The 55,154-nt window shown below is 49.8% G+C and carries 45 protein-coding genes, 1 pseudogene and 1 riboswitch; of the genes and pseudogenes, 25 read left to right on the top strand and 21 right to left on the bottom strand.

The window, feature by feature from the left end:
• Positions 1-226: 226 nt before the first annotated feature.
• Complete coding sequence (gene rsuA, locus ACRCZA_RS03080) at positions 227-979, top strand: 16S rRNA pseudouridine(516) synthase RsuA (RefSeq protein WP_438673015.1); 753 nt, start codon at positions 227-229, stop codon at positions 977-979.
• Positions 980-1,085: 106 nt separating this feature from the next.
• Here the strand turns inward: rsuA and ACRCZA_RS03075 are convergent, their stop codons facing one another.
• The 6 genes from ACRCZA_RS03075 to lolB all read right to left on the bottom strand — a co-directional run bounded on the left by ACRCZA_RS03075 (position 1,086) and on the right by lolB (position 6,469).
• Positions 1,086-2,042, bottom strand: coding sequence for a DUF4097 family beta strand repeat-containing protein (locus ACRCZA_RS03075; RefSeq protein ID WP_438673014.1), 957 nt, complete (start codon positions 2,040-2,042; stop codon positions 1,086-1,088).
• The gene (locus ACRCZA_RS03070; RefSeq protein ID WP_438673013.1) at positions 2,039-2,671 is read right to left on the bottom strand and encodes an anti-sigma factor; all 633 of its coding nucleotides are present in this window, start codon (positions 2,669-2,671) and stop codon (positions 2,039-2,041) included. The genes ACRCZA_RS03075 and ACRCZA_RS03070 overlap by 4 nt, the downstream gene beginning before the upstream one ends.
• Positions 2,671-3,204 (bottom strand): RNA polymerase sigma factor, encoded by a 534-nt coding sequence (locus ACRCZA_RS03065; protein WP_438673012.1) that lies wholly within the window; start codon positions 3,202-3,204, stop codon positions 2,671-2,673. The genes ACRCZA_RS03070 and ACRCZA_RS03065 overlap by 1 nt, the downstream gene beginning before the upstream one ends.
• 705 nt (positions 3,205-3,909) lie before the next feature.
• Entirely contained in the window at positions 3,910-4,857 is a 948-nt protein-coding gene (locus ACRCZA_RS03060; RefSeq protein WP_438673011.1) for a ribose-phosphate pyrophosphokinase, read from the bottom strand.
• Between the two features lie 111 nt (positions 4,858-4,968).
• On the bottom strand, positions 4,969-5,823 hold the full coding sequence (ispE, locus tag ACRCZA_RS03055) for a 4-(cytidine 5'-diphospho)-2-C-methyl-D-erythritol kinase (RefSeq protein ID WP_438673010.1): 855 nt from the start codon (positions 5,821-5,823) through the stop codon (positions 4,969-4,971).
• 1 nt (position 5,824) lies between these two features.
• The gene (lolB, locus tag ACRCZA_RS03050; protein ID WP_438673009.1) at positions 5,825-6,469 is read right to left on the bottom strand and encodes a lipoprotein insertase outer membrane protein LolB; all 645 of its coding nucleotides are present in this window, start codon (positions 6,467-6,469) and stop codon (positions 5,825-5,827) included.
• Positions 6,470-6,720: 251 nt separating this feature from the next.
• Here lolB and hemA point away from each other — a divergent pair, with 251 nt between their 5' ends.
• The 4 genes from hemA to ACRCZA_RS03030 all read left to right on the top strand — a co-directional run bounded on the left by hemA (position 6,721) and on the right by ACRCZA_RS03030 (position 10,801).
• Complete coding sequence (gene hemA, locus ACRCZA_RS03045; RefSeq protein ID WP_438673008.1) at positions 6,721-7,971, top strand: glutamyl-tRNA reductase; 1,251 nt, start codon at positions 6,721-6,723, stop codon at positions 7,969-7,971.
• A gap of 14 nt (positions 7,972-7,985) precedes the next feature.
• On the top strand, positions 7,986-9,077 hold the full coding sequence (prfA, locus tag ACRCZA_RS03040) for a peptide chain release factor 1 (protein ID WP_438673007.1): 1,092 nt from the start codon (positions 7,986-7,988) through the stop codon (positions 9,075-9,077).
• Complete coding sequence (gene prmC, locus ACRCZA_RS03035) at positions 9,077-9,964, top strand: peptide chain release factor N(5)-glutamine methyltransferase (RefSeq protein ID WP_438673006.1); 888 nt, start codon at positions 9,077-9,079, stop codon at positions 9,962-9,964. Before prfA ends, prmC begins: the two co-directional genes overlap by 1 nt.
• A 633-nt stretch (positions 9,965-10,597) precedes the next feature.
• Entirely contained in the window at positions 10,598-10,801 is a 204-nt protein-coding gene (locus tag ACRCZA_RS03030) for a hypothetical protein (protein WP_438673005.1), read from the top strand.
• Between the two features lie 108 nt (positions 10,802-10,909).
• Here ACRCZA_RS03030 and ACRCZA_RS03025 read toward each other — a convergent pair whose 3' ends face one another.
• On the bottom strand, positions 10,910-11,155 hold the full coding sequence (locus ACRCZA_RS03025) for a DUF3297 family protein (RefSeq protein WP_438673004.1): 246 nt from the start codon (positions 11,153-11,155) through the stop codon (positions 10,910-10,912).
• A 275-nt stretch (positions 11,156-11,430) separates the two neighbouring features.
• Here ACRCZA_RS03025 and ACRCZA_RS03020 point away from each other — a divergent pair, with 275 nt between their 5' ends.
• The 6 genes from ACRCZA_RS03020 (at position 11,431) to ACRCZA_RS02995 (ending at position 20,024) form a co-directional block, all read left to right on the top strand.
• A complete protein-coding gene (locus ACRCZA_RS03020; protein ID WP_438673003.1) occupies positions 11,431-13,614 on the top strand; it encodes an OsmC domain/YcaO domain-containing protein in 2,184 nt (727 codons plus the stop codon).
• Between the two features lie 443 nt (positions 13,615-14,057).
• Positions 14,058-14,849, top strand: coding sequence for a prolipoprotein diacylglyceryl transferase (gene lgt / locus ACRCZA_RS03015; protein WP_438673002.1), 792 nt, complete (start codon positions 14,058-14,060; stop codon positions 14,847-14,849).
• Positions 14,850-15,159: 310 nt separating this feature from the next.
• Positions 15,160-15,726, top strand: coding sequence for a phosphoribosyltransferase (locus ACRCZA_RS03010; RefSeq protein WP_438673001.1), 567 nt, complete (start codon positions 15,160-15,162; stop codon positions 15,724-15,726).
• Between the two features lie 147 nt (positions 15,727-15,873).
• The gene (locus ACRCZA_RS03005; RefSeq protein WP_438673000.1) at positions 15,874-16,179 is read left to right on the top strand and encodes a DUF3622 domain-containing protein; all 306 of its coding nucleotides are present in this window, start codon (positions 15,874-15,876) and stop codon (positions 16,177-16,179) included.
• A gap of 380 nt (positions 16,180-16,559) precedes the next feature.
• A riboswitch (cobalamin riboswitch) is annotated at positions 16,560-16,802 on the top strand.
• A 154-nt stretch (positions 16,803-16,956) separates the two neighbouring features.
• On the top strand, positions 16,957-18,957 hold the full coding sequence (locus ACRCZA_RS03000) for a TonB-dependent receptor (RefSeq protein ID WP_438672999.1): 2,001 nt from the start codon (positions 16,957-16,959) through the stop codon (positions 18,955-18,957).
• A 338-nt stretch (positions 18,958-19,295) separates the two neighbouring features.
• Entirely contained in the window at positions 19,296-20,024 is a 729-nt protein-coding gene (locus tag ACRCZA_RS02995; protein ID WP_438672998.1) for an HDOD domain-containing protein, read from the top strand.
• A 71-nt stretch (positions 20,025-20,095) separates the two neighbouring features.
• On the opposite strand, the pseudogene ACRCZA_RS02990 reads toward ACRCZA_RS02995, so the two are convergent.
• The 3 genes and pseudogenes from ACRCZA_RS02990 to ACRCZA_RS02980 form a co-directional block, all read right to left on the bottom strand.
• Positions 20,096-20,392, bottom strand: a pseudogene (locus tag ACRCZA_RS02990) (LysR family transcriptional regulator); the annotation flags it as partial.
• Positions 20,393-20,538: 146 nt separating this feature from the next.
• A complete protein-coding gene (queG, locus tag ACRCZA_RS02985; RefSeq protein WP_438672997.1) occupies positions 20,539-21,738 on the bottom strand; it encodes a tRNA epoxyqueuosine(34) reductase QueG in 1,200 nt (399 codons plus the stop codon).
• A gap of 264 nt (positions 21,739-22,002) precedes the next feature.
• On the bottom strand, positions 22,003-23,781 hold the full coding sequence (locus tag ACRCZA_RS02980; protein WP_438673019.1) for a tetratricopeptide repeat-containing diguanylate cyclase: 1,779 nt from the start codon (positions 23,779-23,781) through the stop codon (positions 22,003-22,005).
• A 324-nt stretch (positions 23,782-24,105) separates the two neighbouring features.
• Here ACRCZA_RS02980 and ACRCZA_RS02975 point away from each other — a divergent pair, with 324 nt between their 5' ends.
• Positions 24,106-24,630: a phosphatase PAP2 family protein gene (locus ACRCZA_RS02975; RefSeq protein WP_438673018.1), complete on the top strand. Its 525-nt coding sequence runs from the start codon at positions 24,106-24,108 to the stop codon at positions 24,628-24,630.
• A gap of 32 nt (positions 24,631-24,662) precedes the next feature.
• On the top strand, positions 24,663-25,097 hold the full coding sequence (locus tag ACRCZA_RS02970) for a DUF3069 domain-containing protein (protein WP_438672996.1): 435 nt from the start codon (positions 24,663-24,665) through the stop codon (positions 25,095-25,097).
• A gap of 228 nt (positions 25,098-25,325) precedes the next feature.
• Here ACRCZA_RS02970 and ACRCZA_RS02965 read toward each other — a convergent pair whose 3' ends face one another.
• The 4 genes from ACRCZA_RS02965 to ACRCZA_RS02950 all read right to left on the bottom strand — a co-directional run bounded on the left by ACRCZA_RS02965 (position 25,326) and on the right by ACRCZA_RS02950 (position 29,013).
• Positions 25,326-27,014: an NAD-dependent malic enzyme gene (locus ACRCZA_RS02965; RefSeq protein ID WP_438672995.1), complete on the bottom strand. Its 1,689-nt coding sequence runs from the start codon at positions 27,012-27,014 to the stop codon at positions 25,326-25,328.
• 423 nt (positions 27,015-27,437) lie between these two features.
• Entirely contained in the window at positions 27,438-27,902 is a 465-nt protein-coding gene (locus ACRCZA_RS02960; protein WP_438672994.1) for a DUF1456 family protein, read from the bottom strand.
• Positions 27,903-28,074: 172 nt separating this feature from the next.
• Positions 28,075-28,575, bottom strand: coding sequence for a DUF4447 family protein (locus tag ACRCZA_RS02955; protein WP_438672993.1), 501 nt, complete (start codon positions 28,573-28,575; stop codon positions 28,075-28,077).
• A 30-nt stretch (positions 28,576-28,605) separates the two neighbouring features.
• Positions 28,606-29,013, bottom strand: coding sequence for an SMI1/KNR4 family protein (locus tag ACRCZA_RS02950; protein ID WP_438672992.1), 408 nt, complete (start codon positions 29,011-29,013; stop codon positions 28,606-28,608).
• Between the two features lie 81 nt (positions 29,014-29,094).
• Between ACRCZA_RS02950 and ACRCZA_RS02945 the strand changes: the two genes are divergently transcribed.
• Positions 29,095-29,316: a hypothetical protein gene (locus ACRCZA_RS02945; protein ID WP_438672991.1), complete on the top strand. Its 222-nt coding sequence runs from the start codon at positions 29,095-29,097 to the stop codon at positions 29,314-29,316.
• Between the two features lie 201 nt (positions 29,317-29,517).
• Here ACRCZA_RS02945 and pntB read toward each other — a convergent pair whose 3' ends face one another.
• Together pntB and ACRCZA_RS02935 are read right to left on the bottom strand one after the other, a co-directional pair.
• Entirely contained in the window at positions 29,518-30,999 is a 1,482-nt protein-coding gene (gene pntB, locus ACRCZA_RS02940; RefSeq protein WP_438672990.1) for a Re/Si-specific NAD(P)(+) transhydrogenase subunit beta, read from the bottom strand.
• A gap of 12 nt (positions 31,000-31,011) precedes the next feature.
• Positions 31,012-32,538, bottom strand: coding sequence for a Re/Si-specific NAD(P)(+) transhydrogenase subunit alpha (locus ACRCZA_RS02935; protein ID WP_438672989.1), 1,527 nt, complete (start codon positions 32,536-32,538; stop codon positions 31,012-31,014).
• 417 nt (positions 32,539-32,955) lie between these two features.
• Here ACRCZA_RS02935 and ACRCZA_RS02930 point away from each other — a divergent pair, with 417 nt between their 5' ends.
• The 4 genes from ACRCZA_RS02930 to mtgA all read left to right on the top strand — a co-directional run bounded on the left by ACRCZA_RS02930 (position 32,956) and on the right by mtgA (position 39,001).
• Complete coding sequence (locus ACRCZA_RS02930; RefSeq protein WP_438672988.1) at positions 32,956-34,761, top strand: assimilatory sulfite reductase (NADPH) flavoprotein subunit; 1,806 nt, start codon at positions 32,956-32,958, stop codon at positions 34,759-34,761.
• Positions 34,762-34,855: 94 nt separating this feature from the next.
• The gene (gene cysI / locus ACRCZA_RS02925) at positions 34,856-36,559 is read left to right on the top strand and encodes an assimilatory sulfite reductase (NADPH) hemoprotein subunit (protein WP_438672987.1); all 1,704 of its coding nucleotides are present in this window, start codon (positions 34,856-34,858) and stop codon (positions 36,557-36,559) included.
• Complete coding sequence (locus tag ACRCZA_RS02920; RefSeq protein ID WP_438672986.1) at positions 36,546-37,325, top strand: phosphoadenylyl-sulfate reductase; 780 nt, start codon at positions 36,546-36,548, stop codon at positions 37,323-37,325. Before cysI ends, ACRCZA_RS02920 begins: the two co-directional genes overlap by 14 nt.
• A gap of 890 nt (positions 37,326-38,215) precedes the next feature.
• A complete protein-coding gene (gene mtgA, locus ACRCZA_RS02915) occupies positions 38,216-39,001 on the top strand; it encodes a monofunctional biosynthetic peptidoglycan transglycosylase (RefSeq protein ID WP_438672985.1) in 786 nt (261 codons plus the stop codon).
• A 400-nt stretch (positions 39,002-39,401) separates the two neighbouring features.
• Here mtgA and ACRCZA_RS02910 read toward each other — a convergent pair whose 3' ends face one another.
• Positions 39,402-40,982: a S41 family peptidase gene (locus ACRCZA_RS02910; protein ID WP_438672984.1), complete on the bottom strand. Its 1,581-nt coding sequence runs from the start codon at positions 40,980-40,982 to the stop codon at positions 39,402-39,404.
• Between the two features lie 794 nt (positions 40,983-41,776).
• On the opposite strand from ACRCZA_RS02910, the gene cobA reads away from it, so the two are divergent.
• From cobA to cysC, 4 genes are all read left to right on the top strand, one after another.
• The gene (gene cobA, locus ACRCZA_RS02905) at positions 41,777-42,622 is read left to right on the top strand and encodes a uroporphyrinogen-III C-methyltransferase (RefSeq protein WP_438673017.1); all 846 of its coding nucleotides are present in this window, start codon (positions 41,777-41,779) and stop codon (positions 42,620-42,622) included.
• Positions 42,623-42,705: 83 nt separating this feature from the next.
• Complete coding sequence (cysD, locus tag ACRCZA_RS02900; RefSeq protein ID WP_438672983.1) at positions 42,706-43,614, top strand: sulfate adenylyltransferase subunit CysD; 909 nt, start codon at positions 42,706-42,708, stop codon at positions 43,612-43,614.
• Between the two features lie 117 nt (positions 43,615-43,731).
• Entirely contained in the window at positions 43,732-45,174 is a 1,443-nt protein-coding gene (gene cysN / locus ACRCZA_RS02895; protein ID WP_438672982.1) for a sulfate adenylyltransferase subunit CysN, read from the top strand.
• 332 nt (positions 45,175-45,506) lie between these two features.
• Positions 45,507-46,127 carry an adenylyl-sulfate kinase gene (gene cysC, locus ACRCZA_RS02890; protein WP_438672981.1) on the top strand — a complete coding sequence of 207 codons (621 nt, stop codon included), beginning with the start codon at positions 45,507-45,509 and terminating at the stop codon, positions 46,125-46,127.
• A gap of 62 nt (positions 46,128-46,189) precedes the next feature.
• Here cysC and ACRCZA_RS02885 read toward each other — a convergent pair whose 3' ends face one another.
• Positions 46,190-47,011: a TIGR03899 family protein gene (locus ACRCZA_RS02885; protein WP_438673016.1), complete on the bottom strand. Its 822-nt coding sequence runs from the start codon at positions 47,009-47,011 to the stop codon at positions 46,190-46,192.
• Between the two features lie 551 nt (positions 47,012-47,562).
• On the opposite strand from ACRCZA_RS02885, the gene hemG reads away from it, so the two are divergent.
• The gene (hemG, locus tag ACRCZA_RS02880) at positions 47,563-48,084 is read left to right on the top strand and encodes a menaquinone-dependent protoporphyrinogen IX dehydrogenase (protein ID WP_438672980.1); all 522 of its coding nucleotides are present in this window, start codon (positions 47,563-47,565) and stop codon (positions 48,082-48,084) included.
• A 27-nt stretch (positions 48,085-48,111) separates the two neighbouring features.
• The gene (locus ACRCZA_RS02875; RefSeq protein ID WP_438672979.1) at positions 48,112-48,642 is read left to right on the top strand and encodes a cytochrome b/b6 domain-containing protein; all 531 of its coding nucleotides are present in this window, start codon (positions 48,112-48,114) and stop codon (positions 48,640-48,642) included.
• 170 nt (positions 48,643-48,812) lie between these two features.
• On the opposite strand, the gene ACRCZA_RS02870 is transcribed toward ACRCZA_RS02875, so the two are convergent.
• The 3 genes from ACRCZA_RS02870 to metK form a co-directional block, all read right to left on the bottom strand.
• The gene (locus ACRCZA_RS02870; RefSeq protein ID WP_438672978.1) at positions 48,813-49,571 is read right to left on the bottom strand and encodes a thiol:disulfide interchange protein DsbA/DsbL; all 759 of its coding nucleotides are present in this window, start codon (positions 49,569-49,571) and stop codon (positions 48,813-48,815) included.
• A gap of 598 nt (positions 49,572-50,169) precedes the next feature.
• Positions 50,170-50,823, bottom strand: a complete 654-nt coding sequence (gene nfsB / locus ACRCZA_RS02865) for an oxygen-insensitive NAD(P)H nitroreductase (protein WP_438672977.1) — start codon at positions 50,821-50,823, stop codon at positions 50,170-50,172.
• 322 nt (positions 50,824-51,145) lie between these two features.
• Positions 51,146-52,297 (bottom strand): methionine adenosyltransferase, encoded by a 1,152-nt coding sequence (gene metK, locus ACRCZA_RS02860; RefSeq protein ID WP_438672976.1) that lies wholly within the window; start codon positions 52,295-52,297, stop codon positions 51,146-51,148.
• 768 nt (positions 52,298-53,065) lie between these two features.
• On the opposite strand from metK, the gene tkt reads away from it, so the two are divergent.
• Complete coding sequence (tkt, locus tag ACRCZA_RS02855; RefSeq protein ID WP_438672975.1) at positions 53,066-55,060, top strand: transketolase; 1,995 nt, start codon at positions 53,066-53,068, stop codon at positions 55,058-55,060.
• Positions 55,061-55,154 lie beyond the last annotated feature (94 nt).

The following is a 55,154-nucleotide window of genomic DNA, read 5'->3' as shown; positions in this document are numbered from 1 at the left end:
CCGGTTTTTACCTGCCATCGACGAGGCTTATTTTACTGTGACGGGGGGGATTAAGCTGCGCGGATGTTCACTGTACGGCACTCGTTGGGCGAGGTTAATCCGGGAACCGGGGATATTAAATAGAGGTGTTAAATAAGGGGGGGGCAGGGCGCCGGCACAGTGACACTGAGCACTGAGCACTGAGCAATGAGCGAAGCCGAAGCGCGCCCGCCTTGGCCGAGTTAAATTGCCCTTTACTCTCTGCGGCCCCATAATACGGCAGTTTTTATTTTTAAGGGTGAGTAATCCCGTGCGCTTAGACAAATTTATCTGTGAATGCACCTCGTTAACACGTTCCTTGGCTAAAAAAGCCTTACATCGTGGTGAGATCAGTTGTAATGGGGTAGTGGTGACCGATCCGGGGTTTAAAGTGACCGAGGGCATGGAGATTTGCCTTGATGGTGAGCCGATTACCTTAGTGGGCGAGCGTTATTTGATGCTCAATAAGCCCGTAGATACCATTTGTTCGACAATAGATGAAGTGTATCCCTCGGTATTGAGTCTATTGGCGATTGAAAAGCCGCAGACGTTGCACATTGCAGGGCGGTTAGATGCCGATACCACTGGACTGGTGCTGATCACGAGCGACGGGCAATGGTCCCACCGGGTCACCTCGCCTAAAAAAGACTGTGCTAAACGCTATTTAGTGCAGTTGGCTGAGCCGGTGGACAACAGCTTGATCGCCATCTTTGCCGCAGGAGTGCAATTGCGCGGGGAAGAGGGGCTCACTAAACCGGCAATATTGGAGATCCTTGAGCCGCAGCGGGTGCGTTTAACGATCACCGAGGGGAAGTATCATCAGGTAAAACGCATGTTTGCCGCTGTGGGCAATCATGTGGTTGGTTTGCATCGTGAGCAGATTGGTCAAATTGCGTTAGATCCAGCCCTTGCCCTCGGAGAGTGGCGTTACTTAACCGCCGCAGAAATCGCCTCGATTTAATGATTGTGACGGTTAAACCATGCCGCCCGCTTAGCAGTGTGCGGCATGGTTATGTAGGAATGATTGTTTATTTATGAGTGATTGTTGATGGGTGATCGCGGGCGTGCTATTGCCGCTTGAGGATAAGATCACCGCTGATGGTCGCCATTTTCACATTGGCACTGCCGGCGCCTATTTTAAAGCTAAGCTCCTCATTTGGTAAGTATTTCTGTTTTTGTGGCGCATCTTGGCTGACGCTATTTTTGATGCTGCCGCCGGGACCGCCGTTGAGATCAAAACTGGCATCGGGCAACTGGGTAAACGTGAGGGTGATATCGCCACTCACGCTTTCAAGATTGGCTTTGTTGATGCTGTTTGCCAGTGACACTTGGCTGTCGCCACTCACGCTGCGCAGGTGGATCTCCTTTGCTTGACTCCAATTAGCCGTTATTTCACCAGAGACTTGCTCCACGGTGATCTGCTGGGCGAGGGTTTGACTGTTGAGATCCCCACTCACCAGACGGTAATTGATTTCACCTTGACTTTCAGTGTCTTGTATTTCTCCTGATACGGTTTCTAATTGAATATTACCGTTTAAGCCTTGGGTTGTGATATCGCCAGAGACGGTGTGTAACGCGGGTTTGCCATTCAGGTGGCTGGCACTGATATTGCCACTGACGGTATTTAACGCGAGCTCACCTTGGAGTTGGCTAATTTGCAGGTTTGCCGAGATAGTGTCGGCGCTGAGGTTGACGGTGTGAGGCACTTTGATGGTGAGTTTTGAGCCGTCTTTGCCATTGCCGTTATACTGGCGTGGCATTTTATCTTCAATTTTTAATTGGTTACCCTGTTGCTCGAAGATAAAACCTTCACTCAATTCATCAAGGGTTCCGCTAACACTGACCTCATTTTTATCCCAGCTTTGGATCAGCACCTCACCCCGTTGCACCTTAATTTGAATGGGAGTGCCACTTTCTATGCGCAGTTGTTTGTCGACCTGTTCGGCGGCAAAGGCATGCGTCATTAGGCCTAAGGATAAAGTGGCGATGATTAGCGGGGTCTTCATCAAATGGATATTGCTCATAGCGTGCTTCCTTGTAGTGAGTGGTTCATCGGGAGTTTTTGCGCTTGCTGAAGTAGATCGAGTTCGCGTTGCTGCACCCAGAGCCAGAGTTGCCATAGTTGTTTATTGGTTGGATCGGTTTGTAATGCTTGGAAAACTTGTGTGCTTGCCAGTCTTAACTCGCTTAAGCCCTGCTCTAATCCTGTGCTAACGCTGCGGATCTGCCACACCTTAGGGGTTGATATGGGCTCAAATGCTTGCACCTGTGCTTGGTGCATCGCTGCAATCTCAAAAATAAGGCTCTGTAATGTCTGATGATGACTGGTTGTTGAGCCCTGAGCCGTTAACACGGCGGAGGGCACTGCTGGTGAAACCTGTGGTTGATAAGCCCGTTTTTCAGACTCTAACGCGGGATAGAGCGAGTCACGGTAGGGGTAACTCAAGCATAGCCCTAATAATACCATTGCCGCGATGGCCCACTGGGGTTGCCGTTTGCGCGGGGATGGTGGCGCATCAGCCTCAAGCGCCATCGGTTTATCCATTTGTCGCTCAATGCGTTGCCAAAGATCATTTTTGGGCGCGATCGCTTTGGTTGATTGGGCAATTAACTGGTTGAGTTCGTCTTCACGAGAACGCGGCGTTTGGGTCATTACAGCATCTCCTGGAGTAATTGCTTGGCTCTGTGGTATTGGGTTTTGCTGGTGCCGAGGGCAATACCGAGTAAATGGGCGATTTCTTCATGAGGGTAGCCTTCGATGGCATACAGCACGAAGACAATGCGAGCGCGCTCAGGTAGCCTCACAAGTAATTTGTCTATGCCTTGATATTCGGTATCGCTGCAGTAGGGCTCGGCTTGCTTATCCATTGGGATGAAGCGTGCCCAAAAGGACTGTTGCTTACGCATGCTGCCTAAGGCTTGATTGACACAAATGCGATGTAGCCAAGTGGAAAATTGGCTTTCGCCGCGAAATTGCGGCAATTTTTGCCATACCAGAATAAAACATTCTTGGGTGATGTCTTCGGCCAGTGTGGTTTGACCGCATAGGCGTAACGCCAGCCCATAAACCCACTGATGATGGGTTAAGTACAGTTGCTTAAATGCCTGCCGATCACCGTGTTTGGCTAACGCCACCAGATCAACGTCTGACATGGAGCATTTAAATGGGGAGAGCCCTGCTGTCACTGTACTTTCCTGTTTGATTATCAATATGAGGTTTTGATGCCACGAAGTCGCTAAAAGGTTTGTACCCACTTAAAAAATAGTTTTTTCGCTGCATTTTGGGCAATGGATGTTGGTCGTAATGTAGGAAGGTGCTCTAGGCACTATTACTGCTAAGCTTATGAACTAACATGTTTTATATCATGCAGCAGTGACCAGCCTATTGTGAAAAATGCACAATTTTGGCAGTTAATTAAAAATGGGCTGGTGAGCTACGATATTGCCGTTAAGCTTAACGCTCAATACCGAGTTAGCGCCAGCGGCAATTTTAACATTTAGCTGATAGGGACATGATAAACCCACTGCTCATGATAAACGCGCAGCTCAGGGTAAACGCACGTTAAGGGCGATGGCTAACAAGAGGCAGCAATATTCACGTTAAGGTCAGTTTGACTGCTTACTTTGCCCGCCAAATTTAAATGGATCTTGATTTCACCATCAGTAGAAGATGATCTCACTGTCACTATTACCATCACCATCACCATCACCATCACCATCACAATGCTCTCACTAAGAGTGGCTTTTTGTTGGGGCGCAACCAATAAAAAACGCACTCCAAGAGTGCGTTTTAACGAGATAAGTTTCAGCCAATTATGAGCTTTTCTCTCAACGTAACCTATTATCATCAACCACTAAAAATACGTTAGCAGTTAAATCTAGCGGTTCAATTTAGTGGCTAAACATCGCAGAGATCGATTCTTCGTTACTGACGCGACGGATCGCTTCGGCCAGTACCGCAGACATAGTCAATTGAGTTACTTTAGACACCTGAAGCATTTCAGGGCTTAAGGGTACGGTGTCGGTCACGATAACTTCATCGATCACTGAGTTGATAATATTTTGCGCAGCATTACCAGAAAACACGGGGTGGGTCGCGTAGGCAAAGACGCGGTTTGCACCGTGTTCTTTTAAGGCTTCAGCCGCTTTACACAGGGTGCCACCCGTATCGATCATGTCGTCAACGATAATGCAGTCACGGCCTTGAACATCACCAATAATGTGCATCACTTGGGCTACGTTTGCCTGTGGGCGACGTTTATCAATGATGGCCAGATCAGAATCATCGAGCAGTTTTGCGACCGCGCGAGCGCGCACAACACCGCCGATATCCGGTGAAACTACCACTGGATTATCTAACTTCTTCGCGAGCATGTCTTCGAGTAACACTGGGCTACCAAAGACGTTATCGACCGGAACATCAAAGAAACCTTGAATTTGCTCAGCGTGCAGGTCACAGGTCAACACCCGGTCAACCCCGACGCTAGACAGGAAGTCAGCGACTACTTTTGCCGTAATCGGTACACGGGCGCTACGGACGCGACGGTCTTGGCGAGCATAACCAAAGTAAGGAATAACAGCAGTGATACGACCCGCTGACGCGCGGCGTAGCGCATCAACCATCACGATCAGTTCCATTAGGTTATCGTTGGTCGGTGCACAGGTGGATTGGATGATAAAGACATCGGCTCCACGCACATTTTCGTTAATTTGGACACTGATTTCACCATCGCTGAAACGACCAACCACTGCGTCTCCGAGTTTGCAAAATAGACGATCGGCTATCTTCTTAGCGAGACTGGGGGTGGCGTTCCCAGCAAAGAGCTTGATGTCGGGCACTGTATGAACCTCAGGCGTTTGCTTTATATTATTTAGTGGCTAAGGTCACGACGATGGGAAACAGGAAAACCCGCGGCGTTATCGTAAGTGGTGACCTTAGAAGAAAGTAGTTTATGGATGATTACGTCGCGTAATGAGCGGCGAAATATTCATCCCTTTTGCAATAAATCCTTGCATATCAGACGGTAACTTCGCCAAGGCTGCAAGAGCTTGTTGCTGTTGTGGAAACTCCCCAAACACGCATGCGCCTGTTCCGGTCATTCTCGACGGCGCATATTCTAGCAGCCAGCCTAAGGCCTTGGCAACTTGAGGGTATTGAGATGCCACCAGATTTTGGCAATCATTGCCCCAAGGTTGGTTCATTAAAGAGTCGATGGCGAGCTTAGGTGTATTGCGTGGCAATAGGGGATCTTGGAATATCGCCGCGGTGGAAACATGGGCATCGGGGACTATCACTAAATACCAAGGTTCATCTGGGCTGACGGCCTGCAGACGTTCGCCTACGCCTTCGGCAAAAGCCGCGAAACCATGAATGAAAACAGGGATATCGGCCCCCAGCTTCAATCCGATGGCGGCTAATTCTTCAGGAGATAATTGGGTATTCCACAGGGCGTTTAATGCCACTAAGGTGGTTGCCGCATCGGAGGAGCCGCCGCCTAATCCTCCGCCCATTGGCAGACGTTTATCGAGCCAGATTTCCGCTCCGCCGCCAAAACCTGTCTGCTGCTGGAGTGATTTTGCGGCTCGCAGAATTAAGTTATCGCTATCGGCGACAAGATTGCCCATATTGGAATGCAGAATCAGCTCAGGGTTGGCAGTGACTTTGAAATCCAGCATGTCGCTGTAATCAATAAACTGAAATAAGGTCTGCAATTCATGGTAGCCGTCGCTACGCCGGCCATTGACATGTAAAAACAGGTTGAGTTTGGCCGGTGCGGGCCAATGACGGGAGAGGGTAGCTGACATGCTAAGATTTTTCTCCAATGATTACCGCGGGTTTGCCTAGGGCTTGCCATTGGTTGAGTTGCAGTTTCAGGTGTAAATCGCCCCGCGCGAGGGTGAATTGGCGTGGGACGTTAGCGCCACTTTGGCGTTGCCAACTTAAAAAGTTGACCTGCCAAGGTGGGGGCGTTTGCTTGTTGAGAAGCCGCTTAGGTTGTTGCAGCTCATCGCGCTCGATAATTTCATCACGTTGGCCTGCGATGCCGATAATCCATAGCGGTAACGCGTCAAGGGGAAGCGACCATCCGCTTACACGTTCGAGCAAGCGCTGGGCATTACTATCATGAAATTCTTTACCATCCAATTGCAAATGTGCTGAATTCGGGGTGGCGTTGAGGGTTAATATCGTGGTGCCCAGCATGGTCGTGAGGGTCAGTTCATCCCCTGCTTGGGTATGGCGCCAGTAGAGGTTGGCGCTCAGTTTATCTGTGCTGGTTTTGATGGCAAGCTTGCCTTGTAATTCCCAAGCCGTTGCCTGACGAGCCTCGCTCACGGTGATGGGGCTTAAGTCATTCACGTTGGGGAGCGTTTGGCAGCCAGTTAAAAACAGCAAACTACTCAAGGTGATACAAGATAAAATGGATTTTATGAAGCGTTTCAAATTATTCATCTATGCCGGGTCTATCAAAGTCCTTATGATACGAGGGCTTGGTAAGAATACCAATGCTAATCGTAAAATTTCCCGCGGCAGTCACTTAGGGGTTGTTTCGTAAAGGCAATGCTTGTTTAGCCAGATTGATAGAAAATTTAGCTAAGAAGTTAGACCTTTATTCGGTTTTGTTAAGCGTATTCTGTTTTTAGTGGCGTCAATTCAGTAGAATGCCCGACTAAAATAGACGTCAAGAATCTAGAAAGAGTCAGATGAGCCTTGTAGCAATCGGTATTAACCACAAAACAGCCACGGTAGACCTGCGTGAGAAAGTTGCCTTCTCTCCGGACAAAATTCATGACGCCATGAAGAGTCTGGCCAGTTGCACGCGCTCGGGTGAAGCCGTTATTGTCTCGACCTGTAATCGCACTGAGTTGTATTGCAACAATGGCGATGAAGCCGACATTATCGCTTGGCTTGAGGAATATCATGGCTTAGATCATAAAGATGTGGCGCCTTGCCTCTACAACTATCGCGGTCAAAGTGCGGTCAAGCATTTGATGCGCGTCGCTTCGGGGCTTGACTCGTTAATTTTGGGTGAGCCGCAAATTTTGGGGCAGGTTAAGCAAGCCTTTGCCAAAGCGAAAGAAGCGGGCACCGTTGCTTTAACCATCGATAGGCTATTTCAAAATACTTTTTCGGTCGCCAAAAAAGTGCGCACCGAAACTGACATTGGCGCCGCAGCGGTGTCGGTCGCCTTTGCCGCAGTGAGCATGGCCAAACATATCTTCTCATCACTCTCGACCACCAAAGTGCTATTGATTGGCGCCGGTGAAACCATTGAGCTGGTGGCTAAGCATCTAAAAGATAATGGCGTCGCTTCCATGGTGGTGGCAAACCGTACCTTAGAGCGCGCTCAAGGCATGTGTGAAGAATTCAATGCCACCGCCATTACGCTGGCACAGATACCAGATTTTCTCCCTAAAGCCGATATCGTGATATCCTCTACTGCCAGCCCATTGCCTATCCTAGGTAAAGGCATGGTCGAAAAAGCGCTAAAGCAGCGTCGCCATCAACCTATGTTATTGGTTGATATCGCTGTTCCCCGAGATATTGAGCCGGAAGTCGCCGATTTAGACGACGCCTATCTGTATACAGTGGACGATCTGCATAGCATTATTGAACAAAATAAGGCGTCTCGTAAGGAGGCCGCCGAGCAAGCTGAATTAATTACTGAAGAACAATCCTACCTCTTTATGGATTGGGTGCGTTCTTTAGAGTCGGTCGACAGTATTCGTGAATATCGCAATCAAAGCATGGCGATAAAAGAAGAGTTAGTAGAGCGCGCCTTGAATAAATTAGCACAAGGCGGCGATACGGAGCAGGTATTGGTCGAACTGGCCAACCGCCTGACCAACAAACTTATTCACGCACCCACTCAAGCCCTTACTGCGGCTAGCCGTCAGGGGGATTTGAATACACTCGGTCAGTTAAGAACGGCGCTCGGATTAGATAAAAACTAAGGTTAGCGAGTTAAATGAAGGAATCCGTTATCCGCAAGCTGGAAGGCTTGCTCGAGCGCAATGAAGAAGTGTTGGCCTTACTTGGTGATGCAGCCGTTATCGCCGATCAGGACAAGTTTCGCGCCTTATCCAAAGAATATGCGCAGTTAGAAGATGTGGTCACTGGCTTTAAGGCTTACCAGCAAGCGCAGGCCGATCTCCAATCTGCCAAAGAAATGTTGGAAGAAGACGACGCCGACATGCGCGAGATGGCTCAAGAAGAAATGAAAACGGCCAAAGCTGAGCTTGAGCGTCTTGAAAGTGAGCTGCAAATCCTGCTACTGCCAAAAGATCCTAACGACGATAGCAATGCCTTCATTGAAATCCGCGCCGGTGCGGGCGGTGATGAGGCAGCGATTTTCGCCGGAGATCTGTTCCGCATGTACAGCCGTTACGCTGAAGCCAATCGTTGGCAGCTTGAGATCATGAGCTGTAACGAAGGTGAACACGGCGGCTTTAAAGAAATCATCGTTAAAGTCACCGGCGAGGGTGCTTATGGCAAACTCAAGTTTGAATCCGGTGGCCACCGCGTGCAACGTGTGCCAGAAACTGAATCCCAAGGTCGAGTGCATACTTCGGCAGTGACGGTCGTGGTGATGCATGAGGTGCCAGAAGCTGAAGCGATTTCAATTAATCCGGCGGATTTAAAAGTCGATACCTTCCGCTCATCGGGCGCGGGTGGTCAGCACGTTAACAAAACCGACTCGGCGATTCGGATCACCCACATCCCAACCGGAATTGTGGTCGAATGCCAAGATCAACGCTCGCAGCACAAAAACCGTGCCCAAGCGATGAGCGTGTTAGCGGCCCGCATCCAAGCGGTTGAGGACGAAAAACGCCGTAGCGCCGAAGAGTCGACCCGTCGTAGTCTGGTTGCCAGTGGTGACCGCTCGGAACGGGTGCGTACCTATAACTTCCCTCAAGGCCGAGTGAGTGAGCACCGCATTAACTTAACCTTATATCGCTTGAACGAAGTGATGGAAGGGGATTTAGATGCGATTTTAGCCCCCTTGATGCAAGAGCATCAGGCCGATTTGTTGGCGGCATTGGCCGACGAGCAGGGTTAATGTTATCTCAACCACTCGCATTGCCGGAGCAGCTGGCTCTGGCTGAGCCGGCCACCATTGCCACAGCCTTGCAATGGGCGTGTTTACTGTTAGCGCCCACCTCTGACTCCGCTCAGCTGGATGCTGAGGTGTTGCTGCTGCACTGCATTAAAAAACGCCGAGCCTTTTTATACACTTGGCCCGAAAAGCCCCTTACCCCTGAGCAGGTAAAATCCTTTGAGGCGTTGGTGCAAAAGCGCCACAAAGGCCTGCCGGTGGCGCATATTGTGGGGGAGCGGGAATTTTGGTCCTTGCCTTTTATGGTCAATGACACCACGTTGATCCCGCGTCCGGATACCGAAATCTTGGTTGAAACCGCGCTGAGTTTACCCTTATCGACCTATGCCAAAGTGCTGGATTTAGGCACAGGTACCGGGGCGATTGCACTGGCGCTGGCGTCTGAAAGGGAGTCGTGGGAGATCACCGCCGTCGATAAGGTCGATGATGCGGTAGCGCTTGCCATTGCCAACCGTGAAAACCTAAAGCTGACGCAGGTGAACATCCTGCAAAGTGACTGGTTTAGCGCCGTCAAGGCGCGGGATTTTGACTTAATCGTCTCCAATCCGCCCTATATTGACGAGACGGATGAGCATCTGCACCAAGGTGATGTGCGCTTTGAGCCTCAAAGTGCCCTAACCGCCGCCGAGGAAGGTTTTGCCGATCTGTACTATATTGCCAAAACTGCCCGGGATTACCTTAAACCCAATGGCTATATTTTGCTGGAGCATGGCTTTGAGCAGGCGGTGAAACTGAGGGCCAAGCTGGTTGAGTTGGGTTACGAAAATGTCGCCACCGTGCGGGATTTTGGCAGTAACGATAGATGCACTCTGGGCAAATGGGCGGAGTAATGTGCGCTAACGTTCTTAGATGTTGGGGATTCGACGTTAGCGTGATTAAACGTTGCACTTGTCCGGGATTTGGTATCCACCGGGCTTTGGGTCACTGAGCTTCTGTTAGCAGGGCTTTTGTTATCAGAGCTAGGGCTACCTCCTTTTTTACTCAATTCCGTTTTGACTTAACTCCTTTTTGGCTCAACTCCGCTTTGATTTAATTCCATTTTAAATTAACCCCGCTTTGGCTTAAGCGGGGTTAATTTATTCTGCGCCATTGTTCCCGATGAATGGCGTTTTTACTCTGCTCGGACAGAATGCTGTCTTTCCTTCCCCCGAGCTTTTTGGCTCTGGAAAATAATTCAACCACAGCTACTTGAAAAATAACTATATAGTTGGCACGTTGAGCGGCGTTTGATATCGCGTATCACCAGAAAAATCTGGTATATGGCGGCCTGACCATCCCTGTGTGATTCATGTTATCAGCCCTATGTAAAGCCTATCGCAAAACCTGCTAATTAGCGCGCCAGGCAAGGCGTCGTCCAAGATGGACTCACTTGTCAATATTATGGTGTAACAGCTTTGATTTTAACTAAATGTAATGCGTTTTTACTCACCCACATGTGCAGCTTTGAAATGGTCGGAGTCCTTATGCGCAGAGTGAGCTTTTCTTTGGTGAGTTGGCTTGGGCCTGCCAGTCCGTTTTTATTTGTGTGGGTGTTCAACACGGTGGATGCGATGTTGCTGACCTGGTGCGCGGCGCTGCGAAAGGACGCTGCCTATACCTTATTAAATGGCTTTTGGATTGTGATTGGGATTATCGGGATTGCACGTGCCGGAGGGGCGGTGCACTAATGCTTTTGTGAATGATTGTTGTGAGGCATGCCTATGTGAAGCATGTCGTTGCGAGCAATTTGGGCAGGGAAGCCTGCCCAAATAGACCGTTAGCAACTGCCGACGGTGTTAACGATAAAAGGCTTCAACAGCGCCTTTGATGGTCAACAGCAACGGTTGGCCGCGACGATCTAAGGATTTTGAAGGCACTTTTACCCAACCTTCACTGATGCAATATTCTTCAACATCAAAACGTTCTTTGCCGTTGACGCGAATGCCAATATCGTGCTCGAAAATGGCGGCGATATGGTATTTGCTGCGAGGGTTGACCGACAGGCGATCGGGTAATGCGGGTAGTGCTGTTGTGTCATTCATGGTGATGATCTGTCATTGTTTATAGTGAAAATGCGGGGGCTATTGTAGGCAATAGTGGCGGGATGCTCAAGCGCTTAAGGCTTAGCCTCGGATCTAGAGCCCGCCAGCTCGCAGGCGGTATTTTGCCTCGGCTGAGCGCCCTGAGGGGAGGTTTGCATAATTAATCCAAGACTAATGACTGAAAAACACCGATAATTCACTCCTCTTTCCCATGACTTGGCGCCGCTTGGTCTATGGGCCGCACTGACTCGCATATTGAGTGGAAATCATATCCAATGGAAATCAAAGTTAATTTTCTCGACAATCTTAGACTTGAAGCCAAGTTTGATGATTTTACTGTGACCGCCGATCAGCCCATCCGCTACAAAGGTGATGGCTCTGCCCCTAGTCCCTTTGATTATTTTTTAGCCTCTTCCGCTTTGTGCGCGGCCTATTTTATTAAGGTGTATTGCCAAGCCCGTGATATTCCAACGGACAATATTCGTTTATCCCAAAATAATATTGTTGATCCAGAGGATCGCTATCGGCAGATTTTCCAGATCGATGTTGAGTTGCCAGAGGATATCAGTGATAAAGACCGCGAAGGCATTTTGCGCTCCATCGATCGTTGTACCGTAAAAAAAGTGGTGCAGACGGGCCCGGAATTTAAAGTCAATACCGTGGCTAATCTCGATGCGGATGCCAATGCCATGTTAATCGGCTCGGGCGATAGCAGCGCGAGCACCTATATTTTGGGTAAAGATTTGCCGCTTGAACAAACTATCGCCAATATGACGGCGATGCTGGCCAAGCTTGGAATGAAGATTGAAATCTCTTCATGGCGCAATATTGTGCCGAATGTCTGGTCGCTGCATATTCGCGACGCCGCCTCGCCTATGTGTTTCACTAACGGTAAAGGGGCGACGAAAGAGAGCGCGCTGTGTTCTGCCCTCGGTGAATTTATTGAGCGGTTGAATAATAACTTTTTCTATAATGATCAATTTTTTGGTACCGAGATCGCCCATAGCGACTTTGTGCATTATCCCAATGAAAAATGGTTCGCGTTAACCGCGGATGACGCCTTGCCTGCGGGCATTTTAGATGACTATTGCCTAGAAATTTATAACCCCGACGGTGAGCTTTGTGGCTCGCACTTGATTGATACCAACTCAGGCAATGTTAAGCGCGGGATTTGCGCGATTCCCTATCGGCGTAAGTCCGATGGCGCGACGGTGTATTTCCCATCGAATTTAATCGAAAACCTGTTTTTAAGTAACGGTATGAGCGCGGGCAATAACCTTAATGAAGCCCATGTGCAGTGCCTTTCTGAAATTTTTGAGCGCGCGGTTAAACGCCAAATTATTGAACAGGAAATGGTATTACCCGATGTTCCGATGGCGGTGCTCGAGAAGTATCCGCGCATTCTGGCGGGTATCAAAGGCTTAGAGGAGCAAGGCTTCCCCGTCTTAGTGAAGGATGCTTCCCTTGGTGGGCAGTTCCCGGTGATGTGCGTTACCTTGATGAATCCTAAAACCGGCGGGGTGTTTGCCTCCTTTGGCGCGCACCCAAGCTTGGAGGTGGCCCTTGAGCGCAGCCTGACTGAATTGTTGCAAGGGCGCAGTTTTGAGGGGCTTAACGATGTCCCTAAACCGACGTTTAACAGCATGGCGGTAACGGAGCCGGAAAACTTTGTTGAGCATTTTATTGACTCTACCGGGGTGATCTCTTGGCGTTTCTTTAGTGCCAAGGCGGATTTCCCTTTTTGTGAGTGGGACTTTTCCGGCAGCAATGAAGAGGAAGCCGAGCGGCTATTTGCGATCCTCGAAGATTTAGGTAAAGAAGTCTATGTCGCTGAATTAACTGACTTAGGCGCCAGCGCTTGCCGTATCCTCGTGCCTGATTATTCTGAGATTTATCCGGTGGACGATCTCATTTGGGATAACACCAATAAAGCGTTAGCCTATCGCGAAGATATTTTAAATCTGCATGCCTTAAGTACTAAACAACTCACGAGTCTAGTCAATCGCTTAGAAGAAAGTCAGCTCGATAATTACACGGATATTCGCACCCTCATTGGCATCGTATTTGATGAAAATAGCGTGTGGGGCAAGCTGACGATTATCGAGCTTAAGATTTTGATTTATCTTGCGCTCGGTGAGCACGAAGAGGCGCTGGAGCTGGTGGGTGAGTTCCTGCAATTTAACGACAATACGGTGAAGCGGAATCTGTTTTATCAGGCGATGAGCGCCGTGCTTGAGGTGACCTTAGACGAAGACTTGGCGCTTGAGGACTTTCTTCCTGCCTTTAGCCGAATGTTTGGTGAAGAGGTGATGGCTGAGGTGGTCGGTTCGGTGACGGGTAAGGTGCGTTTTAGCGGTTTGACTAAAACCAGCATGCAGCTCGAAGGCATTGAGCCGCACTTACGATTGATTGAAAGCTATAAAAAGTTGCATCAGGCGCGGGCGAAAGCGATGAGCTAAGCGTGTGAGATCGCGGCAGGCGCTCAGGGATTGCTGATGCTCGCGGTGAGCGTCGTGAGCGGCCTGCCACGCTCTCGGCGGCCGTTAAGGCTCTCGCTACGCAGTTTGCTGTAGCGGCCTGAGGGCTATCAGCTGCTGTTCGCCAATCAGAGCATTGCCAATCAGAGCGCTGCCAAGTAGCGCATTAGCAAGTAGAGTCTTGCCAAGTATCGCCTTGCTAATCAGCGCGTTGCTAATTTAACATCGGCATTCTTGGCGCCCGTGGTTAAGGTTGTGGCTTCGGTGGGCAGGGCCTCTGCTACCGCTTAAGGCGCGCGTTGATTTAAAAATTGTGCGGCGCTGCAAAGCAGGCTCAATTGGGGCTTGTTTATTACGCATTAACCACGTAAAACAAGCATTTTTAGCGTACCGTTATGTATCGCCGAATAATGGAGTAATCAAATTTGGAACACTTAGTGTGGGAGCTTAATCCTGTCATGGTCTCATTTATGGGGTTGACAGTGCATTGGTATGGTGTGTTATTTGCGATTGCGATCACCGCGGGTTTTCAAGTGATGAAGCGCATTTATATCAAGGAACAGCTTGACGTTGAATCCCTTGATAATCTTTTGATTTATTGCGTTATCGGCATCATCGTCGGGGCGCGATTAGCCCACTGTGTTTTTTACGATCCCGGCTATTACTTCTCCCATCCCTTGAAGATTTTGGCGATATGGGAAGGCGGGCTGGCTAGCCATGGCGGCGGTTTAGGGGCGATTTTGGCCTTGTATTATTATCAGCGTAAGGTGAAGCTGCCTTTCTTATTTTTGCTCGACAGATTGGCGATTGCCACCGCCATTTTCGGCTTTTTTGTGCGCATCGCAAACTTTGCCAACTCTGAAATTTTAGGCGAACCTACCACCTTGCCTTGGGGGGTGATTTTTGCCCGAGTGGATATGCTACCCCGGCACCCAGCCCAGCTGTATGAGGCGTTAGCCTATTTAACCATCTTTATCGGGCTCTATGCCTTGTATCAATTAACGCAAATTAAGCAGCGTTATGGCGCTCTGTTTGGGGTGTTTTTGGTGTCGGTGTTTAGCGCGCGTATCGGGATTGAGTCCCTCAAAGTTAGCCAAGCGGCTTACACTGAAACCTTCCTCAGCGCTGGCCAATGGCTCAGTTTGCCGTTTTTAGCGGTTGGCATAATACTGCTAATCTTGGCGTATCGAAAAGCGCCGGCCAACGAACGAGCCTGATGTGGTCTTAAGGCTTTCTCATCGCGGGAAAGCCTTTTTTATGCGAGCTTAGGCTCGCATTTTTGTTAGGCTTGTCCTAAAAATACAAATTAAATGACGGTTGTGTGCAAGTTATGACTATTACTGCAGCACGGCGGTTTTTTTTAAGATAGAATCCGCTCCCAAAATTCGGTGCCAGCAATCATTACGAGAGCTTAGCTATCAGGATGTTATCTCGGTGGCTTAGGGATTTTGGGCACCGAATCGACCTACTTGCTAAAAGCTTGCGTTTTAGTCACCTAACAATAACGATCACTATGGGGACGGTGTCATGTCAGAGAAGTATTTTGTTACAGCACAGCAATTGCTAGAAGATTCATTTCTATTAGCGTCAAAGGTTTATGAGAGCGGCTTTCGCCCGCAGTTTATTGTGGGGATCTGGCGCGGGGGAGCACCGATTGGGATTGCAGTGCAAGAATTTTTTGATTTTAAACAAGTCGAAACTGACCATATCGCCGTACGCACCTCATCTTACTACGGCATCGGCACCGACAAGCAAAGCAAAGAAATCAAAGTTCATGGCCTGCATTACATCATCGAAAATGCCAATGCCAGCGATGGCTTATTGATTGTCGATGACGTGTTTGATTCTGGCCGCAGTATCCATGCCTTAAAGGAAAAGTTAAGCCAATTGATGCGCTTAAATTTACCTCAGGATATTCGCATTGCGTGCCCCTATTACAAGCCGAAAAACACGGCGGTGCCGTTAAAACCGGATTATTATATTCACGCTTCTGAGGATTGGTTGGTATTCCCCCATGAGGTGACCGGGCTGACTCCAGAAGAAATCGCCAGCGGCAAGGGCGATTTAAAAAATATTCAGCATCTTTTTAAGTAGTCGTCACCGCGGCGGGCATGAATATTTTCACGCAAGCGATCTTTTTCTGCCGAAATCAAGTAAACTGCGCTCCTTTTGTTTTATGATGAGCGTTTGTAGCGCTTGATAAGACACACGTGGCAAGCATCATTTTAGGAATAGAGCAGAATGAGCAAGGGCAAAAAATACGATTTTCGCGTCACACAAGGTGATAACGGCTGGAAAACAGAAATTACCCGCCGCATGACGTCGACCAAAACCGTGGTTTCTAAGAGCCATGATGGCTTTGCGACGGAAGCCGAGGCGCAGGCTTGGGGTGTAGCTGAATTGCACGTTTTTTTAGGCACGCTGGCTGAGCGCAATAAGCGCCGCTCTGAAAAGCAAGCTAAAGCCAAATTAGCGGCAGCCTTGGCAGCCGAAGCGGCCACCGATGCCGTGGATTTGGACGATGAAGACGAGTTCGACGAAGCCTAATCGCTCCCATGGTCAAGCTTAAATGCTTGAGCCAGATCCTAGCAAAAACCTCCACTTCTTGGAGGTTTTTTGTTATTTGCCCCTTGATGATTTGCGGGGTGGTTGGAGGCTAGGTTGGGGCGAAAGGGTAACCCTTGTTCCTTCTTCTGTTTTACGCCAAACACAACGCTCCGGCCGCGCGGTGGAGTGACCTTGCTGAAATCATAAATTGCAGTGGCCATAGCATTAGACTTATATCCGTTTAGACGTCTATAATGCCCGCGTTTGCTCGTCGTGCTGGCAAGTCACCGCTAAGGGTCCTAGACTCGCCGTGATCCCCTCGCGCGAGGGCAACAGTGTTTTTAAGCATGAGTCTTAAAAATAACGCGTTAAGATCCAATTTTGAGTCAACCCTCAGAGGTGCTTGGCGGCTAACGCCGCGAGATAATCGGGAAGCCAGTGAAATTCTGGCACTGCCCCCGCAACGGTAAATGGTGAGATACCACCGCAGTCGTACGGCCCATTGCTCAGATGGTTCCGGTGCGCCTGTTAAAGGTGAGTGTCGCGTGACTCTTTTGGCTGCTTTGGCGCGCCATCGGGTGACATAGCCTAAGTCCGGAGACCGGCCCTGAAGGTGATTTTGAGATTTCGGTGGGCAGATCTCAAAATGCGATAGTGACTGTGAGTATGGCAACCTTTATCCCTTTTGAGCGCATACGCCTCAGGGGGATGGGCTAATACTGGAGCAACGGTATCGTGGCGCCAATGCCCCGTTTTCCTTCTGGAGTTAAAGGTAAAATGGGAACTAATCTAACAAAAATCGCGCTGCTGATTGGCAGCCTGTCAGTCAGTGCACCGCTGCTGGCGGATACGTCTGCGACTCGCTCGCCTGCAACTGGCAGTTCTGCTAGCCCTAACATTGATGAGCATTTGGTGGTGATCGGCCGGGCGGATAACAGCCCCCTGAATATTGCCGCCAATGTTAACGTGATTGATGCCGCAGCGATTGCAATGAGTGGCGCGACCAATCTGACCGAGGTGTTACGCGGCCAAAGTGGTATTCAAATTGCTGATAATAATATCGGTGTAAGCTTTGCCATGCGCGGGTTTAGTGCCAGTACGGCCGTAAATAACACCTTGATTTTAGTCGATGGTCGTCGTCTTAATTCTATCGATATTGCAGCGCCGAGCCTCAATGCCATTCCGCTCAACTTCGTCGAGCGTATTGAGATTTTAGCGGGCAGTGCGGGCGTGCTTTATGGCGATCAGGCCGTCGGCGGCGTGATTAATATTGTCACTAAATCCCCTGAGCAGCATGCAGGTGGAGTGCAGTTATCCGGCGGCAGTTTTAATACTTACGAAGGTCGTGCAGATCTCTCAGGGGCGATCAATGATCGTTGGCGCTATTATGTGACTGGTAGTTATAACCAAGGGGATAATTACCGCCAGCACAATGCCAGTCAAACCGGTTCGATCCTCGGGCGGCTGCAATATCAAACCGCCACCGATCGCTTTTTTATCGAAACCAGTTATTACGATGACGACCGTGAAAACCCCGGGTCCATTAGCGCCACAGATTTTAAGCAAGATCCACGTCAGTCTTGGAATCGCGATGAGTATGTCCATGAAATGACGACCGTCGCCCGCAGTGGTTATCAACATCAGCTTAATTCACATTGGACGCTCTTTGCGGATGTCGATTACAGCGATACCTTAGTGTCTTCGTTAAATTGGGGCGCTGCGAGCCATAACACCCGATCATTGTTGATGTTTAGCCCTAAAGCTCAGGCGAGCTACCCTACGCGCCAAGGGGAATTGCTGTGGGTCACAGGATTGGATATCAGCCGAGGTAAGGCCGATTACGCCAGCGTAGAAGAAGGACAACATATCGCGACGCGCAGCAATGTGCAGCAAATGCAAAGTGCCTATCTGCAGGCCACGGTGCCATTAAGCCCCCGCTTAAGTTATGTGGTCGGCGGGCGTTATGCCAAGGTGACTGATGAATTAGTGGATGGCGCTGTGTATCCAAAGGGGATTGATTTAGATGAAGATGCGCGCGCTTTTGAGTTAGGTCTGAATTATCGCCCGAACGGCGAACAGCGTTTTTATCTGCGCACTGATGAAAACTTCCGCTTTGCCAAAGTGGATGAACAAGCCTATACCCCCAAAGACATTATGGGCCTCAAACCGCAGACCGGCCGCTCCTTTGAAGCCGGTTGGGATTGGGTGTTAGCGAGCCACACCCTGCGCACCAATGTGTATCGCCTCGATTTAGAAGATGAAATCGTTTTTGACCCTAGCGCCGAAAAACCAATTGGCGGCGCGTTTGAGGGGGCAAACGTCAATGCCGATGCCTCACGCCGCTATGGCGCGAGTGCTGATTGGGGTTGGCAGGTGAGTCAGGCGCTGCAATTGGGGCTGGCCTATCACTATGTTGACGCCGAATTTACCGAGGGCTTGAACCAAGGCAAAGCTTTGTCTTGGGTGGCGCAGCATTCGGGAAGGGGTTATTTAAGTTTTGATTTTGCAGAGCATTTCCAAGTATTTGCCGAAGCCATTTATACAGGCAAACGCTTTATTGAGGGGGATAATGCCAATGAGGGCGACAGATTAGCCAGCTATGTGCTGGGTAATTTAGCTCTTAATTACCAGCGCGGTGATTGGCACTCGAGTCTGCGCATCGATAACCTGTTTGATAAACAGTACGTCAGCTCGGGTTACTTTGGTGGCGAGTGGGGAGATAGCTATTATGTTGGCCGCGGCCGGGATATCCGCTTGACCGTCGGTTATCGCTTTTAAGGACGATGGCCTAACAGAAATCGCTTGAGTGATATCGCGTGACGGGTATCGCTCGGCGAGTGTCAATGTCAGGTTAACCTCGGCGATAGGTTAACCTGTAACCGATTTTATTCGACGCGCTTTGGCTTTTTTGATGAAAATTGACTTTTAGCGTGTAATCTTAGTCACTTAACTTTATATTTATGCAGGGTTAACCGCGATAAATCCCTTGCAGGAGCTGATTTCGATAAGACCTATCGTTATCGGGGCTACTGAGGCCAACAATCGGCCATTGAGTAGGAATGGTATGTGCGGTATTGCAATCATCTTTTGGTTAATTAACAGGTATACAGTGTCCTATGACAGATCTTGAGCAACAGGTTTTTACTCAAGTCAGAGCCATCATCGCGAATGAAGAACAAGTGATTGGCCGCCGAGGTATTTTGATCCCGCTTAAGAAGGCGATTCTTGCGCAGGGCGATATTCGTAATGTGATCGATATTATTTCGAGCGATCCCGCGCTTGCGGCTCACATGCTGATGCGCAGTAATGCGGCGCAGGCATCGACCGTGGTCAGTGCCAAATCCCGGACTGTTAAGGATGCGTTAATCCGTCTAGGTGAAGTGAATATCTACCGTTATGCTTTTATGTTTTATTTAAAAGAGCGTCTTGATGAGCTGCCTCAGCCCTATAAAAAGTTAGTGCAAGGTTATTGGAAATTAACTGAAAATATTGCAGTAGAGGCCGTCGATAGCCTAGTGACCATGCCGAGTGTTGAGGTTGATGCCGATGAATTGCAAACCTTGGCGTTATTTAGCGTATTTGGCCAAATTATTGCGTTAACTGCCTTTGCCTATTTGAATGCCAAGGCGGGGGAGACTTTCCCGCTGAGTGTGATTAAGTCATTGATTGATAATCAGCAGCAGACCTTAACCATTGAGGCTTTTGAGGCTTTAGAGCTGGATGAGGATTTGCGCCTAGAGTTCATGATTGCCCATAATTTGCGCCAGACCCGCAATCCCCAATCCCCAGGGCTGATATTGCGCCGCATCCTATCCTCGCGGGGCTTATTACTTAATCCGCTGTAAAACCGTACTAGCCAAGCGCGCAAGCTCAGCGCTTTGGCTTTGCGTCGTCTTTCGTTTAACTGAGTATATTAGTCCAAGCCTGCTGAGCGCAGGCCTGCGGCGCGGCTTTGGCCATTTTTGAGCTCAGCTTCGGTGGCAAAAATCTTAGGTAAAATTTCTTCGGCCAGATGTAGCAGGCGCACGCCTTCCTCGGTAAAAGACAACGGCTTACTTTTTCGCACAAAAATGGGTGAGTTGATGCGTTGTTCTAATTCTTTAATTTGGTGAGAAAGGGCGGACTGAGTCACGAAGCGTTTTTTGGCTGCGCCGGCCAGACTGCCACTTTCCTTCAAGGCCATTAAGGTTCGCAGGTGTCTTAGTTCGATCATGATAGCTCCAAGTGAATTTCGCTCAGGTTGCGCTTGCAAGCAATTGGGTTATCAAGAGACTACCATAATAAACTTCTAGACGTCCAGACGCCTGATGTTATTTATTCTCCTCCTCGAACTGGGCGGCAGCTGCGTTTGCCTCGCGGTTAGGCATCTCGGGGCAAGCCTTTGGTGATGATCCGTACGAGGCGCTGGGTTTGGCGCTGGGCCTGCTGGGGGAGCGCTTGCACTGCGCTCAAGCGTGATAGCTGGGCATGCAGAGCCCATTGGATATGCTCGCGCACCAGATCATCGACTTCCTCGCTGTGCATCCTATCTTGCAGCGCGGTAATGATGTTGGGGTCGGCAGGCGCGTTACCGAGCGCCACTGCGATATTGCGTAGCCAGCGCTGATGGCCAATGCGGCGAATGGCGCTGCCTTCGGTCTGTGTTAAAAATTCCGCTTCACTCCAAGCAAATAGGCTAAGCAGCTCCACTTGTTTAAGTTGCTTGCGGATATAAAAGTCGGGCTCTTGGGTTAAGGGCGCGGCGCGATTAACCGGGCAGACAAGTTGGCAATCATCGCAGCCGTAGATGCGATTACCGATAAGCGGCCTCAGTTCTTCGGGAATCGCGCCGGATAATTCAATGGTGAGGTACGAAATGCAGCGTCTTGCATCGACAACATAGGGCGCGACAATCGCCGCCGTAGGGCAGGCGGTGATGCAGGCGACGCACTGATGACAGCCTTCAGCAATCGGAATGTCGACAGGCAAGGGTAAATTAATCAGTAATTCCCCTAAAAAGAACCAACTACCGGCAGTATGATTCAGCAGAAGTGAGTGTTTGCCGGTCCAGCCGATCCCCGCTTTGGCGGCTAACGGGCGCTCGAGGATCGGTGCCGAATCGACAAAAGGGCGAAAATCGGCGGCCGCGAAGCCCTGTTGAGTTAACTCGGTGTTTATCTGATCCCCCAGTTTTTTAAGGCGAGCGCGGATGACTTTATGGTAGTCGCGCCCCCCCGCATACCGCGAGATATAGCCAAGATGTGGGTTAGCAAGCGCCGTTGCAAAGCCCGCCTCAGGGGGTAAATAATCCATGCGCACGGCAATTACCCTAAGTGTGCCGGGGTGTAATTCCTGCGGACGGGCCCGCATCATGCCGTGGCTTGCCATATAGGCCATGTCGCCGTGATAACCTTGGTCAAGCCAAGCTTGGAGCTTGGGTTCTTCTGCGGTTAACTCGGGCTCACAAATGCCCACTTGGGCAAAGCCTAAGGCTTTTGCCCAGGATTTGATTTGTTGTGCCAGCGTTGCGAGCGTGCGCGCATCGGCAGGTGTAGTAGGAATATCGATAACAGATGACATAAAAATGCAAAGGCGGTAGCAGATCCGTGGCGCTATGATAGCAGTTTTCTTGCTAGGCGTTGGCGTTAACGCAGCAGCTTGGCTGCCTTTTCCCCATATTAAGCCTTGGCATATTCCCATAAAATGGCCGATTTTTCGTAATGTAAGGCCAAGAGGCGCTTGCAGAATGACGCGCAACACGTTTGTTGCCCAAGGCAGATGATAAGGGCGTTGTGTTGATGGCTTAGCTATTTTTACTGTTATTAAATTTACTGATATTAAGTATTAAGCGTCTGCCAATTTGATACAGTTGCGCCCTGCATTTTTAGCTTCATACAGCGCTTTGTCAGCCCGTTTAAGTAAACCGGAAAAATCCTTATCTAATTGGTCTGAGTGCGCATGTGTCGGTTTAAATGTGGCCACCCCGATACTGACGGTGAGTGTGAGCGCTGGGGGTAATTCCCGCTGGCTGATTTGGGTTATGTTGGCTTGCAGCTTTTGTGCAAGCAACTGAGCTTCTTTGGCATCGGTATTGGGCAGTAGGATTAAAAACTCCTCTCCACCGATGCGACCCATACGTTCATTATTCCCCGTGAGCGCTCGACCCGCTTGAGCAATGGCGTTTAGCGCCTGATCGCCAAGTTCATGGCCAAAGTTATCATTAATTTGTTTGAAATGATCTACATCGCAAATCAACACAGTAAAGGGCGTACTTTGCTCGTTGGCTTTAGCAAAATAGCTGACCGCTTGGGTATAAATATGTCTGCGATTGGGTAATTGGGTGAGATGATCTGTGAGGGCAATAATTTGCAGTTGGCGATTACGACTCACTTGTTTGTAGGCAAATGTGGAGACGATGGAAAGAATACAGCCAGCCAGTAAAAGGATGACATATTGCAATGATTTATTTTTTTTAAGTAATTCGAGCTCTTGTTCTTTGAGCTGTTGATTCTCAATTAAGCGCTTATTCTCAGATTCGATGCGACTGGTGTCAAACTTGACTTTTAACTGTGTTGTTTGCTGAGATAATGAATTGCCATCGACAGTTTTGTTTATCTGAATAAAGTCCTTTAGTGTCCGATGAGCGGCTGGATAATCACTCATAGCAGCATAAATATCACTTTTTAACGGGAGTAATTTGACAAGCCCGCGATGATTTTGAATAGAGCGAAAGGATTGCTCACTTTGGGTGGCGGCTTCTATGGCTGCGTTATACTCGCCGCGCATAAAGTACAATTCTGCGAGCATTAATTTCATAAAACTGTATGCCGTGGGATCTGTTTCGTTGATCACTTTCTGTGCTTGAGTAAGATACTGCTCAGCTTCAGTGAAGCGCTTTAATTTTATTAAGCTATAAGCAATATTGGCTTCGGCAATGGCGGCGGCATTGGCCTCTTGCTGTTCCTTATGGTAACGATAGGTTATTTGAAATTGCTCGATAGCTTGTTCATGCTCGCCAAGTTCATCGAGAGCTAATCCAATGTCGGAGGTAACAAAAATGGCGGGCTCAGTTTTATTGGTTTGCAGGTAAATTTCTTTGAGTTTTTTGTAATAACGGATCGCGCTTTGGGGATCGCCATAACGCCTAAAGCTGGTGGCAATCCCATTAAGATTAAAATTGGCCCAGCCGGTTAGATTTAAGGATTCGTAGAGACCCTGGGCCGTCACTAAGTCATTTAAGGCTGCTGAAAAGTCACCAATATAGGAATATAGAAAGCCTCGCAAGCTTGTCGAGTCGGCAATAAGCTTAAGGTCTTCATGTTCATAGGCGCTTTTGACGCCACGGTTGTATCCCTCAAATGCACCATTAACATCACCGCTTAATTGTAAATACCAAGCCTGGCAGAGGGTAATATCGGTGCGATAGCTGTTAGATGCGTTTGCGGGAATGTCATTCATCAACTGGGTGGCATAATGCAATGCTTCAGTGATTTCGTCTGCGGAGTTTGAAGGATAATGCCAGCATTTTAGCTGTTGCAGTTTTTCGAGCCGAGAAGTATCCGTCGGTGAGATGAGTTGACTTAATTGCTGTAGATCCTGATCAATCATTTCTTGGGGGATCATGTCGCCGTTGTCGTGTTTTTTAAATATTATATCCGCCTCAGGATTTTCCTGCGCCAGCGCGAGGGACAGGGTGGATAGCAGAAGTAACAACACTATCGGAAAATAACACACTGAATTTCGCAAGGGGAGAGACTCCTGTCCGGGAAAAATAACATCTTGTTTACCATACTAGCATATTATTTTTTTTAATGGTTGATCTTGATTCATCACAATTTTGTATTAATCAACTTTACATTTAACCATGTTTATCACTCATCTAAGTAGCATTCACAGGCGTATGAGGGTATAAACGTCGGCTTAAAATTTATCGATGCTGGGGGCGTGTTGAAAGCACTAGTGGCAGTATGTTTATTGAGTATCAGTAGCTTTAGCTGGGCTAGCTCCGATTTAGAGACCTCTGGGGATGTCTTGCACTTGCTGTTGCCCGCGACGGCATTAGGGGCAACCTTGTGGTACGAGGATAACTATGATGGCAGTTGGCAATTAATGCGGGCGGCGGTGTCGAGCCGCTTAATTGTGGAAGGGCTGAAGTATGGGGTGAGTAAAGACAGGCCTGACGGCAGTGGCGACGACTCTTTTCCATCGGGCCATACCTCAGATAGTTTTATGGCGGCCACCTTTATTCAGCAGCGGTATGGTTGGCAATATGGCTTACCCGCTTACGCCCTTGCCTCCTATGTGGGTTATACCCGAGTGGCGAGCGATCAACATTATTTAGAAGATGTGTTAGTGGGCGCCGCCATCGGGGCGCTAGCGGGCTGGTATTTTTCTGAGCCGTATCAAGGGCTCACTGTGACGCCCTTAGCGAGTCAGGGCGTGTATGGCTTATATGTAAGTGGCCAGTTTTAGCCACGTTTTTTGTTGGGAATGAGAGAGTATTTATGAGTCAATTATCTGATGCTTATCGCGAGATGGCGACGCAAACGTCTTTTAATGTTGCGAATAAAGTCTTGCCAATGGCGAATATGCCCGAGAGTTTAGTGGCAGCTTACCAAGGCCTGTTGGCGGAATTGTTACAGGACAAAGACGCATCATTTAGCCAAGCTTGGCAGGCGCTGCCGGCGAGCGCGCAACAGCTTATGCCACAGGCTCAATTCCATGGCTTTTATATCGCCAATGCTTGGCTGCAATTAAGCCGAGTCGCTCAGGAGATTTCTGAGCAGGCCGATACTGAGGAAGCCATCAACGAGAAAGAGTACGACGGCATATTTAGCCGTTTGGCGCAGCAGTCACTCAAGGAATGTGTGCGCAAGTTGAAAAAGGCCAGAACCGATCGCTCTATGCTGAATAGTTTTAAGCAGGTGATGGCGCCGTAAATTCCGCTTCGCGTATGAAGGGGTTGGCGAGTGATTGGCCACGTGGTTAATGTGGCTCGGTAAGGTTGTCGACTGTTTATTTTGGCTATTAACTTATCCGATTATCCGATTATCCGATTATCCGATTATCCGATTATCCGATTATCCAACTATCCGAATATCGACAGTCACAAGGCCCGTCATGGTGAGATGACGGGCCTTGTGGTTTAAGCCAGCATAAGCAGCACTTTAGAATGAGGTTCGCTTATATCGACGGTATTCTGGTTTCCAAAAGTTATCTTCAATGGCTTGCTGAAGCAACTCATCGCTGGCGGGTAGGGATAACCCTTGTGCTATCGCGACTTTACCGACCGCAAAGGCGATATGTTTGCTCACAGTATGAATATCTTCCAGTTTGGGCAGCAGCGGGCCTGTACCATGAATGGCCAAGGGCGAGCATTCAGCTAAGGCGCGGCTTGAGGCCATTAACATGGCATCGGAGACGTGGCTGGCGCCAGAGGCCAGCACACCTAAGCCAATCCCTGGGAAGATAAAACTATTATTACACTGGGCAATTTCATAGGTTTCCCCATCAATCACCACCGGCTCAAATGGACTGCCAGTGGCGACGAGTGCTTGCCCTGACGTCCAATGTAAAATGTCCTTTGGCGTAGCTTCAACCCGACTGGTTGGGTTAGATAGCGGGAAGATAATCGGTCGAGCGCAGTGGCTATGCATTGCCCGAATAATTTCTTCAGTGAATAATCCCGGTGCGCCTGAGACCCCAATTAATACCGTAGGTTTGGCATTATTGACGACATCCAATAGGGAAATATTGTCGCTAAAGTTATGCCAGTGACTAATATCGCTGCACTTTTGCGTCAGTTTTTGCTGGAAGGGCAACAGGTTTGGCATGTTGTCTAGCAACAATCCCCAGCGATCCACCATACACACTTGGCTACGCGCTTGCTCGTCGCTTATGCCTTCGGACACCATTTGCGCAACGATGGCCTCGGCGATACCGCATCCTGCGCTGCCTGCGCCTAAAAAGGCAATTCGCTGTTGCTTCAGTTCCGTTCCGGCAGCTTTGCAGGCCGCCAGTAGAGAGCCGACAGTGACTGCTGCAGTGCCTTGAATATCATCGTTAAAACAGCAATAGCGATCCTTATAACGCTCAAGGATGGGCATCGCATTCTTTTGGGCGAAGTCTTCAAATTGGATCAGGGTATCTGGCCAGCGGATATGGACGGCTTGCATAAAGGCTTCGATAAAATCGGCATATTCTTGGCCACCGATCCGAGGATGACGCCAGCCCATGTACATGGGATCTTCTAACAGTTGTGGGTTATCGGTGCCGACATCGAGGGTGATCGGCAGAGTATAGGCTGGGCTTATCCCGCCGCAACTGGTGTACAGCGACAATTTGCCAATCGGGATCCCCATGCCGCCAATCCCCTGATCGCCCAGGCCTAAAATCCGTTCACCGTCAGTTACCACGATGATTTTGACCTTTTGGCGGGTGGAGTTGTTTAAAATGTCATCAATCCTGTCTTTGTTGGGATAGGAGATGAACAGGCCACGGTTGCGGCGATAGTTTTTTGAAAAGCGCTCACAGGCCAACCCTACCGTTGGCGTGTAGATAATCGGCATCATTTCGCTGATGTGATTTTGCACTAAACGATAAAACAGGGTTTCGTTAGTGTCTTGGATATTGCGCAGGTAAATGTGCTTGTCGAGGTCATTATTGAAACTTTTAAATTGATGGTAGGCACGGGATGCCTGTTCTTCAATGGTTTCAATTGCGTAGGGGAGTAGGCCTTCGAGATTAAAGAAAATTCGCTCTTCTTCAGAAAATGCACTGCCCTTGTTAATGAGTGGGGCTTCAAGAATGGCAGGTCCTGCAAACGGAAGATAGAGGGGGCGTTTATTATCGACCATGGGTAACCTTTGAGTTGTTGTTTAATTGGTTTGCTACGTGCTACAGGTCACGCTAGGGTAACATGAAATGTGATCGTTGTGGTCTTATCCTGAGGTATTTATGGCACTTTTTGCCAGATAACCCCGTGGCGCTGCTTAACTCTGCCGCTTTTGCTCGGGCGGTGTCACGATGGCGTGGTGCCTTTTTGGTGACGGTATTCGCGGGTTGCCCGCTGAGGTTTAAGGGTGAATAAGGGCGGCGGGATGTCCGGGAAATACGAAAATGATGATACGAAAACGATGATACGAAAATGATGATACGAAAACGATGAGTGGCGGATGGCGGAGCCGCAACGGCTCATTTAGGCGAGCTCTGCTCGCGATATGCCATAAAAAACGCAGCCGAAGCTGCGTAGGTGGTGCGCGATGGTCAATCTTAGCGCCTTACACGCCGCGATATTTCAGGGATAAGCCGCGGATGAAATTTCGCAGAATTTGATCGCCACATTCTTTGAAGTTTTTATGCTCTGGATTGCGGAACAGGGCGCTCAGTTCTGATTTTGACATCTGCATATCGGCTAAGGCGAGGGTGGCCACGATATCTTCTTCACGCATTTCGAGAGCGACTCGTAGCTTTTTGAAGATGAGGTTGTTGTTTAAACGTGAAACCGGTGCAGGGATGTCAGCGCCTTCACGTAGGCCGCGCTTATCAATGATAAGACCATCTAAAAACTGGCATAGGGTCGTGTCGTTACACGCCTTATAACCTTCTTCCTCTTCTTTGCGTAGCAGATCAATCATCTCTTCGACGGGCACTTCTCTTCCAGCTTTGGCAAAAATCTTAATCATTTTGGCATTGCTGAAATCAAACACGAAGCGCAAACGGCGCAAAATATCATTGTTAATCATGGTCATCTCTTGGCGCGGCTGCGCGGTCTGGTTTAAGAAGGTGCATTATAACGTAAAAATCGCCTGAAATGCAGGCGAGGGTTTTAGCTGGCGAGGTCACGGGCCGCAATATGACTGCCGCGCAGCCCATGCATTCACTATGGCTTGCTGCGGCGCGCCCGTTAATAAGGAATTAAAGTTGGGTGGCCGCCCACTTTGCTCGGCTTTCACGGCTTTCACTTAAACCATGTTGCTCGCGGTAGCTTTTATAGGCATCGACATTTAACGGCACTAAGCTGACATCGACCTCAAGTACCAGTTTACATTCTTTTTTGATGCGCCACGCCGCGGTGTTATACAGCTCGGTTAAGGGCAGCGAGCTTAAAAACTCGGGATTATATTGGGTGTACAGGGCTTGGGTGGGATAAACCACAAAGGCGAGCTGGCGCTTGGGTTCTTTCTTAAACAGGGCTTCGATACCATCGGTGGTATTCAGGACTTGCATCTCGATAATATCGTCTATCTCGAGTAATTTTTTTTGGGCCAGCTCAGGCGCTAAGGCTTGACCCTGCTCCCAAGCGAGGACATCGGCTTCACTATGCTTGGTCAGTTCTGCCACTTGAGCCACGCTGAGGCTCAGTGATTGGCGTAGGTAGCTCATTTCGATGGCATTTAAGCCAATGGTTTTAGACATAATCAGATTCTCAAGTTCACTTAAATAAATTTAGTATTTGTTTTTTAACCAGATATCTTCGACCCATTCCCAGAAGGATTCCCAGTAGATATCGGCAAAGTCGCCATCTTGCCAAAAGTGCACTTGGCCATCTTGGTCGATGCAGTAAAAATTATCTCCCATCTGGCAGATGGCGATCATTTCCCTTGGCATGCCGATTGACCAAGCATAGCAGGTCACTTCAGGTAGATAGGTGTGGGAATAGGGATCGGCCACGGTTACGGGTTCGATGGCACCATAAATCACATCACTGGCGTAGAGCAGGTATTCCTTTAGCTCCCGCGGCAAGGCGATCAAAATCTGTTCTTCGACCTCAACCAATTGCTCAAATGTCGGTAATTCGAGTGGCACTGGCACGGTTTCACTGCGTTCTTGGAGCTGCTCAATTATATCGTGCATGGAATTTCCTTCGGGATGAGGCTATGGCGCGCGATTATATAATTAATCCCCATGGGATGCGAGAAAAGGGCGTGTGAGTCAATGACTGACGACGAGGCGAGCACTGCCTTTAAGATTGTTGAGGCGTCGCCGTTGAATGAAGATAACGGCATAGGCCTGCAGGCGATAGCCGGTAACGCCCTTATTCGGCAAGCTGAACAGGCCCGTTACGATGCGGGGTTAATATCGTGGTTTGCTATCCGTGAAGGTTGTGATGCGAGTTTGTGGTGCCGGATTGTTGTGCGGGTTTGTGCTGCAGGATAGTTGTGCGAGTTTGTGCTGCAGGATTGTTGTGTGATCTTCTGATGTGAGTTTGTTGTGTGAGTTTGTTGTGTGGTTTTGTTGTGTGAGTTCAGCAGGCTTGCTTGCGAGGCGTCAATGCCGGTGAACATCATAAACACAAAGGGAGCCTGCGCTCCCTTTGTGTTGTTACCCTAGGCGGTTAGCCGTGGTTTAAGGCCGCTTTTACAGGGCCTTTAAAATCGCTTCAACGCTGGCCTTGGCATCGCCAAACAGCATTTGGGTATTGTCTTTAAAGAACAGCGGGTTTTGCACGCCGGCGTAACCTGTGTTCATGGAGCGTTTAAAGCCAATAACGTTTTGCGCTTTCCACACTTCAAGCACAGGCATCCCCGCAATTGGGCTGCCCGGATCTTCCATCGCCGCAGGGTTCACCGTATCGTTTGCACCGATCACCAGCACGACATCAGTATCGCTAAAGTCTTCGTTGATTTCGTCCATTTCGAGCACGATATCGTAGGGGACTTTAGCTTCGGCCAGCAGTACGTTCATATGGCCGGGTAAACGCCCCGCCACAGGGTGAATACCAAAGCGCACTTTCACGCCGCGATCCCGCAGTTTTTGGGTGATTTCAGCGACAGGATACTGTGCCTGAGCCACCGCCATGCCATAGCCTGGGGTGATGATAACTGACGTAGCATTTTTCAGCATATCCGCCACATCTTCGGCGTTGGTCTCACGGTATTCGCCCATTTCCTCGTCAGCAGAGGAGGCCACACCATCGGTACCAAAACCGCCCGCGATAACGGAAATAAACGAGCGGTTCATCGCCTTACACATGATGTAAGACAGAATCGCCCCCGATGAGCCGACTAAGGCGCCTACCACGATCAACAGATCGTTGGAAAGCATAAAGCCCGCCGCCGCTGCCGCCCAACCTGAGTAGGAGTTGAGCATCGACACCACAACCGGCATATCCGCGCCGCCAATCGATGCCACTAAATGCCAGCCAAAGGCAAAGGCAATCAGCGTCATCAGCAGTAGCGCTGGCATAGTGCCGCCGGTTTGTACGAAGTACACCAGTAGGGCAAAGGACACCAATACCGCCACAAGGTTGAGTTTATGGCGGTGTGGCAACATCAAGGGTTTTGATGAAATCAGGCCGCGCAATTTACCAAAGGCGACAATGGAACCGGTGAAGGTGACGGCGCCGATGAAGATCCCAAGGAATACTTCAACCAAATGAATATTAAGCATGGCGCCAGTTAAGGGCTCATGGGTTGTTGTTGCCGCTGCCGTAAGGGCATTGTGCACCGCCGTTAACGTGGCATCAATATCGCCACCTACCGCGACCACTATTTGTGACACTTGCTCTGGGTGTAAATCGATAAAGCTATTAAAGCCGACTAACACCGCGGCCATGCCCACAAAACTGTGGAGTACGGCGACCAGCTCTGGCATTTCGGTCATTTCGACTTTTAAGGCTAAACGCACACCAATGGCGCCGCCGATCACCATCGCGACTAAAATCCAGGCAACCCCGCTAGTGTCAGGGTTGAAAATGGTTGCCAGTAGGGCTATCGCCATACCCGTTATTCCAAAAATATTGCCGTGTTTTGCCGTCTCTTGCTTCGACAGTCCCGCGAGACTGAAGATAAAGAGAATGGCGGCAACGATATAAGCTGCTGTTACCAGTCCTTGAGACACGTTAAACCCCCCTTAATCTTTACGGAACATCTTCAGCATGCGCTGAGTGACGGTAAAGCCGCCAAAGATGTTAATACTGGCGATCAGCACAGCAATAAATGCCATCACAGTCACCAAGGTTGAGCCTTGGCCAATTTGTAACAAGGCGCCGACCACGATAATGCCTGAAATCGCGTTAGTGACTGACATTAGCGGCGTATGCAGTGAGTGAGATACGTTCCACACGACGTAATAACCGACCACGCAGGACAGTAAAAACACCGTAAAGTGAGACAAAAACTCCGGTGGTGCCACCGAGGCCACTGCGGCAAACCCAAGCGCGCCCGCGGCGGCAAACAGGTATTTGAGTTTTGACGGCGCTTTGGCTTCCACGGCCTTGGCGACAACCTTAGCGGCGGGTTTTGCTGGCGCGGCCGAGACTGAAATGGCTGGTGGCGGGAAGGTGACTTCGCCTTCTTTCACTACTGTCATATTGCGCATGACCACATCCTCGAAGTTGATGTGGGCCACGCCGTCTTTTTCTTTACACATTAACTTCATCAGGTTGACGAGGTTCGTGCCATAAAGCTGTGATGATTGCGCAGGTAAACGGCCGGGAAGATCGGTATAGCCAATCACCTTCACGCCATTGTCCGTGATAAATAATTCACCCGGTTGGGTGTATTCACAGTTGCCACCGGCTTGAGCGGCCATATCGATAATCACCGAACCGCTCTTCATGCTATCGACCATGGCTTGGGTGATGAGCTTAGGCGCAGGACGGCCTGGGATCAGCGCAGTGGTGATAATGATGTCGACTTCTTTCGCTTGCTCGGCAAACAGCGCCATTTCGGCGGCAATAAATTCCTCGGACATGGTTTTGGCGTAACCGTCTGAGGAGCTGCCATCTTCGTTGGTAAAATCGAGTTTGAGGAACTGCCCACCCATGGATTCGATTTGCTCGGCCACTTCTAAACGAGTGTCGAAGGCGCGCACAATCGCCCCTAAGGAGCCCGCTGTGCCAATGGCTGCAAGTCCGGCAACCCCGGCACCGATCACGAGCACTTTCGCGGGGGGCACTTTACCTGCTGCGGTGATCTGGCCGGTAAAGAAACGGCCAAAGTGGTGGGCGGCTTCAACCACAGCACGGTAACCGCCAATGTTGGCCATAGAAGAAAGGGCATCGAGGGATTGGGCACGGGAAATCCGAGGCACCATATCCATCGCCATCACATTGATGTTGCGTTGAGAGAGCTTCTCTACTAACTGTGGATTTTGCGCGGGCCAAATAAAGCTAATCAGCGTTGCCCCTGGTTTAATCTGTTCAATTTCGGCATCGTTTGGCGCATTGACCTTAAAAATCAGATCCGCTTGCCAGACATCGGTCGTCACTGTTGCGCCTGCTGCTTCAAAGGCCGCATCATCGAAGCTAGATAGCTGACCGGCATTGGCCTCAATAACGACTTCAAAGCCGAGTTTTTTAAGCTGCTCAACGGTGGCTGGGGTCGCGGCGACCCGAGTCTCACCGGCGAGACTCTCTCTCGGTATTCCAATCTGCATGACTACTCCCTGGTGGTTTATATAATGGTTCCGCCTGAGTACGGCCCTCTGAGCAAACCTAGGTAGGGCTAGGCTGCAGTGAGAATTAACCCGCTTATTCGATTGCGGCAACTGAGCGCATTAAATCTTGTGTGAAATTTGTGCTGTTAAAACAAACTTCTCTGCGATCACAGAGGTCACTGTACGGCAGGTTCAATACCATTGTGGCAAGAGTTTGATTTGATACAAGCGCATATTTCTCAAGCGTGGGGTTTCGGCACTGATCGTATTAAAAACTTTTAACCAGCGCACACTTTTGTAGCTTAAATTTTGCTCTTTGCATATTCCATAATGGAATTAAAAATTAAATTTTATTCTTTTTTGCTTTTCAAAAAACGCGATAAGCTGCTTTGCATCACATTGTCATAGGGCCATCTCATGCTGTTAAAGGAACTTTCATCGGTGGCTTCCCCCCTGTCGCAAGGACAAGTCGAGAAGCTAAAGCAATTCACTTCGGAGTTAACGGCGCTGCAAATGGCTTGGGTGAGCGGCTATCTTGCTGCAACAGCAAATGCGGGCCACGTCGCTGCCCCTACTCGCGAGGCGCAAACGCTCACTATTCTCTATGGTAGCCAAACTGGCAATGGCCGGGGGATTGCCAGCGCCCTCGCGGCCAAGGCGCAGTCTCAAGGTTATGCGGTCAATCTGGCGTCCATGGGCGAATATAATCTGCGCCAACTCAAACAAGAAACCCTGCTGCTGGTGGTGGTCAGTACCCATGGCGATGGGGAAGCACCGGATGATGCCATTGAATTGCATCAATTTTTAGCCTCAAAGCGCGCGCCGCGGTTAGATAATTTGCATTATGCGGTGCTTGCGCTTGGGGATTCGAGTTACCCCTTTTTCTGTCAAACCGGTAAGGATTTTAATGCGCGCCTTGCGGCCCTTGGGGCTAAGGCATTGTTGCCATTGGTTGAATGTGATGTGGACTATGAAACCCGCACAGGCCAATGGCATGCGGATGTGTTAGCGGCGGTTAAGCCGTTAATCCACACCTCATCAGCCAGTGTGGTCCCCATCAGCCACGAGGCTACGATTCTTGAGGGCGAGTTTACTAAGCAACATCCTTATCTAGCCGAAGTGTTGGTCAGCCAAAAAATCACTGGCCGAGGTTCAGACCGGGATGTGCGCCATGTGGAAATCGATTTAGGCGATTCTGGCTTGCGCTATCAAGCAGGGGATGCGCTCGGGGTGTGGTTTAGTAACAGTGAGGCTCTCGTCGAGGAGATTTTACAGGGGCTTGATTTGGCCGCGGATACTTTAGTCACGCTAGACAATGAGTCCTACACGCTCAAGCAAGCGTTGCGGGAGAAAAAAGAGCTGACGCAGTTACACCCAGGCTTAGTGACCGCCTGGGCAGAGCTCGTGGGGGATGCAGAGTTGCTTGCTGTTAGCCAAGATAAAGCGCAGCTGCGCCAGTTTATGCTGACGCATCAATTTGCCGATCTGGTTGCGCGCTATAAGGCCGCCGTTGAGGCGAAAAGTGATACACAAAAGCTGGATGCCAACACTGTGGTTGCGCTGCTACGCCCATTAACCCCCAGACTTTATTCTATCGCCTCAAGCCAAAGCGAAGTGGATACCGAAGTGCACTTGACCGTGGCGTTAGTGGCAGAGGAGCGCGAGGGCGCAACCCGTTTTGGCGGTGCATCGCACTTTTTAGCCTCGGCGCAAGAAGGCACGCCGCTTAAGGTTTATGTTGAACCCAATAAGCATTTCCGGCTGCCGGAAGATCCACTTGCCCCGGTGATCATGATAGGTCCGGGGACTGGCGTCGCACCGTTTCGCGCTTTTATGCAGGAGCGCGTGGCCCAGGGCATTACCAGTGACAGTTGGTTATTCTTTGGCAATCCCCACTTTGAAGAGGATTTTTTGTATCAAACCGAGTGGCAACAGTATTTGAAAAATGGCGATTTAAGCCGAATCGACTTGGCATTTTCGCGGGATCAACCGGAGAAAATTTATGTGCAGCACCGTATCAAGCAACAGGGACAAACCCTGTGGCAATGGTTGCAAAATGGCGCGCATATTTACCTTTGTGGCGATGCCGAGCGTATGGCGAAGGACGTACATCAAGCGCTGTTAGCGGTTGCGGTCGAATATGGCGGCTTGTCGAACGAGGCGGCAGCTGACTATTTTGAAAACCTGCGCAGTCAAAAACGTTATCAAAAAGACGTGTACTAATTAACTGTGCACTAATTAACTGAATTGTCGCCACCGATAACCGCGCCGCATCCCCAGAGATGCGGCTGCCAAACGAATAAATGAGGTCGTTGCCATGAGTGAGCAAAAGTTAGCGTTAAACGAATACCTAAAAACCGACAGTGATTATCTGCGGGGCACCATTAAAGAAGGATTAGATTCTGCGGTGACTGGCAGTTTTAGCGATGGCGATCAGCAGCTTATTAAGTTTCATGGCTTTTATCAGCAGGATGACCGTGATTTACGCAACGAACGCAAAGCGCAAAAACTCGAGCCCCTATACAGTTTTATGTTGCGCGCCCGCGTACCCGGTGGCGTGTGCACCCCAAAACAATGGTTAGGCGTTGATAAAATTGCCTCGAGCCTGACCCATTCCAACAGTATTCGGTTAACGACCCGGCAAACGTTTCAGTATCACGGTATTCCTAAGCGTAATTTAAAAACGATTATCCAAGGGTTAGATCGCGAAGCGCTTGACTCGATTGCTGCCTGTGGTGATGTGAACCGCAACGTGATGTGTAACCCCAATCCGGTGGAATCGAAGTTGCACCAGCAGGCTTACGAGGTCGCCAAACAACTGTCGGATCATCTGCTGCCGCACACCCGTGCCTATGCTGAAATCTGGTTAGATGAAGACAAATTGCTGACGACGGAAGATGACACCGTCGAGCCGGTGTACGGTAAAACCTACTTGCCGCGTAAGTTTAAAATGGCCGTTGCCGTACCGCCCGATAACGATGTTGATGTTTATACCAATGATTTAGGCTTTATCGCCGTGGCTGAACAGGGCGAGTTGGTGGGCTTTAACTTAACCGCCGGCGGTGGCATGGGCTCCACCCACGGTGAGGTGGAAACCTTCCCCCGCCTAGCTGACGATTTTGGCTTTATCAAAACCGCAGATGTGATGAAGTTTGCCGAGGCGGTCATGACAGTGCAGCGTGACTGGGGTAATCGCAGTAATCGTAAGCGTTCACGCCTTAAATACACGATTGTTGACCACGGCTATGACAAGTTTAAAGCCGAGGTTGAAGCCCGCGCCGGCGTTAAATTTGAGCCTAAGCGCGATGTAGTGATTGGCGATCGCGGCGATCGTTATGGTTGGGTCGAAGGTGTGGATGGCAAATGGCATTTAACCCTCTTTATCGAGAGTGGCCGTATTAAAGATTCCCCCGGCCAAACCCTACAAACAGGCCTTAGGGAAATTGCCAAAATCCATAAAGGCGATTTTCGTATGACCTCGAATCAAAATATGATCATTGCTGGGGTCGCGGCACAAGATAAAGCCACTATTGAGGGCTTAGCCCGTAAACACGGTCTGCTCGGCCAAGTGCTCACCCAAACTCGCGGCCATTCGATTGCCTGCGTGGCGTTGCCAACCTGCCCGCTCGCGATGGCTGAAGCTGAGCGTTATTTCCCGGAGTTTATTGATCATATCGATGCGCTGCAGGCTAAACATGGGATCAGCGACCAAGCCATTGTGGTGCGCATGACGGGATGTCCTAACGGCTGTGCGCGGCCATTTGCCGCCGAAATTGGCTTAGTCGGCAAAGCACCGGGGCGTTACAATTTATATTTGGGGGCTAATTTTGAAGGCACGCGCTTGAATAAAATGTATCGCGAAAATATCCAAGAGGCGGACATCCTAGCCGAGCTCGATGCCCTGTTTGCTCGCTACGCCCTAGAGCGTGATGCTGGCGAAACCTTTGGTAATTTCACCGTCCGTGTGGGCGTGGTGAAGGCGGTGCTCGATGCCGCTAAGGATTTCCATGACTTTTCTTAAACAACCGACAATGGCAGTGCCAGGGCTGCCTAGTGCTGGCGAGCTGGCGGCGTTACTGACAGCGCCTAAGGACGAGCAAGCGCTTGCGCTGGCAGCAATCAATCAAGTGCTGGCTAGCTTAAGTGCGCCGGAGCGGCTGCTGTGGGGGCTGGCTTATTTGCCCGGCAGCCACGCACTGTCATCCAGCTTTGGCATTCAAGCTGCGGTGATGCTGCATATGGCCAGTCAAGTGCAGGCCGATATTCCCGTTATCTTGACGGATACTGGCTACTTATTTCCCGAAACCTATCGGTTTGTTGATGAGCTGACCGAGCGTTTGTCATTGAATATCAAAGTGTATCAAGCGCCAATGACCCCCGCGTGGCAAGAAGCGCGCTTTGGCAAATTGTGGGAGCAGGGGCTGGCGGGGCTCGAACAATACAATCGCCTCAATAAAGTTGAACCCATGCAACGCGCCTTGGCAGAGCTTGGGGTAGGGACTTGGTTGGCGGGGCTGAGGCGCAGTCAAGCGAGCAGCCGCGAGGCGCTGCCCATTTTAGCCATCCATGGCGACCGCTTTAAATTATTACCCATTGTCGATTGGGGCAATAAAGAGGTGCACCAGTATTTAACTGCGCATGGGCTGCCTTATCATCCGCTGTGGGAGCAGGGTTATGTCTCGGTTGGCGATACCCACTCCACTAAGCCGCTTGAGCTTGGGATGACGGAGGAGCAGACTCGCTTTAATGGCCTTAAACGCGAATGTGGCCTGCATTACGATATCTAGCTGCGGATGTTAACTTGGCAGACACTGGGTCTTTGGGCAGTTCGTCATGCAGTATTTTGCCATTGGGCTGTTGGTCATCGGGGCATCCTCGCCCGCACTTGGCGGGATAGCGTGCGAGTTGGCTTGATGGCGACGTCTTGGGCGTTGACGATTTAGCCTAAAGATCAATGTGTTTGTCATTATAGGTTCACAGTATCCAGTTAAGTTCAAGATCTCCGGGCGAGCGGCGTGCAGTGCTAGGCTTATCCCGCTCAGCGCTGGGCTTAAAAATTGTACATTTTTGCCCACAGAGTTATGCACATTAGCAAAGGCTGAGCTATATTTTGACGTTCCCGTAGATGGTTTTGCGTAAGTACACTGGGTTGATTCGCTGTCGATTGGCTGGCTGGTAAGTGGCTGAATATCGTTATTGATGGGCTGGGTTTGCTGTCGAACGAGACTCGTCGCAGTTCACAGTCAATATCCGCCAAGCAGATAACAACCTGATGCTTTCGAAAAATCTGACTCGCCGCCGCGAGTGTTAAGCAGTTTGGTTGACTTGCTAGCGCGGGTTGATCAGTGATCTTTACCTCGGCCAGCTGCCTGACAAGCTGCCGAGGTTGGGCTAGGCCTCCTTCGTTTACCTTCTTTACTTTTATCCTGTTGTGTCCATTCTTATGTTCATTTTATTGTGCCAACGATGCTCGTTATCGCGATTGCGCTTTTAAGCTCGGCTTCCTCATGGCTTTGTGTCACTCTATCGATTCAATTACTGCTGCACGCATGCGTAAATGCGTGGGTGACTCTTTGGGTTAAGGGCCGATAATGCGTGCGTATCTTGGCATTGAAGGTGTTGATAATCCATGAGAATACTTGCACCATAATGCCGTTCCCCTAATGAGACTCAATGAATGAACGCCCCCTTGTATGCGATGCGCGATCATGCCAATCCTCCTTCCCACAACCGCAGTCCACGGCCAAGGCCAACATCGTTCACATCTCGCCTTAAGCGGTTAGCGTTCATGCTGTGTAAGCTGATGTGCGTACTGGGATTAAGCTCAATGATGCTGGTGGTGAGCTTGCGCTTTATTGATCCTCCCCTTTGGACTTGGCGGATCGAGCGGGCGTTGTTTCCTCCCGCCGAGATCGCGGTTGTTAGGCATCAATGGGTTGATATTTCTAAAATTTCTAAAGAGCTGCAGTTAGCCGTGATTGCCGCCGAAGATCAAAAATTTGCCGAACATCGTGGTTTTGATCTAGCGGCGATAAGTGCTGCTCTGAAATATAACCAACGGGGCAACAAGGTGCGCGGTGCCAGCACCCTAAGCCAACAAACCGCGAAAAATCTGTTCATGTGGTCGAGCCGCAGTTTTATACGTAAAGGCATCGAAGCATGGTTTACCATGTTAATGGAGCTATTTTGGGATAAATCGCGGATCCTTGAAGTGTATTTAAACATTGTGGAATTTGGACCGGGGATATATGGGGCCGAGGCTGCTGCCAAGCATTATTTTGGGCGGCCAGCGGCTCAATTAACGCGAGTTGAAGCATCATTATTGGCCGCAGCGCTACCCAATCCCTGGCGCTATAAAGTATCCCCTGCGTCGGCTTATGTTGAGCGCCGTGCCCAGTGGATCCGCAAACAAATGCGCCAGCTCGGTGATGTCACCTTACATAAAGTGCATGGGATCGACTAAATCTGTGGTTGTCGGTGTTTTTATTGCGCGTGGATGATAGGTCCAGATGATGGGGCTGATGCGGTAAGCGCGTCACTCCATTAGGGTGAGCTGTGCGGGAAAGGGGTGATGATGTTCGAAGTTAATGTTTAGCGAGAGTTAGCCTTGCTACCTTCAGACTATGCCAAGGATGCCAAAAATACACGCTTGTAATGTTTGTTGTTTTCAATCGTTGCCGTTTTCAATGTGTGTCGTTTTAATATGGGTCACTTCCTATAAATAACAGTGACTTAGTTGTAGCAAGCTTAGTTGTGGCGAGTAAGTTGGTAGAGGTGAATAAATTGGCTGTCACGAGTGAGTTGGTCGCTGTGAGTCAGTTTGTCAGGCGAGTGAGTTTGTCCTGGCGCGTGAGTATCGCGAGTTAGTTGGCTGTGGCAACTTGGCTGACATGCGCTGCGGTATAGGCTGCTTGATACTGCTGTGGCTGCTTAGGTTTAGCCGCCATCACTAAGCTGACTAAGCCTTGCCACTCAATATCGGTATTTTGCGGTAACCCAATATCGGGTTCGGTGCCATTGCCTGAAAGCAATTTTCCATTGGCATCATAGATGAGTGCGCTGCTCAGGCGGATTTCGACGTCGCTATTGGGTAAGTTAAAGCGATATTGTTTGGCAAAATCCCCTGACGTTTTTTCGCCGATCAATTGTACCCGTGACCAGGTTTTGGTTTTATAGGCAATCCATTCGCATTCCTGCCTGCAGCGAGGGCTGACAAGCAGTGCGAGGCGATTATGGCCTTGGGGCGGCACCAAGGGCTGGGTGCGGATAAACCAAGGGCTGAATTGGCGCTCATCGACTGGGGGGAGATAGTCTGTGAGCTTATTTGCCTGCCGCGAGCGTGGTGAGAACTGCGCCAGAGGCATAAAACTTAAGGGTTGTAAGTGGTCATTACGCAATGTGCTAGAGCGGCGATAATGGGCAAATCCCATGATATGTGCCATTGGTTCAGCCCGCTTGGCATCGGAGTGAGGAGCCTGTGGATCTTGATAGCGCGCAAGTAGGGTCAGTAATTTAGGGCTAAAGCCGCTCGCGTCCCTCAGATCGAGCACGAGCAGCGGCTGCTCCATCCCCTTCAATAAGGTTTGCTGTAACTTTGGATCGGTGCCAAAGGCATAGAGATCATTCAGTTTTAGTCGGGCGGTGGTACTGTTGATGGTTTCGAGTTCAGCACTTGCGGGTGCTGACGATTTAGGCGTCAAGGACACGAGTTGCTCAAGTAAGCCCTGAAAACTGAGTTCAACCGATGGGCTGGATTTGGCTTTTGTGGCTGCGGCCATTGAGTGGCGGGGGGCGATCGCGAGTTCAAGTTGGCGAGTGTCTAAGGCGTCATTCGTTAAGGTTATTAATACAAAGGGTTTAATGCTTAAGCCTAAATCCTCACGTAAGAGCTGGAGTTTACTGAGCCAAGGCCGCTGCATCTCTTGGCTGTCTTTGGTGGATTCGGGCAGATAGGCTTGGCTTGCTGCTATCCATTTACTTAAGGGTAAGCCATCAATGTGAGTCACAAACGGAAAGCGCGGGTCGAGCGGATGGTGCTGGCTATCTAACGCTAACCATTGCTCATTTAACGGCCTCAAGATAAAAGGTAGGTCGCCGTGCTCGGCGAGATTATCGCGCACTAACATGCCGGGATCTTTGATGACATTGATTAATTTGGTTATTTGCGCGGCGAAGCGCTCACGGCTCATTTGATCCGACGATTGGCTGCTGATTAAGCTTGCCCAATGGGTGAGTTGCGGCCAATGCTGCTCTGGGTTAAGGGCATAAAAGGCCGAGTGCTGCTCAATTTGACTCAGTAAGCTGAATAAATCTTGGCGGACTTCCTGCGCGGTGAGCATGGCTGGCGGTTGATGATCTGCAATCGCAAAATCGGCGAGCTTAATGAGGCTCGAGATAATGATGAAGGCCAGTATTATCACCGTCCGGCGGTAGCTAAAATCCATATTTCCCCATGAAATTAGGCGCATGTTTATTGATACTGCGCGGCTATTTTTAGTTTACGGTGTTCATTTAACCCCGTTTGGGTGAGTTGATGGCTGTAGCGCTCAACCCTCTATGGCCTAAGGCCGTCTACCATGCTTAAGGCGTTATCATGCTTAAAGCAATGTGCCCAAAGGGCCTCCAAAGCGCTCGTTGGTACACTCAATCGTCATTATGGACGGCTTAACCGTATTGTTTGTTTAACCGCATTGTTTGTTTAACCGCATTTTTTACAGCACTTGTGAGCCACCTTGAGCGAGGGCGGAGTGCCAATGAGCAATAGAAGTATGGCTATTTTTTGCTCGCTGTCATCTTTTGATCCCATCCTACAACCTGAATACGGTACCTTCTGATGTATTGTGGGGCCAACATGGTTGGCCTGTGTGGTCGGTTGTGACCTTTGCCGCATGCGGCAGATGATGTGAGGGAATGCCGTAGATTTTTTGGCAATAACATAGTTCAAAAATGACGACAGCGATACTGTTGGTCAATTTCGTCAATACATAAATATATTTAAATTCAATATTTTAACCTTGTTTCGTTCTCGATGTTATCCCTATGCTGGGAGAGTGCAGCCCGTTTAGGGCATGCTTTTATTCTCTTATCGCAAAAAGATATAAAAACTAACTATTTTATATTTATTGGGGAATATAAGAGGCGTTATATTCTGACGTACTGATGTTTTATGGATTGATGTGTACGAGCGAGAGCTTCATCGGCTCATGCGCCACAGACTATCGCAACGCTGGGGAATATGATGGAAATTTTATCTTTACCAGGCCAAACCCTTAAGGGCAAAGTATGGTTGGTGGGCGCAGGTCCCGGCGATGCAGAGCTACTGACAGTCAAGGCATTGCGGGTGCTTAAAATGGCTGATGTGGTGCTGTATGACGCCCTTGTTAGCCAAGAGATCCTCGAACTTATTCCTAAAGAGGCCGAGAAAATCGCCGTCGGTAAGCGGGCGGGGGAACACAGCGCGGCTCAACATGAGATTAATCAGCTACTGGTAACGAAAGCCTATACCCGTAAGCAGGTTGTACGCCTAAAAGGGGGGGATCCCTTCATTTTCGGCCGTGGTGGCGAAGAATTACAAACCTTAGTGGAAGCGGGAGTGGCGTTTGAAGTTGTCCCCGGTATTACTGCCGCCACTGGCGCGGCGGCCTATGGCGGCATCCCTTTGACCCACAGAGACTATGCCCAAGGGGTCACTTTTATTACTGGCCATTGTCAGGCAGATAGCCGCCCAATGGATTGGCAGGGCTATGCTAATCCTCACAATACCTTAGTGGTGTATATGGGGATTTTGAATGCCAGCATTATTCGCCAAGGTTTATTGAATGCCGGGCGCAGTCCACATACGCCTGTAGCGATCATTGCTAAGGCGACCACCGCTGAGCAGCGGCGGTTTATTGGTTGTTTAGCAGAGCTTGAGCAGCTTGCCGCCGATCCCGCCTTGCAGATGCCCGCATTGATGATTATCGGTGAAGTGGTGGCGCTGTGTGACAGCCTAGATTGGTTTACAGCAGAGCAGCAAGGCCGCGCCGAGTATGTCACGCAATCGCCCCAGACGGCCATGGTATTGACAAATACCTTGGGCACTTAATCTATCAACATCATTACCAATAACGTCATCTATAACAGCAGCCTAGACAGCACCGCATCGTTAAGTTAACCGGAGAATACAGTATGGCCTCACGTGAATTAAGCCACTTACAACAACTAGAAGCTGAGAGTATTCAGATTATTCGTGAAGTTGCCGCCGAATTTGATAACCCAGTGATGCTCTATTCCATCGGTAAAGATTCTTCCGTGATGTTGCACTTAGCCCGTAAAGCCTTTTATCCGGGCAAGCTGCCCTTTCCATTGCTGCACATTGATACCGGCTGGAAATTTAAGGAGATGATCGCCTTTCGCGATGCTCAGGCTAAAAAATTTGGGTTGGAGTTATTCACTCATACTAACCCTGAGGGCGTGGCGCAGGGGATCAATCCCTTCGACCATGGCAGTGCTAAGCACACGGACATCATGAAAACCCAAGCGCTTAAGCAGGCCCTTAATCATTATGGTTTTGACGCCGCGTTTGGGGGCGCGCGCCGGGATGAAGAAAAATCCCGGGCGAAGGAGCGGGTGTATTCCTTTCGCGATAGGCACCATCGCTGGGATCCTAAAAATCAGCGGCCGGAATTATGGCGTACCTACAATGGTGCCGTAAATAAAGGGGAGAGTATTCGCGTCTTCCCGTTGTCGAACTGGACTGAGCTCGACATCTGGCAATATATCTATCAAGAAAACATTGAGTTAGTCCCGCTGTATTTTGCTGCGCCGCGGCCAGTCGTGGAGCGCGCCGGTCAATTAATTATGGTGGACGATGAGCGGATGCCGCTGGCTGAGGGGGAACAGATAAGGCAAGAAGTGGTGCGTTTTAGGACCTTAGGGTGTTACCCGCTCACCGCCGCGATGCACTCACAGGCCAATGATTTAGAAAAAATTATTGAAGAAATGCTGCTGACACGTTCAAGCGAACGCCAAGGGCGCCTGATCGACTCCGATCAAAGCGCATCAATGGAGCAGAAAAAACGCCAGGGTTACTTTTAATGCTGAGCATTGCGCCCCCAAGGGGCGAATGTTGACCGAATGCCAACATTGAGCAATGCCATATTCGTGCAAGCAACGCAGTGCAACAGCAAGCCACAGATCAAGAGTGAGATAAACATGGATAATGCAGTCAATAAAACCCACCGCATGGCGGCAGAAATCAACCTTCATGGGGTAAAAGCCTACTTAGCCCAACAGCAACACAAGGGCCTACTGCGGTTTTTAACCTGTGGCAGTGTCGATGATGGTAAAAGCACTTTGATTGGCCGCCTGTTACACGACAGTGCACAAATTTATGAGGACCAGCTGGCAAGCCTTAAAAGCGACAGCGCCAAGATGGGCACCACCGGCGAAGCCATTGACTTAGCCTTACTGGTGGATGGATTGCAGGCCGAGCGTGAGCAAGGTATCACCATTGATGTGGCATATCGTTATTTTTCAAGCGATAAGCGTAAATTTATTATTGCCGATACCCCGGGCCATGAGCAGTATACCCGCAATATGGCGACGGGGGCGTCAACCTGTGATTTAGCGGTGATCTTAGTCGATGCCCGTTATGGCGTACAAACCCAAACTAAGCGCCATGCGTTTATCGCCTCTTTGCTGGGGATCCGCCATTTTATTGTGGCGGTCAATAAGATGGATTTACTGGGATTTGATGAGCAGATCTTTAAGCAAATTCGAGCCGACTTTGCTGACTTTGTGAAGGGGTTTGGCTCCCTCGATATCCATTATGTGCCCTTATCGGCGCTCAACGGTGATAACGTGGTCGAGCGCAGTCAACAGAGTCCTTGGTATCACGGTGGGACCCTACTTGAGCTACTTGAAACCATTGATACGCAGCGTGAACTTGCCGCCTTGCCCCTGCGCTTGCCAGTGCAATATGTATCGCGGCCTCACTTAGACTTTCGTGGTTTTGCCGGCACTTTGGCCTCAGGCATGCTTAAGGTGGGGGAGGAAGTCGTCGCGTTGCCTTCTGGTAAGCGCAGCAAAGTGGCGCGGATTGTGACCTTCGATGGTGATTTAGCCGAAGCTGTTGCAGGTCAGGCGGTGACGATTACGCTCGAAGATGAAATTGATATTTCCCGCGGTGATTTGCTCGCCAAGCCCGATTCGGCGCCAGCCGTAGGCAACCGCATTACGGCAGACATGGTGTGGATGGATGAAAAACCGCTGCAACTGGGGCAGTTATACGATATTAAGGTCGCGGGCAAAAAGACCCAAGCCATCGTGGCGGCAATCGATTATGTGATTGATGTTAATACCTTAGGGCATAGCGTCGCGGACACCCTCGGCCTTAATGGGATTGCTAGAGTGACCCTCGAACTCACCGAAGAGATCGTGTTTGACCCCTATGCCCTTGTGCGCGATACCGGCGGCATGATCCTTATCGACAGGTTAAGCAATGCCACCGTCGCCGCAGTGATGGTGGTGGCAGGCAGTGGCGCCAACCTGTCGCAGGCAAGGGAATTGAGTGCCTTTGAAATTGAATTTAACGCGCTGGTGCGTAAACACTTCCCCCATTGGCAAGCCATTGATATCACAAAGTTAGCTCGCTGATTGATGCGTGGCTTTGTGGATTAGCTGGAGGCTTTGTAGATGAGCCCGTGGCTTAGCGAATGAGCTGGTGGTTGAGCTGATTAGCTCGTGGCTTAGCGAATGAGCCTCGGGCTGACTGGATTGACCCATGGTTCCCGTTGGGTTGGAGCAGTCCCGCGGTGCTGGCGTGGCGAATGTCGCTCGCGCCTGCAGCGTTGACTCAAGAGCGGCGCGCGATGGCTGTGCATTAACGCGATGGCTTTACATTAACACGATGGTGTTACATTAACGCGGTTGGTTCTGGGGCCGCGCGGCAGCATCTTGGTATGAATGACGTAAATTGAGGAGTCTTTATGGCAAACATCGTGTGGCATCCGCATCCTATCGATCAGGCGGCGAGAGCGGCACAAAAGGGCCAGCAGCCAGTGTTACTCTGGTTTACCGGGCTTTCAGGCGCGGGTAAGTCGACCCTCGCCGGCGCGCTAGAGCGAGCCCTGTTTGAGGCGGGATTACACACCTATTTGCTCGATGGTGATAATGTGCGCCATGGCTTATGTCAGGAGCTTGGCTTTAGCGCCGCGGATCGCGCTGAAAATCTGCGGCGGGTAGGCGAGGTCGCTAAGTTAATGGTGGATGCCGGTTTAGTGGTGTTGTCAGCGTTTATTTCGCCGACGATCAAGGAGCGTTCGCGCCTTCGGGCGCTCTTTCCTGCAGGGCAATTTATTGAAGTGCATGTGGCGACGCCTTTAGTGGTTTGTGAGCAGCGCGATCCTAAGGGCTTGTATGTAAAGGCTCGCAGGGGCGAAATTAGCGACTTTACGGGGATATCTTCACCCTATGAGGCGCCGCTCGCGCCCGAGTTGACTATAGACACCAGTCAAGGGGAGCTTGCCACGCAAGTCGCGGCCATTATCGAGTATTTAATCGATTGCGGCGTGATGCATGGCGAAAGGGAGGTGGCGACAGCCTCTTAGCAGATCTATTGAGCGGGTTATCAGCCGAGCGCGTGGCCCGGCTCGATAGGAGCATGGTTGATTCAGTCGATAATAAAGTCTTTGGCAAACTGTTGCTGCAGTGCCTGATAGTAGGCAGGTTCGGCCTTAGGTGGTACCAATTGGGCCAATTCATCACCAATCGGGGTCAACCGATAATACTTAAGCTGCAGGTGGCGCCTTTTGGGGATTAACTGCATTGACAAGCCGGGAAAGCTCAAATGGATCGGGGTTTTGCGATTCAGTTCTCCGGTTTCAAATTCACTGCTGTGGAAAATCCCCGCATCCACTAGGGTTAACATGCTGGAATAGGGCAGGCCAAATTGCGATAAGCTTAAGTTAAAATTGGTGTTTCTTCTAAAATATTGGCCAATCCCACCCGATAAACGATAGCCGCTCACCAATTTGAACCGCGGCTCATGATTGACCTTTGCCGCCATGGTGAGGGCTTTTTCTAGCATTTGTGCTTCCCGATAGGTGAGCTGCTTTAGTAGCGCTAAGGTGCGCAGGCTAAAATTCCCAGGATTGACAATTTCGCTCGCTAAAATACGGGCCCAGAGATCCTGCATTGTGCGATTCTGGATTTGCTCGGCCATCATAAAAAATTGATGACTCCAGTCGGGATCGAGTTCCACCCCAGTGACATCCGATGGGGTGTAACTCAGTGCCAAAGCAAAGATGGTTTCTACATTGGTTTGGTACTGGCTTGCGAGTGTGTGAGCCCGATGCGCCGCACGCTCAGCAAGCGAGGATTGGGCTGGGCGATATGCCTGCTCGCTGGCCAGGCCTAACTGGCGCCCGAGTAGCAGGGCTTTTTTTCGGGCAGACACGTGCTGATGGGCTAGGTGAGTGTGGTGTTCAGCCATATTGTTATGAGCCACCTCTTGATTGGCGAGTGAATGAGTCATCTATTTGCGGCTCTAGTGGTTGCTGGGCTAGGGCATCTCAGTATTAGGTACTTTAGTCACAGTGGCTTATTTTGCTGCGCCAGTTCGCGGCGCGGGAGCTAAGCGCTTGCACTTTTCGCCATTCAATCCAATCCACCGTCGTCGTTTCAGTATGTGTTGGTCGACATGCTTATGGGCGTTTTAGCATCTTGGCATACTGTCGGGGGCGGATCTAGCCTTGTGGAGCCATTGTCACCTCAGAGCATCGAGTTGCATTCTGGCCTCGCTCGCTTGCCATTGTTTATTTTTCAATGGTTAATACTGAGGATTGTTGTGCGTCAGCTAAAAATCCCCTGTCTTCAGGGAGGATTTGAGCTAACCCCGTGATCTATTTCATGTAAATGGGTGACTAAATCGCCTAGTATGCAATATCCTAATGGAAAAATGACTTTTATGTCAGTAATGCAAGCCGCCGTTTATCGTTTGTTAGGCCGCTTTTTCTTCTGTTTATCGAGATAATCGAGGCTAAAGTGAAAAATATTTTGCTTATTTTTTCGAGTGTTCATGGTCAAACCCGTAAGATTACCGAGCAGTTAGCCCAGCAGCTGCGCTCGTTAGGCAATACTGTGGTGGTGGCGGATATTAAAGCGCCGCCTGCCCTGGATGAGTTTGATAAAATCATCATTGGTGCCAGTATTCGCCATGGTAAACATAATCCCCTCGTGTTTGAGTTTATTGAACGGCATCAGGCCCTGTTGAACCAAAAGGTCAATGGATTTTTTTCCGTCAGTTTAGTGGCCCGTAAACCCCAAAAGAATACCCCTGAGACCAACCCTTATATGCAGGCCTTTTTGGCCAAAACCAGCTGGCAGCCGCAGTTGCTGCAGGTCTTTGGTGGCAATCTAAATTATCAGGGTTATAACGCCATGGATCGCAATATTATTCGGTTTATCATGTGGATAACCAAAGGACCAACGGATCCGATGACCAAGGTTGAATATACCGATTGGCAAAAAGTGCAGGAATTTGGGCAGTTAATCCACCAAGCCTAAGATTGGCGCAAACGCCAAGGGGGGTGAATGAAAGAAAATAAGTTTGGCCAGCTATGGCAGCTGTTGTTAGCGCGCTTACATGTGTGGATTGTGCTGTGTTGCTTGGTGTTGGTGTGTACTAGCCCGTGGATTTTTATCGGCAGAAGTTTGCGCAGTAATGCCAGTGTGTTTGATTATCTGCACGTTTATCTGGGCTTAGTGTGTGCACTCTTGAGTCTGGGATTTTTACTGCGCAATAGCCTACAGGGCAAGTGGCGCCAGTATTTTGCGTGGCTAGTTGGCGACTGGGCGCAGTTAGCTCAAGATTGCCGAGGATTGTTAAAGGGGAAGTTACCCGTTGCCGGGGGCAAGGGGTTATTCAGTACCGTCGAAGGCATAGGGCTACTGCTGCTATTGGCTACAGGACTGACGGGCGTGGTGTGGTTTGTGTACCAAGGTACGCCGCTTGCTATGGCATGGCGTGGTTATCATCAAGGGTTTGCACAAGCCTTTATCGGTTTTTTAGTCGTGCATACCCTGCTCGCCGCGAGCCATGTGCTGGAGTTTATTCGGCAGTAATGATGTGCGCCCAAGGGCGGCTGAGATTTTGCAAAAATAATCATCTGGCAAATAATCGTATTGCAAATAATCATTCACTAACAATCAAAAGGCCTCCAGTGGAGGCCTTTATCTTTTTTGTTGGCGCTGGGCTTATCTTGCGCCTTGGCGGTGTTTAATCGCTTCGCCGCTTATTTTGCTAGCAGGCGTTTTTGACGGCCTAGGCCAATGGCGGCGGCAAATGCAAGGAAGAACCAAGCTAAACTACCACCAGAGCTTTTTGGCGCTGGCACATCCTTTTCAATGGCCAGATAATTAATCAGGCTATTGAGTTCGTCTACTGTTTTGATGCTACCAAGATTGATGGCATATTTGTCGTTAACAATAAACGCTGGCACGCTTTCTACGCGGAACTGTTGTTGCTGGGTGCGCCACAGGGCCAGTTTTTCGTTGGTGCTTTTGCTGTCGGCCAACTCATCATATTTGGCGCCATCAATACCAAACTTGGCGAATACCTTTTTAATGTCATCGCGATTGTTGATCAGTGACTCATGCTTGTGGCCTGGAGCACTGTGATCGTGGCCATCGGCGCCTTCTTCACCTTGGATGGCGGCAAACATGGCGTGGGTCAGTGCCTGTTGGTGAGTATCGACACTCTGGATAACGGAGAGGGCGCGCATCACTTCGGTGCCAATGGCGCTATTCATAAAGTCGACATGCTTGCTGTCAAAGGCAATTTTGGGGTTTAAGTTAGCTTTGATCCCAGGGAGGTAGTTAGTCTCCATGTAGAAACAGTTATGGCAGTAAAATGAGTAAAACTCGGTCAGTTTGGGTTCGCTGCTGGCTTTATCTGACACTTGGGTGAAGTGTGTGCCTTCAATAAAGTTGTTGGCAAACGCGCTAAGTGGAGTGATAAGTAAGGCTGCTGCCAAGGCTAATGGTTTGATCATAGGTTCCTCAAAGTCGGTTAGATGAATTCACCGCGTCTGTTAAGGGCTTGACGAAATGAGCCGCAGATAAACAGCGCTGTGTTTCCTCTTGATGTGACGCTTACCACGCATCGGTGTTAAAACGAGCGTCAGCGGTAATACCCGCGCCAGTGTTGATACTGTTGGGCTAGGGTAAATTGCAAGCCTTAATTATCGCTGAAGAGGCGGACAGATATCACGTGAAATCTGTCATCCTTACGGGAGTTTTCCGTCGGATTAACAGGAGTGCTGAGGGGATCACATAAATCCATAGGGTTGTTGATGTGAGTGTTGCCTATCAAAGGGCAATTTGGGCTTGAGTCACTATGCCGTGGTTAGTGTTGTTTTTTTGACAAAGTGTATACAGCCCAGTTATCCACTTAACGTTAATGCATAAGCGAATGATGCTCTTGCTGAGTTAGGTGGCTCAAATCAGTTGACTCAAGCCAGTTTAATCAAGCCAGTTTAATCAAGCTAATAGGCTCAAAACCAATCGACTCAATCCGACTCAAGCCAATTTAATCCTTCACTTAAGGTTGGCTTGAGTCACAAGGGCATGCTTGATGAGGGCTAATCGCAATTAAATCTCGGTGAAGATCACTTCTTGAGCGAGGCGCGATTTCGGTAATTTCGCGTTAAAGTCATCTTCTGAATGATAGCCGAGCGCGACGATCACCGAGGCGCCAAAGCCTTTTTCCCGTAATCCCAAGGCTTGGTTAAGTACCACAGGATCAAACCCTTCAATCGGGCAGGCGTCGATATCGAGTACGCTGGCGCCGAGCATTAAGGTCCCAAGGGCTAAGTAGACCTGTTTTTCCATCCAATGCTGGGCATCTTTCATCTCGTGTTTTTGCATGTTTGCAAAAAACGAACGGCCTGCATGTTGGCTGTTTTTGCCTGCTTCGTCGGCAAAGCGGCCATCTTTGGCTTCTTGTTCAAGTACGTTAAGTAAATGGGCTTCATCTAATTGGCTGCGGGTGCACAGCACTAACACATGGGAAGCATTGAGGATCTTTTGAGTATTAAAGGCAAAGTTTTCAGTGGACTTGGCAATTAAAGCTTTGCCTTCGGCGCTGCTCGCTAAAATAAAATGCCAAGGCTGTGAGTTAGTTGATGATGGGCTGTACTGTAACAGGGTTTTGATTTCGGCAATTTTATCCGCCGCAATTGTCTTCGTCGGGTCAAACGCTTTACTGGTGTAACGCTTTTTCGCAAAAAAACTTAAATCACTCATGTAACAGCTCCATATCATTGAGGAATAGTCAGTGACGGCATTTTATACCGGTTTGAATAAAAGACAATTAGCCCAAAGAAGATAAGATTGAGCCTAGTGCTGCTATGGCGATTTGACATCCGTTAACGCCATGGCGCCGATTGGGGGCGAAAGGGGCAAGAGGGGAAGGCTACCTCACCTCGTTGATAGCGCTGACGCTACTCAATTGGGCTGCTCAATTCAGCGGCGGCGATGGGGTGAGCGATGAGCGTTCAAAAAGGATAAAAAATACCCATAAAAAAACCGCTTGGTAGCGGTTTTTTTTAGAGTCAATCGAGAACGATTATAGGCCAGCGTCAGCGCGCAGTGCTTCGGCTTTATCCGTCGCTTCCCATGGGAATTCGCTGCGGCCAAAGTGACCATAGGCGGCGGTGGCTTGGTAAATTGGGCGAGCTAAGTTCAACATTTCAGTCAGGCCGTATGGGCGCAGGTCGAAGTGTTGACGCACTAATTTGATCAGCACTTCTTCTGACACTTTACCAGTGCCGAAGGTTTCGATGCTGATTGAGGTTGGCTCAGCCACACCAATGGCGTAAGAAACTTGCAGCTCACAACGATCGGCAAGGCCGGCGGCCACGATGTTTTTCGCGACGTAACGGGCAGCGTAAGCCGCACTGCGGTCAACTTTTGATGGATCTTTACCCGAGAAAGCTCCACCGCCGTGACGCGCCATACCACCGTAGGTATCGACGATGATCTTACGACCCGTTAAGCCACAGTCACCCATTGGGCCACCGATAACAAAACGGCCTGTTGGGTTGATGAAGTATTTGGTGTCTTTATTCAGCCAGTGAGCCGGCAGAACGGGCTTGATGATGGTTTCCATCACGCCTTCAATCAAATCTGCTTGGCCGATGTCTGGGCTGTGTTGGGTTGACAGCACGATCGCATCGATGCCAACAATCTTGTTGTCTTCGTAGGCGAAGGTTACTTGGCTTTTCGCATCGGGGCGTAGCCATGGCAGGGTGCCATCTTTACGCACTTCTGATTGACGTTTCACCAATGCGTGGGCATAGGTGATAGGCGCTGGCATCAGAATGTCGGTTTCGTTGCTGGCATAGCCAAACATTAAGCCTTGGTCGCCGGCGCCTTGTTCTTTAGGATCGGCGCGATCAACCCCTTGGTTAATGTCGGGAGACTGCTTACCAATCGCATTTAATACGGCGCAGGAATCGGCATCAAAACCCATGTCTGAGTGGGTGTAGCCAATCTCACGAACCGTTTTACGGGTCAGCTCTTCAATATCAACCCAAGCAGAAGTCGTGACTTCACCACCAACTAATACCATGCCGGTTTTTACATAGGTTTCACACGCAACGCGTGCTTTAGGATCTTGGGCCAGAATTGCATCTAGCACAGCATCAGAAATCTGATCTGCAATCTTATCGGGATGACCTTCTGAGACCGACTCAGAAGTAAACAAGTGCTTTGCCATAGTAGGAAAATCTCGTCGTTAGCATTCAAACGTGTAGAAGCATCTACATCTAGACGGCTATTTTAGTGGAATTTCGTCGCGATGACACCCCCAAAGCTAACTATTTGTGTACTTAGTGAGGTAAATCCCAGCTTTGATATCTCGCCTAAAAAGTATCTAAATGCCTTAAGTTTTTGAAATTAAATTATTAAACACTGTTACTCATCCTCGGGCACGCTGCTGTCTTAGGGTGTTTTTTACCGCAAGATGGCTAGCGATTATGCAAGGCAACGTGCGTGCGGCGTCGTTACTCTCACTCAATGGACGATAACGCCGCCGAAACGGTGTGCCCAACGCTGCCCGAAAGGGGCGTTTGGCAAGCGCTTGCTCTTACGCTTATTTGCTGCCATAAGGCTGCCATAAGATGTGAGTCGGATAACGACACCTCATTCCTTGCCTCGCGAGCTTAAGTTTGCCAAGGCGAACAGCATGACTCTCGCCGCGCCAACACGCCCTCGTGATGTACACGGGGTTGGATGAGACATACTCAACTGGCATGTGGCAGCCAGTGAGCAGATACACCGCGGCGCTGGCGTCAGTAGAGGCAAAGGATTACGCGGTGGGCTCGATAAAAGTTCATCGTGGGCGCTTTTTTATCGTAAAAATGTCGATTCGGTAGCAGCAGCGACATTGTGGTGAATTTTAGTTTGCGTCATCCCTTTATGTAGGGGAAAATGTGCGTCCAAATTGCCCGCTAGCTAGATCTTATAATATTAAGCAGGAGAGAGCATGTCTTCCCGTAAAGTACTCGCCAACGCAATCCGTGCGTTAAGTATGGATGCCGTTCAAAAAGCAAATTCAGGCCACCCCGGCGCCCCGATGGGCATGGCAGATATTGCTGAAGTGTTATGGAATGATTTCCTTAAACACAACCCGAACAATCCAAAATGGGTAGATAGAGATCGTTTTATCCTCTCTAACGGCCACGGCTCCATGCTGATTTATTCTTTATTGCACCTGACTGGCTACGATCTGCCGATTGATGAGTTAAAACAGTTCCGTCAATTGCATTCAAAAACCCCTGGTCACCCAGAGTACGGTTACACCCCAGGCGTTGAAACCACCACCGGCCCATTAGGCGCGGGGATCAGCAATGCCGTGGGGATGGCGATTGCAGAAAAAACCTTAGCGGCACAGTTTAACCGCGCAGGTCACGAAATTGTTGACCACTATACTTATTGCTTCCTTGGCGATGGCTGCTTGATGGAAGGTATTTCCCACGAAGCCTGTTCTTTAGCGGGCACCTTAGGCCTAGGCAAACTCATCGCCTTCTGGGATGACAACGGTATTTCTATCGACGGCCACGTGGAAGGCTGGTTTACCGATGACACACCAAAACGTTTCGAATCCTATGGCTGGCATGTGATTGCGAACGTCGATGGTCATGATAGCGCTGCCATTCGCGCGGCGATTGAAGCGGCTAAAGCGGTCACCGACAAACCCACCATGATCTGCTGCAAAACCATTATCGGTTTTGGTTCGCCAAACAAATCTGGCAGCCACGATTGCCACGGCGCGCCACTAGGTGATGCTGAAATCGCCGCCGCCCGTGAATTTTTAGGCTGGCCACATGCGCCATTTGAAATCCCGGCCGATGTTTACACCGGTTGGGATGCCACCGACGCCGGTGCTGCGCGTGAAGCTGCATGGAACGATAAGTTTGCCGCATACGCGCAAGCTTACCCAGAGCTGGCCGCCGAGTACGAACGCCGTGTATTAAAAGGCGAGTTACCCGCGGATTTTGAAGCGAAAGCGCAAGCCTTTATCCAAGAATGCCAAGCCAAAGGCGAAGGCATTGCCAGCCGTAAAGCCTCACAAAATGCCATCGGTGCTTTTGGGGCGATGTTGCCTGAGCTGTTAGGTGGCAGTGCTGACTTAGCGGGCTCTAACTTGACCTTGTGGTCAGGTTCTAAAGGGATTCAAGACGATCCTGCCGGTAACTATGTGTACTACGGTGTGCGTGAGTTCGGTATGAGCGGCATCATGAACGGTGTGTCACTCCACGGTGGCTTTATCAACTATGGCGCGACTTTCATGATGTTTATGGAATACGCCCGTAACGCAGTACGTATGTCTGCGCTGATGGGCATTCAAAACATCTTCGTTTATACCCATGACTCTATCGGTCAAGGTGAAGACGGCCCAACGCATCAACCGGTTGAGCAATTAGCTAACCTGCGCATGACGCCAAACATGGCGGTATGGCGCCCTTGTGACGCGGCTGAAACCGCAGTGGCGTGGAAAGCAGCCATTGAACGTCGTCACGCGCCAACCTCACTGATCTTCAGCCGTCAAAATCTGAAGGCGCAGGCGCGTACTCCAGAGCAATTAGCTAACGTTGCCAAGGGTGCTTATGTACTTAAGGATTGTGTTGGCACGCCAGAGTACATCCTGATCGCCACCGGTAGCGAAGTGCAACTAGCAATGGATGCGGCTGCAGCATTAACTGAACAAGGCAAGCAAGTGCGCGTGGTGTCTATGCCATCAAACACCGAGTTTGATAAGCAAGATGCGGCGTATAAAGAGTCAGTTTTACCAAAAGCGGTCACTAAGCGTATCGCTATCGAAGCGGCTCATACGGATTTCTGGTACAAGTATGTAGGCTTTGAAGGCACCATCGTTGGCATGACCACCTTCGGTGAGTCGGCGCCTGGCAATGTGCTGATGGCCCATTTTGGTTTCACCGTTGACAATGTGCTCAATGCCGTAAAATCCTTAGGTTAATCGCCGCAGGATAAGATTAAAAACAAAAGGTTAAACTTTTGTGCTGTTAATCTGTATAATCCGGCCTGCAATCCTGTGCAGGCCGTTTTTGTAT

This window comes from Shewanella sp. (assembly GCF_051658185.1).
Lineage (GTDB): Bacteria > Pseudomonadota > Gammaproteobacteria > Enterobacterales > Shewanellaceae > Shewanella.
The sequence above is the reverse complement of the archived record's forward strand: the minus strand, read 5'-3'. Positions and strand labels throughout refer to the sequence as shown.

Excerpts from the sequence above, each read along its gene's own strand:
- ACRCZA_RS03075 (WP_438673014.1), bottom strand. The coding sequence starts at position 2,042 with ATGAGCAATATCCATTTGATGAAGACCCCGCTAATCATCGCCACTTTA.
- ACRCZA_RS03070 (WP_438673013.1), bottom strand. The coding sequence starts at position 2,671 with ATGACCCAAACGCCGCGTTCTCGTGAAGACGAACTCAACCAGTTAATT.
- ispE (WP_438673010.1), bottom strand. The coding sequence starts at position 5,823 with ATGTCAGCTACCCTCTCCCGTCATTGGCCCGCACCGGCCAAACTCAAC.
- lolB (WP_438673009.1), bottom strand. The coding sequence starts at position 6,469 with ATGAATAATTTGAAACGCTTCATAAAATCCATTTTATCTTGTATCACC.
- hemA (WP_438673008.1), top strand. The coding sequence starts at position 6,721 with ATGAGCCTTGTAGCAATCGGTATTAACCACAAAACAGCCACGGTAGAC.
- prfA (WP_438673007.1), top strand. The coding sequence starts at position 7,986 with ATGAAGGAATCCGTTATCCGCAAGCTGGAAGGCTTGCTCGAGCGCAAT.
- prmC (WP_438673006.1), top strand. The coding sequence starts at position 9,077 with ATGTTATCTCAACCACTCGCATTGCCGGAGCAGCTGGCTCTGGCTGAG.
- ACRCZA_RS03030 (WP_438673005.1), top strand. The coding sequence starts at position 10,598 with ATGCGCAGAGTGAGCTTTTCTTTGGTGAGTTGGCTTGGGCCTGCCAGT.
- ACRCZA_RS03025 (WP_438673004.1), bottom strand. The coding sequence starts at position 11,155 with ATGAATGACACAACAGCACTACCCGCATTACCCGATCGCCTGTCGGTC.
- ACRCZA_RS03020 (WP_438673003.1), top strand. The coding sequence starts at position 11,431 with ATGGAAATCAAAGTTAATTTTCTCGACAATCTTAGACTTGAAGCCAAG.
- ACRCZA_RS03010 (WP_438673001.1), top strand. The coding sequence starts at position 15,160 with ATGTCAGAGAAGTATTTTGTTACAGCACAGCAATTGCTAGAAGATTCA.
- ACRCZA_RS03005 (WP_438673000.1), top strand. The coding sequence starts at position 15,874 with ATGAGCAAGGGCAAAAAATACGATTTTCGCGTCACACAAGGTGATAAC.
- ACRCZA_RS03000 (WP_438672999.1), top strand. The coding sequence starts at position 16,957 with ATGGGAACTAATCTAACAAAAATCGCGCTGCTGATTGGCAGCCTGTCA.
- ACRCZA_RS02995 (WP_438672998.1), top strand. The coding sequence starts at position 19,296 with ATGACAGATCTTGAGCAACAGGTTTTTACTCAAGTCAGAGCCATCATC.
- queG (WP_438672997.1), bottom strand. The coding sequence starts at position 21,738 with ATGTCATCTGTTATCGATATTCCTACTACACCTGCCGATGCGCGCACG.
- ACRCZA_RS02980 (WP_438673019.1), bottom strand. The coding sequence starts at position 23,781 with ATGATCCCCCAAGAAATGATTGATCAGGATCTACAGCAATTAAGTCAA.
- ACRCZA_RS02970 (WP_438672996.1), top strand. The coding sequence starts at position 24,663 with ATGAGTCAATTATCTGATGCTTATCGCGAGATGGCGACGCAAACGTCT.
- ACRCZA_RS02965 (WP_438672995.1), bottom strand. The coding sequence starts at position 27,014 with ATGGTCGATAATAAACGCCCCCTCTATCTTCCGTTTGCAGGACCTGCC.
- ACRCZA_RS02960 (WP_438672994.1), bottom strand. The coding sequence starts at position 27,902 with ATGATTAACAATGATATTTTGCGCCGTTTGCGCTTCGTGTTTGATTTC.
- ACRCZA_RS02955 (WP_438672993.1), bottom strand. The coding sequence starts at position 28,575 with ATGTCTAAAACCATTGGCTTAAATGCCATCGAAATGAGCTACCTACGC.
- ACRCZA_RS02950 (WP_438672992.1), bottom strand. The coding sequence starts at position 29,013 with ATGCACGATATAATTGAGCAGCTCCAAGAACGCAGTGAAACCGTGCCA.
- ACRCZA_RS02945 (WP_438672991.1), top strand. The coding sequence starts at position 29,095 with ATGACTGACGACGAGGCGAGCACTGCCTTTAAGATTGTTGAGGCGTCG.
- ACRCZA_RS02935 (WP_438672989.1), bottom strand. The coding sequence starts at position 32,538 with ATGCAGATTGGAATACCGAGAGAGAGTCTCGCCGGTGAGACTCGGGTC.
- ACRCZA_RS02930 (WP_438672988.1), top strand. The coding sequence starts at position 32,956 with ATGCTGTTAAAGGAACTTTCATCGGTGGCTTCCCCCCTGTCGCAAGGA.
- cysI (WP_438672987.1), top strand. The coding sequence starts at position 34,856 with ATGAGTGAGCAAAAGTTAGCGTTAAACGAATACCTAAAAACCGACAGT.
- ACRCZA_RS02920 (WP_438672986.1), top strand. The coding sequence starts at position 36,546 with ATGACTTTTCTTAAACAACCGACAATGGCAGTGCCAGGGCTGCCTAGT.
- mtgA (WP_438672985.1), top strand. The coding sequence starts at position 38,216 with ATGAACGCCCCCTTGTATGCGATGCGCGATCATGCCAATCCTCCTTCC.
- ACRCZA_RS02910 (WP_438672984.1), bottom strand. The coding sequence starts at position 40,982 with ATGGATTTTAGCTACCGCCGGACGGTGATAATACTGGCCTTCATCATT.
- cobA (WP_438673017.1), top strand. The coding sequence starts at position 41,777 with ATGGAAATTTTATCTTTACCAGGCCAAACCCTTAAGGGCAAAGTATGG.
- cysD (WP_438672983.1), top strand. The coding sequence starts at position 42,706 with ATGGCCTCACGTGAATTAAGCCACTTACAACAACTAGAAGCTGAGAGT.
- cysN (WP_438672982.1), top strand. The coding sequence starts at position 43,732 with ATGGATAATGCAGTCAATAAAACCCACCGCATGGCGGCAGAAATCAAC.
- cysC (WP_438672981.1), top strand. The coding sequence starts at position 45,507 with ATGGCAAACATCGTGTGGCATCCGCATCCTATCGATCAGGCGGCGAGA.
- ACRCZA_RS02885 (WP_438673016.1), bottom strand. The coding sequence starts at position 47,011 with ATGGCTGAACACCACACTCACCTAGCCCATCAGCACGTGTCTGCCCGA.
- ACRCZA_RS02875 (WP_438672979.1), top strand. The coding sequence starts at position 48,112 with ATGAAAGAAAATAAGTTTGGCCAGCTATGGCAGCTGTTGTTAGCGCGC.
- ACRCZA_RS02870 (WP_438672978.1), bottom strand. The coding sequence starts at position 49,571 with ATGATCAAACCATTAGCCTTGGCAGCAGCCTTACTTATCACTCCACTT.
- nfsB (WP_438672977.1), bottom strand. The coding sequence starts at position 50,823 with ATGAGTGATTTAAGTTTTTTTGCGAAAAAGCGTTACACCAGTAAAGCG.
- metK (WP_438672976.1), bottom strand. The coding sequence starts at position 52,297 with ATGGCAAAGCACTTGTTTACTTCTGAGTCGGTCTCAGAAGGTCATCCC.
- tkt (WP_438672975.1), top strand. The coding sequence starts at position 53,066 with ATGTCTTCCCGTAAAGTACTCGCCAACGCAATCCGTGCGTTAAGTATG.